This window comes from Klebsiella sp. BDA134-6, assembly GCF_015601345.1.
GTDB classification, from domain to species: domain Bacteria; phylum Pseudomonadota; class Gammaproteobacteria; order Enterobacterales; family Enterobacteriaceae; genus Klebsiella; species Klebsiella grimontii.
The window spans coordinates 5,285,497-5,343,167 of sequence record NZ_CP064784.1; the positions used below are offsets into that span (position 1 = coordinate 5,285,497).

At 54.3% G+C, this 57,671-nt stretch carries 57 protein-coding genes (2 of these 57 only partly in view); 20 read left to right on the top strand and 37 right to left on the bottom strand.

The features are described 5' to 3' along the window. The 7 genes from murA to mlaF all read right to left on the bottom strand — a co-directional run. On the bottom strand, positions 1-475 hold the start of the coding sequence (murA, locus tag IYV58_RS24475; protein ID WP_004125680.1) for a UDP-N-acetylglucosamine 1-carboxyvinyltransferase. 785 nt of this gene lie to the left of the window's left edge; 475 of the gene's 1,260 nt are visible here — the first part of the coding sequence; the start codon lies at positions 473-475; its stop codon lies off the left edge, out of view. 54 nt (positions 476-529) lie between these two features. Then, complete coding sequence (gene ibaG / locus IYV58_RS24480; protein WP_087828333.1) at positions 530-784, bottom strand: BolA family iron metabolism protein IbaG; 255 nt, start codon at positions 782-784, stop codon at positions 530-532. Positions 785-919: 135 nt separating this feature from the next. Next, positions 920-1,210 (bottom strand): lipid asymmetry maintenance protein MlaB, encoded by a 291-nt coding sequence (mlaB, locus tag IYV58_RS24485; protein ID WP_004125681.1) that lies wholly within the window; start codon positions 1,208-1,210, stop codon positions 920-922. After that, positions 1,210-1,845, bottom strand: a complete 636-nt coding sequence (gene mlaC, locus IYV58_RS24490) for a phospholipid-binding protein MlaC (protein WP_004125682.1) — start codon at positions 1,843-1,845, stop codon at positions 1,210-1,212. The genes mlaB and mlaC overlap by 1 nt, the downstream gene beginning before the upstream one ends. 18 nt (positions 1,846-1,863) lie before the next feature. Beyond that, entirely contained in the window at positions 1,864-2,415 is a 552-nt protein-coding gene (gene mlaD / locus IYV58_RS24495) for an outer membrane lipid asymmetry maintenance protein MlaD (protein WP_004125689.1), read from the bottom strand. A gap of 4 nt (positions 2,416-2,419) precedes the next feature. Further along, the gene (mlaE, locus tag IYV58_RS24500) at positions 2,420-3,202 is read right to left on the bottom strand and encodes a lipid asymmetry maintenance ABC transporter permease subunit MlaE (protein ID WP_004125690.1); all 783 of its coding nucleotides are present in this window, start codon (positions 3,200-3,202) and stop codon (positions 2,420-2,422) included. Positions 3,203-3,209: 7 nt separating this feature from the next. Further along, a complete protein-coding gene (gene mlaF / locus IYV58_RS24505) occupies positions 3,210-4,022 on the bottom strand; it encodes a phospholipid ABC transporter ATP-binding protein MlaF (RefSeq protein WP_004125691.1) in 813 nt (270 codons plus the stop codon). Positions 4,023-4,231: 209 nt separating this feature from the next. Between mlaF and IYV58_RS24510 the strand changes: the two genes are divergently transcribed. The 11 genes from IYV58_RS24510 (at position 4,232) to npr (ending at position 12,123) form a co-directional block, all read left to right on the top strand. Next, positions 4,232-5,209 carry a calcium/sodium antiporter gene (locus IYV58_RS24510; RefSeq protein WP_049115716.1) on the top strand — a complete coding sequence of 326 codons (978 nt, stop codon included), beginning with the start codon at positions 4,232-4,234 and terminating at the stop codon, positions 5,207-5,209. Further along, positions 5,206-6,210 (top strand): arabinose-5-phosphate isomerase KdsD, encoded by a 1,005-nt coding sequence (gene kdsD / locus IYV58_RS24515; RefSeq protein ID WP_004125696.1) that lies wholly within the window; start codon positions 5,206-5,208, stop codon positions 6,208-6,210. Before IYV58_RS24510 ends, kdsD begins: the two co-directional genes overlap by 4 nt. Before the next feature lie 14 nt (positions 6,211-6,224). Further along, the gene (gene kdsC / locus IYV58_RS24520; RefSeq protein WP_004125698.1) at positions 6,225-6,791 is read left to right on the top strand and encodes a 3-deoxy-manno-octulosonate-8-phosphatase KdsC; all 567 of its coding nucleotides are present in this window, start codon (positions 6,225-6,227) and stop codon (positions 6,789-6,791) included. Next, complete coding sequence (gene lptC, locus IYV58_RS24525; protein WP_004125700.1) at positions 6,788-7,363, top strand: LPS export ABC transporter periplasmic protein LptC; 576 nt, start codon at positions 6,788-6,790, stop codon at positions 7,361-7,363. Before kdsC ends, lptC begins: the two co-directional genes overlap by 4 nt. After that, on the top strand, positions 7,332-7,877 hold the full coding sequence (gene lptA, locus IYV58_RS24530) for a lipopolysaccharide ABC transporter substrate-binding protein LptA (RefSeq protein WP_004125703.1): 546 nt from the start codon (positions 7,332-7,334) through the stop codon (positions 7,875-7,877). The genes lptC and lptA overlap by 32 nt, the downstream gene beginning before the upstream one ends. A 6-nt stretch (positions 7,878-7,883) precedes the next feature. After that, positions 7,884-8,609, top strand: coding sequence for an LPS export ABC transporter ATP-binding protein (gene lptB, locus IYV58_RS24535; RefSeq protein WP_004125705.1), 726 nt, complete (start codon positions 7,884-7,886; stop codon positions 8,607-8,609). A gap of 47 nt (positions 8,610-8,656) precedes the next feature. Next, positions 8,657-10,090 (top strand): RNA polymerase factor sigma-54, encoded by a 1,434-nt coding sequence (gene rpoN, locus IYV58_RS24540; protein WP_195729307.1) that lies wholly within the window; start codon positions 8,657-8,659, stop codon positions 10,088-10,090. Positions 10,091-10,112: 22 nt separating this feature from the next. Beyond that, positions 10,113-10,400 carry a ribosome hibernation promoting factor gene (gene hpf / locus IYV58_RS24545; protein ID WP_004106167.1) on the top strand — a complete coding sequence of 96 codons (288 nt, stop codon included), beginning with the start codon at positions 10,113-10,115 and terminating at the stop codon, positions 10,398-10,400. A 65-nt stretch (positions 10,401-10,465) separates the two neighbouring features. Continuing rightward, entirely contained in the window at positions 10,466-10,954 is a 489-nt protein-coding gene (ptsN, locus tag IYV58_RS24550; protein ID WP_004125714.1) for a PTS IIA-like nitrogen regulatory protein PtsN, read from the top strand. Positions 10,955-10,999: 45 nt separating this feature from the next. Next, complete coding sequence (rapZ, locus tag IYV58_RS24555) at positions 11,000-11,854, top strand: RNase adapter RapZ (protein WP_004106169.1); 855 nt, start codon at positions 11,000-11,002, stop codon at positions 11,852-11,854. Further along, complete coding sequence (gene npr / locus IYV58_RS24560) at positions 11,851-12,123, top strand: PTS phosphocarrier protein NPr (protein WP_004106170.1); 273 nt, start codon at positions 11,851-11,853, stop codon at positions 12,121-12,123. The genes rapZ and npr overlap by 4 nt, the downstream gene beginning before the upstream one ends. Before the next feature lie 53 nt (positions 12,124-12,176). On the opposite strand, the gene mtgA is transcribed toward npr, so the two are convergent. From mtgA to IYV58_RS24580, 4 genes are all read right to left on the bottom strand, one after another. Beyond that, a complete protein-coding gene (gene mtgA, locus IYV58_RS24565) occupies positions 12,177-12,902 on the bottom strand; it encodes a monofunctional biosynthetic peptidoglycan transglycosylase (protein ID WP_049115722.1) in 726 nt (241 codons plus the stop codon). Next, positions 12,899-13,552, bottom strand: a complete 654-nt coding sequence (gene elbB / locus IYV58_RS24570) for an isoprenoid biosynthesis glyoxalase ElbB (protein WP_004125720.1) — start codon at positions 13,550-13,552, stop codon at positions 12,899-12,901. Before elbB ends, mtgA begins: the two co-directional genes overlap by 4 nt. 234 nt (positions 13,553-13,786) lie before the next feature. Next, positions 13,787-16,126, bottom strand: coding sequence for an aerobic respiration two-component sensor histidine kinase ArcB (gene arcB / locus IYV58_RS24575; RefSeq protein ID WP_123828723.1), 2,340 nt, complete (start codon positions 16,124-16,126; stop codon positions 13,787-13,789). 142 nt (positions 16,127-16,268) lie between these two features. Further along, positions 16,269-17,204 carry a tRNA modification radical SAM protein MnmL/YtqA gene (locus IYV58_RS24580; protein ID WP_032741965.1) on the bottom strand — a complete coding sequence of 312 codons (936 nt, stop codon included), beginning with the start codon at positions 17,202-17,204 and terminating at the stop codon, positions 16,269-16,271. Between the two features lie 673 nt (positions 17,205-17,877). Between IYV58_RS24580 and gltB the strand changes: the two genes are divergently transcribed. Both gltB and gltD read left to right on the top strand, forming a co-directional pair. Continuing rightward, complete coding sequence (gene gltB, locus IYV58_RS24585; RefSeq protein WP_004125728.1) at positions 17,878-22,338, top strand: glutamate synthase large subunit; 4,461 nt, start codon at positions 17,878-17,880, stop codon at positions 22,336-22,338. A 9-nt stretch (positions 22,339-22,347) separates the two neighbouring features. After that, positions 22,348-23,766, top strand: a complete 1,419-nt coding sequence (gltD, locus tag IYV58_RS24590) for a glutamate synthase subunit GltD (RefSeq protein ID WP_004125731.1) — start codon at positions 22,348-22,350, stop codon at positions 23,764-23,766. Positions 23,767-23,820: 54 nt separating this feature from the next. On the opposite strand, the gene IYV58_RS24595 is transcribed toward gltD, so the two are convergent. The 9 genes from IYV58_RS24595 to zapE all read right to left on the bottom strand — a co-directional run bounded on the left by IYV58_RS24595 (position 23,821) and on the right by zapE (position 32,689). Further along, positions 23,821-24,381 (bottom strand): DUF1120 domain-containing protein, encoded by a 561-nt coding sequence (locus IYV58_RS24595; RefSeq protein ID WP_004125733.1) that lies wholly within the window; start codon positions 24,379-24,381, stop codon positions 23,821-23,823. Next, entirely contained in the window at positions 24,372-26,786 is a 2,415-nt protein-coding gene (locus tag IYV58_RS24600; protein ID WP_195729308.1) for a fimbrial biogenesis usher protein, read from the bottom strand. The genes IYV58_RS24595 and IYV58_RS24600 overlap by 10 nt, the downstream gene beginning before the upstream one ends. A gap of 9 nt (positions 26,787-26,795) precedes the next feature. Next, complete coding sequence (locus IYV58_RS24605; protein WP_032742208.1) at positions 26,796-27,476, bottom strand: fimbria/pilus chaperone family protein; 681 nt, start codon at positions 27,474-27,476, stop codon at positions 26,796-26,798. A gap of 136 nt (positions 27,477-27,612) precedes the next feature. Next, positions 27,613-28,293: a DUF1120 domain-containing protein gene (locus tag IYV58_RS24610; RefSeq protein ID WP_049115732.1), complete on the bottom strand. Its 681-nt coding sequence runs from the start codon at positions 28,291-28,293 to the stop codon at positions 27,613-27,615. 764 nt (positions 28,294-29,057) lie between these two features. Further along, positions 29,058-29,546, bottom strand: a complete 489-nt coding sequence (gene sspB / locus IYV58_RS24615; protein WP_014226996.1) for a ClpXP protease specificity-enhancing factor — start codon at positions 29,544-29,546, stop codon at positions 29,058-29,060. Between the two features lie 3 nt (positions 29,547-29,549). Continuing rightward, positions 29,550-30,188, bottom strand: coding sequence for a stringent starvation protein SspA (gene sspA / locus IYV58_RS24620; RefSeq protein WP_004106197.1), 639 nt, complete (start codon positions 30,186-30,188; stop codon positions 29,550-29,552). A 311-nt stretch (positions 30,189-30,499) separates the two neighbouring features. Then, positions 30,500-30,892: a 30S ribosomal protein S9 gene (gene rpsI / locus IYV58_RS24625; protein ID WP_000829815.1), complete on the bottom strand. Its 393-nt coding sequence runs from the start codon at positions 30,890-30,892 to the stop codon at positions 30,500-30,502. Between the two features lie 15 nt (positions 30,893-30,907). Continuing rightward, positions 30,908-31,336 (bottom strand): 50S ribosomal protein L13, encoded by a 429-nt coding sequence (rplM, locus tag IYV58_RS24630; RefSeq protein ID WP_004106200.1) that lies wholly within the window; start codon positions 31,334-31,336, stop codon positions 30,908-30,910. A gap of 219 nt (positions 31,337-31,555) precedes the next feature. Further along, positions 31,556-32,689 (bottom strand): cell division protein ZapE, encoded by a 1,134-nt coding sequence (gene zapE / locus IYV58_RS24635; protein WP_004125745.1) that lies wholly within the window; start codon positions 32,687-32,689, stop codon positions 31,556-31,558. Positions 32,690-32,879: 190 nt separating this feature from the next. On the opposite strand from zapE, the gene zapG reads away from it, so the two are divergent. The 3 genes from zapG (at position 32,880) to degS (ending at position 35,966) form a co-directional block, all read left to right on the top strand. After that, complete coding sequence (zapG, locus tag IYV58_RS24640) at positions 32,880-33,278, top strand: Z-ring associated protein ZapG (protein ID WP_004125749.1); 399 nt, start codon at positions 32,880-32,882, stop codon at positions 33,276-33,278. Positions 33,279-33,450: 172 nt separating this feature from the next. Then, on the top strand, positions 33,451-34,818 hold the full coding sequence (gene degQ / locus IYV58_RS24645) for a serine endoprotease DegQ (RefSeq protein ID WP_004125752.1): 1,368 nt from the start codon (positions 33,451-33,453) through the stop codon (positions 34,816-34,818). Between the two features lie 86 nt (positions 34,819-34,904). Then, complete coding sequence (gene degS, locus IYV58_RS24650; RefSeq protein WP_004125755.1) at positions 34,905-35,966, top strand: outer membrane-stress sensor serine endopeptidase DegS; 1,062 nt, start codon at positions 34,905-34,907, stop codon at positions 35,964-35,966. A gap of 26 nt (positions 35,967-35,992) precedes the next feature. Here the strand turns inward: degS and IYV58_RS24655 are convergent, their stop codons facing one another. The 10 genes from IYV58_RS24655 to mdh form a co-directional block, all read right to left on the bottom strand. Next, positions 35,993-36,697, bottom strand: a complete 705-nt coding sequence (locus tag IYV58_RS24655; protein WP_004125759.1) for a triphosphoribosyl-dephospho-CoA synthase — start codon at positions 36,695-36,697, stop codon at positions 35,993-35,995. 122 nt (positions 36,698-36,819) lie between these two features. Beyond that, on the bottom strand, positions 36,820-38,121 hold the full coding sequence (locus tag IYV58_RS24660; protein ID WP_004125763.1) for an oxaloacetate decarboxylase subunit beta: 1,302 nt from the start codon (positions 38,119-38,121) through the stop codon (positions 36,820-36,822). 15 nt (positions 38,122-38,136) lie between these two features. Further along, complete coding sequence (gene oadA / locus IYV58_RS24665; RefSeq protein ID WP_195729309.1) at positions 38,137-39,903, bottom strand: sodium-extruding oxaloacetate decarboxylase subunit alpha; 1,767 nt, start codon at positions 39,901-39,903, stop codon at positions 38,137-38,139. A gap of 15 nt (positions 39,904-39,918) precedes the next feature. Beyond that, on the bottom strand, positions 39,919-40,167 hold the full coding sequence (locus tag IYV58_RS24670; protein ID WP_123828720.1) for an oxaloacetate decarboxylase subunit gamma: 249 nt from the start codon (positions 40,165-40,167) through the stop codon (positions 39,919-39,921). A gap of 276 nt (positions 40,168-40,443) precedes the next feature. Then, positions 40,444-41,061, bottom strand: coding sequence for a L(+)-tartrate dehydratase subunit beta (gene ttdB / locus IYV58_RS24675; protein ID WP_049114911.1), 618 nt, complete (start codon positions 41,059-41,061; stop codon positions 40,444-40,446). After that, a complete protein-coding gene (gene ttdA, locus IYV58_RS24680) occupies positions 41,061-41,960 on the bottom strand; it encodes a L(+)-tartrate dehydratase subunit alpha (protein WP_004125775.1) in 900 nt (299 codons plus the stop codon). Before ttdA ends, ttdB begins: the two co-directional genes overlap by 1 nt. A 32-nt stretch (positions 41,961-41,992) precedes the next feature. After that, positions 41,993-43,261 carry an SLC13 family permease gene (locus IYV58_RS24685; protein ID WP_004125778.1) on the bottom strand — a complete coding sequence of 423 codons (1,269 nt, stop codon included), beginning with the start codon at positions 43,259-43,261 and terminating at the stop codon, positions 41,993-41,995. Between the two features lie 210 nt (positions 43,262-43,471). Then, a complete protein-coding gene (locus IYV58_RS24690; RefSeq protein WP_112167384.1) occupies positions 43,472-44,137 on the bottom strand; it encodes a GntR family transcriptional regulator in 666 nt (221 codons plus the stop codon). Further along, complete coding sequence (locus IYV58_RS24695) at positions 44,109-44,753, bottom strand: GntR family transcriptional regulator (RefSeq protein WP_004125791.1); 645 nt, start codon at positions 44,751-44,753, stop codon at positions 44,109-44,111. Before IYV58_RS24695 ends, IYV58_RS24690 begins: the two co-directional genes overlap by 29 nt. 131 nt (positions 44,754-44,884) lie before the next feature. Further along, the gene (mdh, locus tag IYV58_RS24700; protein ID WP_004125793.1) at positions 44,885-45,823 is read right to left on the bottom strand and encodes a malate dehydrogenase; all 939 of its coding nucleotides are present in this window, start codon (positions 45,821-45,823) and stop codon (positions 44,885-44,887) included. Between the two features lie 413 nt (positions 45,824-46,236). On the opposite strand from mdh, the gene argR reads away from it, so the two are divergent. The 3 genes from argR to yhcN-B all read left to right on the top strand — a co-directional run bounded on the left by argR (position 46,237) and on the right by yhcN-B (position 47,694). Next, positions 46,237-46,707, top strand: a complete 471-nt coding sequence (gene argR, locus IYV58_RS24705) for a transcriptional regulator ArgR (protein ID WP_004106225.1) — start codon at positions 46,237-46,239, stop codon at positions 46,705-46,707. A gap of 354 nt (positions 46,708-47,061) precedes the next feature. After that, on the top strand, positions 47,062-47,325 hold the full coding sequence (yhcN, locus tag IYV58_RS24710) for a peroxide/acid stress response protein YhcN (protein WP_004106226.1): 264 nt from the start codon (positions 47,062-47,064) through the stop codon (positions 47,323-47,325). A gap of 102 nt (positions 47,326-47,427) precedes the next feature. After that, positions 47,428-47,694, top strand: a complete 267-nt coding sequence (gene yhcN-B / locus IYV58_RS24715; protein ID WP_049114908.1) for a DUF1471 family stress response protein YhcN-B — start codon at positions 47,428-47,430, stop codon at positions 47,692-47,694. Positions 47,695-47,744: 50 nt separating this feature from the next. On the opposite strand, the gene IYV58_RS24720 is transcribed toward yhcN-B, so the two are convergent. The 4 genes from IYV58_RS24720 to aaeX form a co-directional block, all read right to left on the bottom strand. Further along, positions 47,745-48,020 (bottom strand): barstar family protein, encoded by a 276-nt coding sequence (locus IYV58_RS24720; protein ID WP_004125798.1) that lies wholly within the window; start codon positions 48,018-48,020, stop codon positions 47,745-47,747. A 140-nt stretch (positions 48,021-48,160) separates the two neighbouring features. Continuing rightward, entirely contained in the window at positions 48,161-50,128 is a 1,968-nt protein-coding gene (gene aaeB, locus IYV58_RS24725; RefSeq protein ID WP_049114907.1) for a p-hydroxybenzoic acid efflux pump subunit AaeB, read from the bottom strand. A 5-nt stretch (positions 50,129-50,133) separates the two neighbouring features. After that, positions 50,134-51,066, bottom strand: coding sequence for a p-hydroxybenzoic acid efflux pump subunit AaeA (aaeA, locus tag IYV58_RS24730; protein WP_087829071.1), 933 nt, complete (start codon positions 51,064-51,066; stop codon positions 50,134-50,136). 7 nt (positions 51,067-51,073) lie between these two features. Further along, on the bottom strand, positions 51,074-51,277 hold the full coding sequence (gene aaeX, locus IYV58_RS24735; RefSeq protein WP_002918640.1) for a p-hydroxybenzoic acid efflux pump operon protein AaeX: 204 nt from the start codon (positions 51,275-51,277) through the stop codon (positions 51,074-51,076). Positions 51,278-51,408: 131 nt separating this feature from the next. Between aaeX and aaeR the strand changes: the two genes are divergently transcribed. Continuing rightward, the gene (gene aaeR / locus IYV58_RS24740) at positions 51,409-52,338 is read left to right on the top strand and encodes an HTH-type transcriptional activator AaeR (protein WP_004125810.1); all 930 of its coding nucleotides are present in this window, start codon (positions 51,409-51,411) and stop codon (positions 52,336-52,338) included. On the opposite strand, the gene fucR is transcribed toward aaeR, so the two are convergent. The 3 genes from fucR to yhdP all read right to left on the bottom strand — a co-directional run. After that, positions 52,335-53,081, bottom strand: a complete 747-nt coding sequence (fucR, locus tag IYV58_RS24745; protein WP_004125812.1) for an L-fucose operon activator — start codon at positions 53,079-53,081, stop codon at positions 52,335-52,337. The two genes, aaeR and fucR, sit on opposite strands and share 4 nt — an antisense overlap. Positions 53,082-53,139: 58 nt before the next feature. After that, positions 53,140-54,585 (bottom strand): metalloprotease TldD, encoded by a 1,446-nt coding sequence (tldD, locus tag IYV58_RS24750; RefSeq protein WP_004125820.1) that lies wholly within the window; start codon positions 54,583-54,585, stop codon positions 53,140-53,142. An 88-nt stretch (positions 54,586-54,673) separates the two neighbouring features. Further along, on the bottom strand, positions 54,674-57,671 hold the 3' portion of the coding sequence (gene yhdP / locus IYV58_RS24755; RefSeq protein ID WP_004125823.1) for an AsmA2 domain-containing protein YhdP. 800 nt of this gene lie beyond the right edge of the window; 2,998 of the gene's 3,798 nt are visible here — the last part of the coding sequence; its start codon lies off the right edge, out of view; its stop codon occupies positions 54,674-54,676.

Here is a 57,671-nt window from a genome sequence, read left to right on the forward strand (position 1 = left end):
CCATCACAATATGCGCGCCTTTCAGGCGTCCATTAACCGACGCCTTGACATAACCTTCTTCCAGTTTGATTTCCGCACCCAGTTGCTCAAGACCGGTTATGTGTAAATCAACCGGGCGCGCGCCGATGGCGCAACCGCCGGGGAGTGATACCTGTCCCTGACCAAAACGCGCCACCAGCGGACCCAGCGCCCAAATCGAAGCACGCATGGTTTTGACGAGATCATACGGCGCACAGAAAACGTCGACCGGGCCGGCATCGATCCATACGGAGCCGTTGCGCTTAACGTTCGCGCCCAGCTGGCTCAGCAGTTTCATGGTGGTATCGATGTCTTTCAGCTTCGGTACGTTCTGGATCTCAATCGGCTCTTCGGCTAATAGCGCGGAAAAGAGGATTGGCAGGGCGGCGTTTTTCGCGCCGGAAATAGTGACCTCGCCCTGCAGGCGAGTAGGCCCCTGAACACGGAATTTATCCATTGATTCTGTTCTCTGTTAAGAATTCACATATGCTGCGGGGAACACCCCCACAGCTTATAAGCCATTTAGTTTGCGGTCTCGCGCCCACTCCTGCGGGGTAAACGCTTTTATCGACAGAGCATGGATGCGGTTATCGGCAATATATTCCATCAGCGGGGCATAGATAGCCTGTTGCTTCTTGACCCGACTCATGCCGTCGAACATCTCACCCACAGCAATAACCTGAAAGTGGCTGCCATCGCCAGAGACGTGGATTTCCTGAAGGGAGAGTGCGCTCATCAGCACGGTCTGAATTTCATGATTTTCCATGGGCTACATTTATCTGATAGTGAAAACAGCCCAACATCTTAGAGGAAAGTGGCGCTGTCTTAAACAAGCAAAAAGCCCCATCGAAAAGTTTGATGGGGCTTTCAGAATAGCTTCAGCACTAAGGCACTGAAAAAGTTATGGGATCATATCGGCAGGAAGGTTATACAACCTGACCAGGGTTTGCAGATTTTCACTCTTACCGGTCAACTTCGCTTCCCCGCCCTGCCGACGAACCAGCGCGATAAAATGCACTAATAGCGCCAGCCCGGCGGTATCCACGCGGGTCACGGCGCTCAGGTCGATTGCGGACACGCCATCCGTCGCCTGAGCGCGCGCTTCCCACAGCGGGACCAAAAGATCCTGGTCCAGCTCTCCGCGCAGCGCCAGCGTCTCACCATCGCGAGTCCAGCTCAGCTGCCCGGTCATTATTTTTTCTGTTCCAGAGTAATCGGCTGCGCTGAGCTTGCCTTCAGCTGCGCCGTCAGACCATCAACGCCTTTAGTACGCAGCAGGTCGCTCCACTCGTTTTGTTTAGTGGTGATCATGCTCACTCCTTCAGCAATCATGTCGTACGCCTGCCAGTTACCGGTCTGGGTATTTTTACGCCACTGGAAATCCAGGCGCACCGGCGGACGGCCATTAGGATCGAGGATGGTGACGCGAATAGGAACAATGGTCGCGCTGCCCAGAGGCTGCTCAGGGGCAATCTGATAGGTCTGACCGTGATACATCGCCAGCGCCTGGCCATAGGCCTGTTTCAGATATTCGCGGAAAGCGGCGAAATAGGCTTCACGCTGCGCCGGGGTCGCTTCTTTGTAATAACGCCCTAACACCAACGCGCCGGCGTATTTCACCTGAACATAGGGCAGCAGTTCCTGATCGACGATGTCGCGCAGGTAGTTCGGGTTAGCCTGAATCTTAGGCTGCTCGTTCTTCAGGCGATCGAAGGTTTTCTGCGCCGCTTCGTCCATCAGCTTATAAGGATTGGATTGGTCCGCGGCGGTTGCCGCAGTCAAAGGGGCAATCACCAGCATGGCGACCATTAGTAAGCGTTTAAACATGTCTTATCTCTCCTGAAATTAGTGCGTCGTGCCGGCTGGCGGCGTAGCGTCAGTATGACTCTCCCCGGCAGACTGTTCATCGCCAGAATTCTTATTGTCGCTACCTTTACTGTTATAAAGGAACTGGCCTATCAAATCTTCCAGCACCATTGCGGATTTGGTGTCCTGAATGGTACCGCCATCTTTAAGGATAGTGGTTCCCAGCTCAGGATCTTCAAACCCGATGTTCATCGCCAGGTACTGTTCGCCAAGCAGACCGGAAGTTCGGATCGCCAGCGAGCTGGTATCCGGGATATGGTTGTAGCGCTCATCAATATCGAGAGCGACGCGAGGCAGGTAGGTTTTAGGGTCAAGCGTAATATCCGCCACGCGTCCAACGACAACGCCGCCAATTCGCACCGGAGAGCGCGCTTTCAGACCGCCGATATTGTCAAAAGTGGCATAGAGCCGATAAGTCGGTTCGGTACGTAAAGAAGTGACATTTGCCGCCTTCAGGCAGACAAACAGCGCGGCCAGCAGCGCAACCAGTAAAAACACCCCTACCCAGATTTCATTTTTTCTCGTTTGCATGAACTCAATTCCCAAACATCAGCGCAGTCAGCACAAAATCCAGCCCCAGAACCGCCAGCGACGCATGCACCACGGTACGCGTCGTCGCCCGGCTAATCCCGGCGGAAGTGGGGATAGCGTCATAACCGTTAAATAACGCGATCCATGTTACCGTAATGGCAAAAACCAGACTCTTAATCAGGCAGTTAACCAGATCCATCCGCCAGTCAACGGCGTTTTGCATCGCGCTCCAGAAGAATCCGCCATCGATGCCCTTCCAGCTGACACCGACCAGCGAGCCGCCCCAAACGCCGACCGCCACAAAAATAATCGTTAACAACGGCAGTGAAATCACCCCCGCCCAGAAGCGCGGAGAGATCACGCGGCGAAGCGGGTCGACCGCCATCATCTCCATGCTGGAGAGCTGCTCGGTTGCGCGCATCAGGCCAATTTCGGCAGTCAGCGCCGAGCCGGCACGCCCGGCAAACAACAGCGCAGCGACCACCGGCCCCAGCTCACGCAGCAGCGATAGCGCCACCAGCATGCCCAGACTGGTTTCGGCGCTATAGGTGGTCAACACCAGATAGCCCTGCAGACCCAGCACCATACCGATAAACAGCCCCGATACAATGATGATCAGCATTGATAGCACGCCAACGTTGTACAGCTGACGCACCAGCAGCGGCGCATGCTTGCGAAACTCAGGCTTGCCCACAACCGCGTTGAAGAGCATTAATCCAGCACGCCCAAACGTCGCGATAGTTTTAATACCGCGATGCCCAAGCGCGGCTAGCGCATTTAACAACATGAGTCGCTTAACTCCCTTTGCCCAATAAATCATGATGATAATCACCCGCCGGATAGCGGAACGGCACCGGGCCGTCGGCGATACCATCAATGAACTGACGAACCCGAGGATCGGCATTTTCCCGCAGCGACTGCGCACTCCCGTGCGCTACCACCTTTTTGTCCGCCACGATATATGCGAAGTCCGCGATGCTGAGCACCTCCGGCACATCATGCGAAACCACGATACAGGTGACACCCAGGGTGCTATTGAGTTCAGAAATCAGCTTCACCAGCACCCCCATCGTAATGGGGTCCTGCCCGACAAAGGGCTCATCGAACATGATTAAATCAGGTTCCAGCGCAATCGCCCTCGCCAGCGCGGCACGGCGGGCCATGCCGCCGGAAAGCTCAGAAGGCATCAGCTTCGCGGCTCCGCGTAGTCCGACGGCCTCCAGCTTCATCATCACCGTAGTGTGCAGCAGCGCTTCCGGCAGACGCGTATGCTCGCGCAGCGGATAAGCGACGTTATCGAAAACGTTCAGGTCGGTGAACAGCGCGCCGGACTGAAACAGCATGCTCATACGCTTGCGGACGGTATACAGGCGCGAGCGCGACATCTGCGGTACGTTTTCACCATCAAACAGGATCTCGCCTTTGTCGGGCGGGATCTGACCGCCGATCAGACGTAACAGGGTGGTTTTGCCGATCCCTGATGGCCCCATTATCGCGGTGATCTTGCCGCGGGGTACCGATAGCGAGATATCATCGAAGATCACCCGATCGCCCCTCGAGAAGCGAATACCGCGCACTTCGACTAGATTCGCCGAACTCTGGCTCATAAAATCATCCTTACTAGACACCCGTCGGGCTAAGCATGGCGCTTTCTTTCACCACAAACCCAACATTTTTACAGAATCTTACCCGCCCGGGTTAGCGAAAGCTGGCATTTGTTTTACTTTTGGCACACATAAAGTCAAAATTAAGAATTCGTTACGCTGCCTACGGACGGCCAGCGAGGCGACGATTATACCTGAAGAAAGGACTTTAGATGCTCTTAGCGACGGCTCTGTTAATTATTGGTTTATTGCTGGTTGTCTACAGCGCCGATCGTCTGGTCTACGCCGCTTCAATACTCTGCCGTATGCTGGGAATCCCCCCCCTTATTATAGGGATGACGGTGGTCAGCATCGGTACCAGTTTACCGGAAGTCATTGTTTCCGCTGCCGCCTCCCTGCATGGACAAACCGATCTGGCGATCGGAACCGCTCTCGGATCGAATATCACCAATATTCTGCTGATCCTCGGCCTCACCGCTCTGTTTCAACCTTTTACCGTGCATTCTGATATCCTGCGCCGCGAATTACCGCTAATGTTGCTGGTCAGTTTACTGGCAGGATTCGTTCTGTATGACGGGCAGCTCACGCGGATAGACGGCCTTTTTTTGCTGGCGCTGGCCGTACTGTGGCTGCTGTTTACCCTTAAGATTGCCCGCCTTGCGGAACGCCAGGGGAACGACAGCCTGACCCGTGAACAGCTGGCGGAGCTGCCGCGGGAAGGCTCGCTTCCCGTCGCGCTGCTCTGGTTGGGCGTCGCGATGATAGTGATGCCGATGGCCACGCGGATGGTGGTGGATAACGCCACGGTGCTGGCAAACTTTTTTGCCATCAGCGAACTGACCGTCGGCTTAACGGTCGTTGCCATCGGCACCAGCCTGCCCGAGCTGGCCACCGCCATTGCCGGAGCGCGAAAAGGCGAAAATGACATCGCCATCGGCAATATCATTGGCGCTAATATTCTTAATATCGTACTGGTTCTCGGGCTCCCCGCGCTGATTGCGCCAGGCGCCTTTGCCGCCGAGGCCTTTAGCCGCGACTATGGTGTCATGCTGCTGGTCAGCCTGATCTTCGCGGTGCTGTGCTGGCGTCGTAAACAACAGCCCGGTCGCCTTGCCGGTGCCCTGCTGCTGGGTGGTTTTGTGCTTTGGTTAGCGATGCTGTACTGGACAGCGCCGCTCTTCGTTGAATGATTCGGGATAACATTATGTCGCAAATAGATTTGCCAGCGGATTTTGACTTTCAACGGGCAGGCCGTGAGGTGCTGGACATTGAACGTGAAGGTCTGGCCCAGCTCGATCAATATATTAATGAAGACTTTACCCGTGCCTGTGAGACCATTTTTCGCTGTACCGGTAAAGTTGTGGTGATGGGAATGGGTAAATCCGGCCATATCGGGCGAAAGATGGCCGCAACTTTCGCCAGCACCGGGACATCATCATTCTTCGTCCATCCCGGCGAGGCCGCGCACGGCGATTTGGGCATGGTCACCCCATGCGACGTAGTGATCGCGCTATCTAACTCCGGGGAATCAAATGAAATTCTCGCCCTGATTCCAGTCCTCAAGCGCCTGCAGGTGTCGCTTATCTGTATCACCAGCCGACCAGAAAGCAGCATGGCGCGCGCGGCGGATATTCATCTGTGCGTGAAAGTGCCCAAAGAGGCTTGCCCCTTAGGGCTGGCCCCCACCTCAAGCACCACCGCCGCGCTGGTCATGGGCGATGCCCTTGCCGTAGCGCTGCTGGAAGCCCGCGGTTTTACTGCTGAAGATTTTGCGCTGTCGCATCCTGGCGGCGCGCTGGGCCGTAAGCTACTGCTGCGGGTCAATGATATTATGCACACCGGCGATGAAATTCCGCATGTTGGCCTGGGGGCCACGCTGCGCGATGCGCTGCTGGAAATCACGCGCAAAAATTTAGGCATGACCGCTATTTGCGACGACGAAATGAATATCATCGGCATTTTCACCGATGGCGATCTGCGCCGCGTCTTTGATACCGGCATTGATATGCGTAACGCCAGCATCGCCGAAGTGATGACGCGAGGCGGTATCCGTATCCGTCCCGGTACTCTGGCCGTTGATGCGCTGAACCTGATGCAGTCCCGTCATATCACCTGCGTGCTGGTTGCAGATGGCGACCGTCTGGTAGGTGTGATACATATGCACGATCTCCTGCGCGCGGGCGTAGTGTAAGTAAGGAAAAAATAATGAATAATGCTGATGCCCTGATAGCGACCTGCTATGGTCCGGTAAGCCAGGGTTTTATTGACCGGGCAGCGAAGATCCGTTTACTGATACTTGATGTGGACGGCGTTCTGTCCGACGGTCTTATCTATATGGGCAACAACGGCGAAGAGCTGAAAGCGTTTAACGTGCGCGACGGCTACGGTATCCGCTGCGCCCTGACTTCAGAGATTGAAGTGGCGATAATTACCGGGCGAAACGCTAAACTGGTGGAAGATCGCTGCCAGACGCTCGGCATCACTCATCTCTACCAGGGGCAGTCTGATAAGCTGCTGGCGTTTCATGAGCTACTCAATAAACTGGCCGTTAGCGCGGATGAAGTGGCCTATATTGGCGACGATCTGATCGACTGGCCGGTGATGGCGGAAGTGGGTTTAAGCATAGCGGTAGCCGATGCGCATCCGTTGCTCCTCCCGCGCGCGGATTACGTTACTCGTATCAACGGCGGTCGCGGAGCGGTACGCGAAGTGTGCGATTTGCTACTATTGGCGCAGGGCAAGCTGGATGAGGCCAAAGGGCAATCTATATGAGTAAAACCAGACGTTGGGTTATTATTTTACTATCGCTGGTCGCGCTGATCCTGATCGGCCTGAACCTGGCGAGTACGGACGATGCCACCCAGCAAGCGATCAATCCTGACGATCCGACGTATACCAGCGAGCATACCGATACCGTCGTTTATAGTCCCGAAGGGGCGCTTAACTACAGGCTAATAGCGGAACACGTAGAGTATTTTTCCGAACAGCAACTCTCGTGGTTCGCAAAACCGGTGATGACCACCTTCGATACGAATAAAGTACCAACCTGGTCTATCAAAGCGGATAAAGCTAAGTTGACGAATGACCGCATGCTGTATCTTTACGGGCACGTTGAGGTTAATGCGCTGACGGCGGATTCTCAACTGCGCAAAATTACGACGGATAACGCCCAGATAAACCTGGTGACGCAGGATGTTACCTCCGATGACATGGTGACGTTGTACGGAACAACATTTAATTCCAGCGGCCTGAAAATGCGCGGGAACCTGCGCAGCAAAAATGCCGAGCTGATTGAAAAGGTTAGAACCTCATATGAAATTCAGAACAAACAAACTCAGCCTTAAGATTGCGCTCGCCAGCGCCTTACTGGCCGCCAGCCTGTCGGCACAGGCCAAGACGGGTGATACCGATCAGCCGATTCATATTGAATCCGATCAGCAGTCGCTGGATATGCAGGGCAACGTCGTCACCTTTACGGGTAATGTCGTCGTCACTCAGGGAACGATCAAAATCAACGCCGACAAAGTCGTCGTGACCCGCCCGGGCGGCGAAAAAGGCAAAGAGGTTATCGATGGCTATGGTAACCCGGCCACCTTCTACCAGATGCAGGATAACGGCAAACCGGTAAAAGGCCGCGCGTCAAAAATGCATTATGAACTGCAAAACGACTTTGTCGTGCTGACCGGCAATGCGCATCTGGAACAGATCGATAGCAATATCCAGGGCGACAAAATCACTTACCTGGTGAAAGAGCAAAAAATGCAGGCCTTCAGCAATAAAGGCGGGCGCGTGACCACGGTTCTGGTTCCTTCGCAGCTGCAGGACAAGGGTAGCGATCAGTCAAAGAAGGGTAAGTAATTCGTTATGGCAACATTAACCGCAAAGAATCTTGCTAAAGCCTATAAAGGCCGCCGCGTTGTAGAAGACGTCAGCCTGACCGTGAATTCGGGCGAGATTGTTGGCCTGCTAGGCCCAAACGGCGCCGGTAAAACCACTACCTTCTATATGGTTGTTGGTATCGTACCGCGCGACGCGGGCAACATTATCATCGATGATGAAGACATCAGCCTGCTGCCGCTACACGCGCGCGCGCGTCGCGGAATCGGCTATTTGCCGCAGGAGGCCTCCATTTTCCGCCGTCTCAGCGTTTACGATAACCTGATGGCGGTATTGCAGATTCGCGACGATCTGAGCAACGAGCAGCGTGAAGATCGCGCGAAAGAGCTGATGGAGGAGTTTCACATTGAGCACCTGCGCGATAGTCTCGGCCAGGCGCTCTCCGGTGGTGAACGCCGCCGCGTCGAGATCGCCCGCGCGTTGGCGGCTAACCCGAAATTCATCCTGCTGGATGAACCCTTTGCCGGCGTTGACCCCATCTCCGTTATCGATATCAAACGCATTATTGAACACCTGCGCGACAGCGGCCTTGGCGTCCTGATAACCGACCATAACGTCAGGGAAACGCTGGCCGTTTGCGAGCGTGCCTATATCGTCAGCCAGGGCCACCTGATAGCCCACGGTACGCCGCAGCAAATCCTTGAAGACGAGCAGGTTAAGCGCGTGTATCTTGGGGAAGACTTCAGACTCTGATAGGGTAGAGGTTACAGACGTTTTAGCCGGAGATATTGGCCCTGAATATGAAGCAAGGTTTGCAATTAAGGCTAAGCCAACAGCTTGCCATGACGCCACAACTGCAGCAGGCGATTCGTCTACTGCAGCTGTCCACGTTAGAACTCCAGCAAGAACTCCAGCAGGCGCTGGACAGCAACCCGTTGCTGGAGCAAACCGATCTTCACGATGAGGTAGAAACCAAAGAGGCTGAGGATCGCGAATCTCTGGATACCGTCGACGCCCTTGAGCAAAAAGAGATGCCCGAAGAGCTGCCGCTTGATGCCAGCTGGGATGAGATTTACACCGCCGGAACGCCATCAGGCAACGGCGTCGATTACCAGGATGACGAACTGCCCGTCTATCAGGGTGAGACCACGCAAAGTCTGCAGGATTACCTGATGTGGCAGGTTGAACTTACGCCATTCACTGATACCGATCGCGCCATCGCGACCTCTATCGTCGATGCCGTTGATGATACCGGCTACCTGACGATTTCTATCGAAGACATCGTGGAAAGTATTGGCGACGATGAAATCGGACTTGAAGAAGTTGAGGCAGTTCTCAAGCGCATTCAGCGTTTCGACCCCGTCGGCGTGGCGGCGAAAGATTTGCGCGATTGCCTGCTGGTCCAGCTTTCACAGTTTGCCAAAGAGACGTCGTGGATTGAAGAAGCCCGTCTGATCATCAGCGATCATCTCGATCTGCTGGCCAACCACGACTTCCGCAGCCTGATGCGTGTAACCCGCCTCAAAGAAGAAGTGTTAAAGGAAGCGGTAAATTTGATCCAATCGCTGGATCCGCGCCCGGGGCAGTCGATCCAAACTGGCGAGCCAGAATATGTCATTCCTGACGTTCTGGTGCGTAAAGTGAACGATCGTTGGGTGGTTGAGCTCAATTCAGATAGCCTTCCGCGCCTGAAGATCAATCAGCACTATGCCGCTATGGGTAACAGCACGCGCAATGACGCTGACGGCCAGTTTATCCGTAGCAACCTGCAGGAAGCGCGCTGGCTGATCAAGAGCCTGGAGAGCCGCAACGACACCCTTCTGCGCGTCAGCCGCTGTATCGTCGAACAGCAGCAGGCTTTTTTTGAACAAGGTGAAGAGTTTATGAAACCGATGGTGCTGGCGGATATCGCTCAGGCCGTCGAAATGCATGAATCCACTATTTCACGCGTTACTACGCAAAAATACCTGCACAGTCCACGCGGTATTTTTGAGCTGAAGTATTTCTTCTCCAGCCATGTGAACACTGAAGGCGGCGGCGAAGCATCGTCGACGGCTATTCGCGCGCTGGTGAAGAAATTAATTGCCGCGGAAAACCCCGCGAAACCATTGAGTGACAGTAAGCTCACCACCATGCTATCCGATCAGGGTATTATGGTGGCACGGCGAACCGTTGCTAAGTACCGAGAGTCTTTATCCATTCCGCCGTCAAATCAGCGCAAGCAATTGGTTTGACCCAACCGATAAGGAAGACACTATGCAGCTCAACATTACAGGACACAACGTCGAGATAACCCCCGCCATGCGCGATTTCGTTACCGCGAAGTTCAGCAAACTGGAGCAGTTTTTCGACAGGATCAACCAGGTCTATATTGTGTTAAAAGTGGAGAAGGTGACGCAAATTGCGGACGCCAATCTGCATGTCAACGGTGGCGAAATCCATGCCAGTGCGGAAGGGCAGGATATGTATGCTGCTATCGATGGACTTATCGATAAGCTGGCAAGACAGTTAACAAAACATAAAGATAAACTGAAACAACACTAATTGTCCGGGCAATCGCCTACGCCAACCGCCTGCCGGCGGTTGGCAAGGAGAGCTCAGGTGAAATTATGATAAATAACGATTCGGCTCTACAACTGAGCAATGTCCTTAACCAGGAATGTACCCGTAGCCAGGTTCACTGCCAGAGCAAGAAACGCGCGCTGGAAATCATCAGCGAGCTGGCGGCAAAGCAGTTAGGCTTATCGTCCCAGATAGTGTTCGAGGCGATCCTTACCCGTGAGAAAATGGGCAGTACCGGGATTGGCAACGGCATTGCAATTCCCCACGGCAAACTCGAAGAGGATACGCTGCGGGCCGTGGGCGTGTTTGTCCAGCTGGAAACTCCCATTGCTTTCGATGCTATCGACAACCAACCCGTCGATCTGTTATTTGCCCTTCTCGTCCCGGCCGATCAAACTAAAACGCATCTGCATACGCTCTCGCTGGTGGCGAAACGTCTGGCCGATAAAACAATTTGCCGCCGTCTGCGCGCTGCGCAAAGCGATGAAGAGCTGTATGAAATCATCACTGAAGCGGGAAGCAATAATGAGGCGTAACGAAAGCCGCACCTTACGCTTTTTCGTACTGAGGAGAAACGGTACATGGTACTGATGATCGTCAGCGGCCGTTCAGGGTCGGGGAAATCCGTCGCCCTGCGAGCGCTGGAAGATATGGGTTTTTACTGCGTGGATAACCTGCCGGTTGTGCTCTTACCTGAGCTGGCGCGCTCGCTCGCTGACAGAAACATCTCGGCCGCGGTCAGTATTGACGTGCGAAACATGCCTGAGTCGCCGGAAATCTTCGAGCAGGCGATGAAAAATCTGCCCGCAGAATTTTCACCTCAACTGCTGTTCCTGGATGCCGATCGTAACACCTTGATTCGCCGCTACAGCGACACGCGTCGTTTGCATCCCCTCTCCAGCAAAAACCTGTCGCTGGAGAGCGCCATTGATGAAGAGAGCGACCTGCTGGAACCTCTGCGTTCCCGCGCTGACCTGATCGTCGATACCTCAGAAATGTCGGTACATGAGCTGGCAGAAATGCTGCGCACGCGTTTGTTAGGCAAGCGCGAACGCGAGCTGACGATGGTGTTTGAATCCTTTGGATTTAAGCATGGTATTCCTATTGATGCCGACTACGTTTTTGACGTGCGCTTCCTGCCGAACCCGCACTGGGATCCAAAACTGCGTCCCATGACCGGCCTTGATAAACCCGTTGCCGCCTTCCTCGACCGGCACACGGAAGTTCACAATTTTATCTACCAGACCCGCAGCTATCTTGAGCTATGGTTACCTATGCTGGAGACCAATAACCGCAGCTATCTGACGGTGGCCATTGGTTGTACCGGTGGTAAACACCGTTCGGTTTACATCGCCGAACAGCTGGCTGACTACTTCCGCTCGCGCGGCAAGAACGTGCAGTCTCGTCATCGGACGCTGGAAAAACGCAAATCATGACCGTTAAGCAAACCGTTGAAATCACCAATAAGCTGGGCATGCACGCTCGCCCGGCGATGAAGCTGTTTGAATTAATGCAGAACTATGATGCTGAAGTGCTGCTGCGCAATGATGAAGGAACTGAAGCTGAAGCGAATAGCGTAATTGCCCTGCTGATGCTTGACTCAGCTAAAGGGCGTCAGATTGAGATTGAAGCTAACGGCCCGCAAGAAGTAGAGGCGCTGGCAGCGGTTATCGCGCTGTTCAACGCCGGGTTTGATGAGGATTAGATTTCACTCCCCCGGTCGCAGCGCGCCTTCCGGGGTACTGAGCCGTGAAATCATCAATGTAGCTGATTCGCCCGCATAAACCCTTCCCCACCTAATTGCCTCATCTGGCGCAGGATCCACGCCTGGCGGCTGCGAATATAACCTGACGGCGCGTCAGCGCGAAAGCGAATGGGATTCGGCAAGACCGCCGCTAAAAGCGCGGCTTCAGCAGCCGTTAATCTACTGGCCGGTTTGTGAAAATAGCGCTGCGATGCAGCTTCAACGCCAAACGTCCCTTCACCAAACTCAGCAATATTCAGATAAACGGTGAGGATCCGCTTTTTGCTCCAGACCGTCTCAATGCCAACGGTCAGCCCCGCCTCCAGCCCTTTCCTTAGCCAGCTGCGACCATCCCACAGGAACAGGTTTTTTGCCGTCTGCTGCGACAGGGTTGATGCACCGCGGATGCGGTTCTCATTGCGTTCATTGTGCGCCAGCGCCTTCTCAATCGCTGGGACGTCAAACCCCCAGTGCTCCGGGAATTTCTGGTCTTCCGCGGCAATAACCGCCAGCCCCATCCACGGAGAAATTTCATCCATGCCCACCCAATCGGAATGGGCGATGTAATGAAAATTCCCTGAGAGCCATGCGCCGAGCTGCCGCTCCAGCATCACCGCTGAAAACGGGACGGGGACGATGCTAAACAGAGCAACCCCGCCGCCCCATAGCACCCCGCAAGCCAGCAGTAGCCTCAGGAAAAAACGTTTAATCAAGCGCAACGGCGAAAAGCGAAATGTCATGCCGTCAGAACCAATACGCGAGAAACGAGTTTTTCAATGCCGCTCGCCGCTTCGGCGATGTTCTGCGCCAGCATATACGCGGGAGTCGTCACCACTTTGTTGTCTTCATCAACCACAATGTCGTCGACCGGGCAAGGCACATGTTCGGCCCCCATCTCCTCTACCGCATCGGCGGTATCAAGATCGGTACCAATAGTTACGCGTAGCGGAATAGAAAATATTTTCGGCAACAGCGCCGGAGCGATACAGATAAAGCCCAACGGTTTACCCGCCTGATGCATCGCCAGCGCCAGTGTCTTAAGATCGCTATCCACTTCACATTCACTTCCCTGCGCAGCAAAGCTGCTGAGGTTCTTTGCCGCGCCAAAACCTCCGGGCACAATCAGCGCGTCCAGCGCATCCGCCCGTGCGTTTGCTAAAGGCTGAATCTCTCCGCGCGCGATACGCGCCGCTTCCACGAGCACATTACGGCTTTCCGCCTGCGCTTCGCCGGTCAGGTGATTGATAACATCGGTTTGCGCTTTATCAGGCGCATAGCAGATAGCCTGAGCGCCGCTGCGGGCAATAGCCAGCAGAGTAATAACGGCTTCATGAATTTCGCTTCCGTCATAAACGCCGCAGCCGCTCAGCACCACACCAATTTTCTTCATCACATCAGCCCCTTAGTACAAGTTTATGAAAGCAGTCAAAAATTTTGAATTACTCGCTATGCTTCACATATTTTACTGTTTCATGTAACAAACTATTTAAGGTTTGCTATCTTAATGAGCGAGTAAGCCAAATCCTCAGGTTGCGCCGTGTAAAAAAATCACTCAAATGATTCTGGCGTAACGACCAGTTCCCTGGTGTTGGCGCAGTATTCGCGCACCCCGGTTTATCCGGGGTCATTTTTTATCTGCCGCCGCGACCCACGCTTTCAGCACCGCGACATCGTTTTGCCACTCTGATTTCATCTCTTCAACCCATTCACCCACGTTATCCGACCACGCAGGTAAATCCGGCGTTTGAATCTGCTGCCCTAACTGCTGGATATGTCGCAAACCGATTGAGCCCGCAGCCCCTTTAATCTTATGACCCTCATCGACAATGCCTTTCTGGTCGCGAGCGGTTAAATTGGATTCCAGGACCGCCAGGTAGCCCGGCATCATTCTTTCAAAAACGGCCAGACCGTCATTAATCAGCTTCGGCCCTACCAGTTCGATATACTGCTCAAGCATCGGAATATCCAGTACGGAAGCCGATTTACTGATATCTACAGATGGCATCTCATTCTCCTCCTCTTCCGGCGCATCCCAGAATTTTTTGATAATCGCGGTTAATGCCGGAACCGATAACGGCTTGCTCAGAACATCATCCATTCCCGCTTCCAGATACTCATTCTTGTTCTTCAGGACGTTAGCGGTAAGCGCCACCAGCGGCGGGAGCTCATCGGCGGCAAAGCGTTGTTTCAGCTGACGAGAAATATCGAGTCCAGTCATATCCGGCAGTTGAATATCAAGCAGAACCAGATCGTACTCGCCGGGTACAAACATCTCCAGCGCAGCCTTACCGGTCATCGCCACATCCACGCTATTGCCCAGCTTCTCCAGTACCGAGCGCGCCACGATCACGTTGAGCTCAATATCTTCCACCAGCAGCACGTTCAGCGCAGGTAATGGCATTTCATCTTCCGCCAGCGTGTCTTCAACCTCTTCAGCCACGGCCGGAGCATGTACGGTAAGCGTAAAAGTCGCGCCTTTACCCGGGAGGCTGGCAACGCTAATGTCGCCGCCCATATTACGCGCCAGACGTCGCGACACGGCGAGGCCGATGCCGGTACCTGTCGCTGGCTTGCCGCCCTGGCTATCTTTCACCTGGTAATACATGGCGAAAATTTTATCCTGTTCCGCTTCAGGGATTCCAATGCCTGAATCCTCCACTTCAAAGTGCAGGATGTCTCCTTCGTCATAGCGCACGCGGACATTCACGTTTCCACCCTGCGGGGTAAACTTCACGGCGTTACTGATAAGATTCCACAAGATCTGGCGTAAACGCGTTCCGTCGGTGATCACTTTATGCGGCAGCGGAAGCGAAGGATCCAGCACAAAGCGCAGCCCTTTCTGCTGCGCCTGCAGACCGGAGAGGTTTTCGAGGTCGGCCAGGAAGCCGGTAAAGTCCACCGGCTGGTTATCCAACTGAATTTTACGCCGCTCCATCTTATCCATCTCAATAATATCATTGAAGATATTGCCCAGCGTTACCGCTGAGACGTGGATGGTTTTCAGGTATCTTTCCTGTTCGTCGGTCAGGTCGGTATCGAGAAGGATTCGGCTCAGCCCAACAATGCCGTTAAGCGGCGTACGCAGCTCGTGGCTAATCGTTGAGATAAAGGTGGTCTTATCGCGGCTGGCCCGCTCCAACGCGTCCTGATAGCGCTTACGTTCCGTAATATCACGACCGAACCCCATCAGGCCGCGCCGCTTACCGACGCGGTCATAATAGGGCACTTTGCGAATTTCAAAGCAGGCCTTGCGCCCGTCCGGATAATCCAGCCACTGCTCGTAGGTGAGCGAGACGTTATGGCGGAAGACTTTCTCATCCGTCTCCAGCACCTTCTCCGCCACCTCTTCGCTGTAGACATCCTGTGGCTTCAGATGAATAAGCTGTTTTTCGCTTTTACCGGTCAGCAGTTCCATGGCGCGGTTACAGCCTGAAAACTCTTTATCTTCATTACGATAGAAAACCAGGTCCGGTGAAGCGTCAAGGAAGGAGCGCAGAAAAGAAGATTGCTGTTCAAGCTGAATTTGCGTTTCTTCACGTTCCTTCATCTCAACTTTCAGCTGCTCAAGCGTCGTTTCACGTTCCGCTTCAGCTTTTTCACGTTCGCCGATTTCCTGGTTAAGCTGGGCGATATTGTCCTTAAGCTGCACATTCAGCTTGAGATCGCGCTCGCGCATCTCCTCCAGTTTCTCCACCAGCCGCGAAAGACGCTGCCGGGACTCTTCCAGTTGCTCAACCACCACCGACAGGAAATAGACCGCCCACGGGGTAATCAGCAAGCCAAAGAAGATAGAGCGGATCACATCAATACTTTCCACCTGGCCGTGCAGCACCATAGTTACGGCCATCTGCACGACGATCGCCAGCACCACCAGCGCAAAGGCCAGCAGCATGGAAAAGCGCACCAGACCCAGCTTCATCATCAGATCAACATAATACTGCGCCAGCATACGGATTTGCTTCATAAGGGATTCCTTCGCGACAACTTCGCACAATAATACTCAATTCTGAGCAAGACGCTGTAAGTTGTGCGAAAAATGCGGGAAGGATTGTAGTTACGCGCCTGCCTGCGGGTAGCAGTTAGCCGGAATGCAGCTGGCGATGACGTTATTCGGCAGCGGCCGGAGATCTCCAGCAACGACCAATAGCTGACCCCTGGACGCCATATTCATTGAGATATTTATCCAGCTCAACCATCCCGGTCCACCGGTTCTCACACCACAGCGGCGCCAGCAGCGTAGGACGTCGGGCGCTGGCGGAAATACGGTGATAAATCACCTCTGCCGGGGTATGACGGATCATCTCGCCTGCGGTGACCGTATAGTCCGCCAGATCAATACCGTTCAACCTTCCGGCCTGCCACGCCCTGGCCATAATACTGCCCTTCACAATATGAAGTGGATGTAGCTTAATGCCGTCTACGCCGGTCTCTACCACCTGTTTTAGTGTCTCAAGGCATTCGCTCTGCCCTTCGCCCGGCAGGCCAACAATAAGGTGGCTGCACACTTTGAGGCCCCGCTCGCGCGCCAGGCGGGCTGTACGCTGGTAGCAGGCAAAATCGTGGCCGCGATTAATTCGGCGCAGCGTTTTATCGTGCGCGGTTTGTAAACCCAACTCGAGCCAGACTTCATAACCCTGCTGCCGATATTCAGACAGCAGATCCAATACCGCTCCAGGGACGCAGTCCGGGCGAGTGCCCACGCAGAGCCCGACGATATTAGCCTGGCTGACCGCCTGCTGATACATGGAGCGCAGCACCTGTACCTCGGCAAAGGTGCTGGTATAAGCCTGGAAATAGGCCAGGTAGCGTTTGGCGCGATTAACCCGCTGCGCCTGATGGGCCAGCTGTTCAGCGATCGAGCTGTGCTGCTGTTCTTCATCAGCAAAAGAGGCGACATTACAGAACGTACAGCCGCCGCGGCCAATGGTGCCATCGCGATTTGGGCAGCTAAATCCACCATGCAGCGTCAGTTTATGAACCTTTTCACCGTATCGGCGCATAAGATCCCCACCAAACATATTGACTAATTTTTGTAACTGCATAATCTGATAGACCGGCCTTAAGAAAGGGGCCAAGCCTGCCATTTTTAGCTACCGACGGCGATGACCTGGATCAATCGTCAACGCGGCCGCTTATCTCATTGCATAAACAATCAAGATAACTGCAATTTAATTCACCTTCATGGTAATGACTTTTCCTTATATATAACCTCTGATTTGCCATTATCTTTACCAGGGCATAAAACAGTATTAGTCACTTTTAATTAAACAAAAACCAGTTTAAAAAACTGCAATAAATAAACAGTTCAGCACAGAACGATAATACCGTGCCGTCGATATAGTGAGACAGATCACACTCGATCAAGTCGTTCCCTACGCCTCACCAGCATTCAAAAGGCCATTATTTTCTTAAAAATCATTATATTAGATGTTGTATAGCACATTTTTGTATAAATAAGATTGCCATTTGACGTATGTGTGGATTCCCGATAAGTTGGGAATCCGCTGGAAGCTTTCTGGATGAGCGCTCTGCTCATCATATTTATGCAGTAATTGAGATTCCCTCTTAACAGCAAGTCCTCAAACTTGTGTACCGACGCGAAAAGGATTTAAAGAGGGCGAATGCGAGGTGTAAACCCCGTCGCCATACTCTTTCTGTGCCCGTGCGCAATCGGTATCGGAGGGTATCCCGTAGAGCCTGGGGAGGTTCACTGATATGTTGTACGATAAATCCCTTGAGAGGGATAACTGTGGTTTCGGCCTGATCGCCCACATAGAAGGCGAACCTAGCCACAAGGTAGTGCGAACCGCTATACACGCACTGGCCCGAATGCAGCACCGCGGCGCAATTCTTGCCGATGGAAAAACCGGCGACGGTTGTGGCTTGCTGCTACAAAAACCCGATCGTTTCTTCCGAATTGTTGCGGAAGAGCGCGGCTGGCGTTTAGCCAAAAATTACGCCGTTGGGATGCTGTTCCTTAATAAGGATCCTGATCTGGCCAAAGCGGCGCGCCGCATCGTCGAAGAAGAACTTCAACGCGAAACGCTGTCTATCGTCGGCTGGCGCGATGTGCCGACCAATGAAGGCGTTCTCGGTGAAATCGCCCTCTCCTCGCTGCCCCGTATTGAACAAATCTTTGTGAACGCCCCGGCTGGCTGGCGTCCGCGCGACATGGAGCGCCGTTTATTCATCGCGCGTCGCCGTATCGAAAAGCGTCTGCAGGAAGATAAAGATTTCTACGTCTGCAGCCTGTCGAACCTGGTCAACATTTATAAAGGTCTGTGTATGCCGGCGGATCTGCCGCGCTTCTACCTGGACCTCGCGGACCTGCGCCTGGAGTCGGCAATCTGCCTGTTCCACCAGCGCTTTTCCACCAACACCGTGCCGCGCTGGCCGCTGGCGCAGCCGTTCCGCTATCTGGCGCACAACGGCGAGATCAACACCATCACCGGCAACCGCCAATGGGCCCGCGCCCGAACCTATAAGTTCCAGACGCCACTGATCCCGGACCTCCACGACGCTGCACCGTTCGTCAATGAAACCGGCTCTGACTCCAGCTCCATGGATAACATGCTGGAGCTGCTGCTGGCGGGCGGGATGGATATCATCCGCGCCATGCGCCTGCTGGTGCCGCCAGCCTGGCAAAACAACCCGGATATGGACCCAGACCTGCGGTCGTTCTTCGACTTTAACTCCATGCATATGGAGCCGTGGGACGGCCCGGCGGGCATCGTCATGTCCGACGGTCGCTATGCCGCCTGTAATCTCGACCGTAACGGTCTGCGCCCGGCACGCTACGTCATCACTAAAGATAAGCTCATCACCTGCGCTTCCGAAGTCGGTATCTGGGATTACCAGCCGGATGAAGTGGTCGAAAAAGGCCGCGTCGGCCCGGGCGAGCTAATGGTTATCGATACCCGCGAGGGGCGTATTCTGCACTCCGCGGAAACCGACAACGATCTGAAAAGCCGCCACCCGTATAAAGAGTGGATGGCGAAAAACGTCCGTCGCCTGGTGCCATTCGAAGATCTGCCGGATGAAGAGGTCGGTAGCCGCCAACTGGACGATGATACCCTCGCCAGTTACCAGAAACAGTTTAACTACAGCGCTGAAGAGCTGGACTCCGTCCTGCGCGTACTGGGTGAAAACGGCCAGGAGGCGGTCGGCTCAATGGGCGACGATACCCCATTTGCCGTGCTCTCCAGCCAGCCGCGTATCATTTACGATTACTTCCGCCAGCAATTCGCGCAGGTGACCAACCCGCCGATCGACCCGCTGCGCGAAGCGCACGTCATGTCGCTGGCCACCAGCATCGGCCGTGAAATGAACGTCTTCTGCGAAGCGGAAGGCCAGGCACACCGCCTGAGCTTCAAATCGCCGATTCTGCTGTACTCCGATTTTAAACAGCTGACCACCATGGAAGAGGAGCACTATCGCGCCGACGTCCTGGATATCACTTTTGATGCCACCGCAACCACGCTGGCTGAAACCGTGAAGGCGCTGTGCGATAAAGCCGAACAGATGGTGCGTAACGGTACCGTTCTGCTGGTGCTCTCTGACCGCAACATCGCGAAAAACCGTCTGCCGGTACCGGCTCCGATGGCGGTAGGCGCGATTCAGACCCGGCTGGTCGACAAGAGCCTGCGCTGCGATGCCAACATTATTGTCGAAACCGCCAGCGCCCGCGATCCGCACCATTTTGCCGTGCTGCTCGGCTTCGGTGCGACGGCTATCTATCCGTACCTCGCCTATGAAACCCTGGCGAAGCTGGTGGATAACAAAGCCATCGACAAAGCGTACCGCGCGGTGATGCTGAACTATCGTAACGGCATCAACAAAGGCCTGTATAAAATCATGTCGAAGATGGGGATTTCGACTATTGCGTCCTATCGCTGCTCGAAGCTGTTTGAAGCAGTCGGCCTGCATCGCGACGTCTCAGACCTGTGCTTCCAGGGCGTTGTCAGCCGCATCGGCGGCGCGAGCTTCGATGACTTCCAGCAGGATCTGCTGAACCTGTCGAAACGTGCCTGGCTGGCGCGTAAACCGCTGGACCAGGGCGGCCTGCTGAAGTACGTCCACGGCGGCGAATATCACGCCTACAACCCGGACGTGGTGCGTACCCTGCAACAAGCGGTACAAAGCGGCGAATACAGCGATTACCAGCAGTACGCGAAGCTGGTTAACGAGCGCCCGGCGGCAACGCTGCGCGATCTGCTGGCCGTGACGCCGGACGGAACCACGGTGAGCCTGGACGACGTTGAACCGGCCAGCGAACTGTTTAAACGCTTCGATACCGCGGCGATGTCTATCGGCGCGCTGAGCCCCGAAGCGCACGAAGCGCTGGCGGAAGCGATGAACAGCATCGGCGGTAACTCCAACTCCGGCGAAGGCGGCGAAGACCCAGCGCGCTATGGCACCAATAAAGTGTCGCGCATTAAGCAGGTTGCTTCCGGCCGCTTCGGCGTAACCCCGGCTTATCTGGTCAACGCCGACGTTATCCAGATTAAAGTCGCTCAGGGCGCGAAGCCTGGCGAAGGCGGCCAGTTGCCGGGTGATAAAGTGACGCCGTACATCGCTAAACTACGCTATTCAGTGCCGGGCGTGACGCTGATCTCCCCGCCGCCGCACCACGATATTTACTCTATCGAGGATCTGGCGCAGCTGATTTTCGACCTGAAGCAGGTCAACCCGAAAGCGATGATCTCCGTGAAGCTGGTTTCTGAACCGGGCGTCGGGACTATCGCCACCGGCGTTGCAAAAGCTTACGCGGATTTAATCACTATCGCCGGCTATGACGGCGGCACCGGCGCCAGCCCGCTCTCTTCAGTGAAGTACGCGGGCTGCCCGTGGGAACTGGGACTGGTGGAAACACAGCAGGCGCTGGTTGCCAACGGGCTGCGCCACAAAATTCGTCTGCAGGTGGACGGCGGCCTGAAAACCGGCCTTGATATCATCAAAGCGGCCATCCTCGGGGCTGAGAGCTTCGGCTTCGGTACCGGCCCAATGGTCGCGCTGGGCTGTAAGTATCTGCGTATTTGCCACCTGAACAACTGCGCAACCGGCGTAGCAACCCAGGATGACAAACTGCGTAAGAACCATTATCACGGTCTGCCGTTTAAAGTGACCAACTACTTTGAATTCATCGCCCGCGAAACGCGCGAGCTGATGGCGCAGCTGGGCGTGAAGCGTCTGGTGGATCTGATTGGCCGCACCGACCTGCTGAAAGAGCTGGACGGATTTACCGCCAAGCAGCAGAAACTGGATCTGAGCAAACTGCTGGAAACCGCAGAGCCGCATCCAGGCAAAGCGCTGTACTGCACGGAGAACAACCCGCCGTTCGACAATGGCGTACTCAACGCGCAGCTGCTGCAGCAGGCGAAACCGTTTGTTGACAGCAAGCAGAGCAAAACGTTCTGGTTCGATATCCGCAACACCGACCGCTCCGTTGGCGCATCGCTGTCCGGTTATATCGCCCAGACCCACGGCGACCAGGGGCTCGCTGCCGACCCAATTATCGCCCACTTTAGCGGTACTGCGGGCCAGAGCTTCGGCGTGTGGAATGCAGGCGGCGTCGAGCTGCATCTGACCGGCGACGCGAACGACTACGTGGGCAAAGGGATGGCTGGCGGCCTGCTCGCCATTCGTCCTCCGGTAGGCTCGGCCTTCCGCAGCCACGAAGCCAGCATCATCGGCAACACCTGCCTGTACGGCGCGACCGGCGGTCGCCTGTATGCTGCGGGCCGTGCGGGCGAGCGTTTCGCAGTGCGTAACTCCGGGGCTATCACCGTCGTCGAAGGTATCGGCGACAACGGCTGTGAATACATGACCGGCGGCATCGTCTGCGTGCTGGGCAAAACCGGCGTCAACTTTGGCGCAGGCATGACCGGCGGCTTTGGTTACGTTCTGGATGAAGATGGCGACTTCCGCAAACGCGTGAACCCTGAACTGGTAGAAGTGCTGGACGTTGACTCTCTGGCCATCCATGAAGAGCACCTGCGCGGTTTGATTACCGAGCACGTGCAGCTTACCGGCTCGCAGCGCGGCGAAGAGATCCTGGCGAACTGGCCGGCCTTCTCAGCGAAGTTTGCGCTGGTTAAACCGAAGTCCAGCGATGTTAAAGCACTGTTGGGTCACCGTAGTCGTTCCGCAGCTGAGCTGCGGGTGCAGGCGCAGTAAGGGGTTAAGATGAGTCAGAATGTCTATCAATTTATCGACTTACAGCGAGTTGATCCGCCAAAGAAAGCGCTGAAGATCCGTAAAATTGAATTTGTGGAAATTTACGAGCCGTTTTCAGAAGGCCAGGCCAAAGCACAGGCGGACCGCTGCCTGTCCTGCGGCAACCCGTACTGCGAATGGAAGTGCCCGGTGCATAACTACATCCCGAACTGGCTGAAGCTGGCTAATGAAGGGCGTATTTTTGAAGCGGCGGAGCTGTCGCATCAGACCAATACCCTACCGGAAGTCTGCGGGCGCGTTTGCCCGCAGGACCGCCTGTGCGAGGGTTCCTGTACGCTGAACGATGAGTTCGGCGCGGTCACCATCGGCAACATCGAACGCTATATCAACGATAAAGCGTTCGAAATGGGCTGGCGCCCCGACCTTACCGGCGTAAAGCAAACCGGTAAAACCGTCGCCATTATCGGCGCGGGTCCGGCGGGCCTGGCATGCGCCGACGTGTTGACCCGCAACGGTGTGAAGGCGGTGGTTTTCGATCGCCATCCGGAAATCGGCGGTCTGCTGACCTTTGGTATTCCGGCGTTTAAGCTGGAAAAAGAGGTGATGACCCGCCGTCGCGAGATCTTCACCGGTATGGGCATCGAGTTCAAACTCAATGTCGAAGTGGGCCGTGATGTGCAGCTCGACGATCTGCTGAAAGATTACGATGCGGTGTTCCTCGGCGTCGGGACCTATCAGTCTATGCGCGGCGGGCTGGAAAACGAAGACGCCAGCGGGGTCTTTGATGCGCTGCCGTTCCTGATCGCCAATACCAAGCAGATCATGGGCTTTGGCGAAACGGCGGACGAACCGTACGTCAGCATGGAAGGTAAGCGCGTCGTGGTTCTTGGCGGTGGCGACACCGCAATGGACTGCGTGCGTACCTCGATTCGCCAGAACGCCACCCACGTCATCTGCGCCTATCGCCGTGATGAGGAGAACATGCCGGGATCGAAGCGCGAAGTGAAAAACGCGCGTGAAGAAGGCGTGGAGTTCCAGTTCAACGTTCAACCGCTGGGCATTGAAGTGAATGCCAACGGTAAAGTCTGCGGCGTGAAGATGGCGCGTACGGAGATGGGCCAGCCGGATGCGAAAGGCCGCCGCCGCGCGGAAATCGTGGCCGGTTCTGAGCATGTGGTACCCGCCGATGCCGTGGTCATGGCGTTTGGTTTCCGCCCACACAGCATGGAATGGCTGGCGAAGCACAGCGTCGAGCTGGATTCTCAGGGCCGCGTGATTGCGCCGGAAGGCAGCGACAACGCCTTCCAGACCAGCAACCCGAAAATCTTCGCCGGTGGCGACATCGTTCGCGGTTCCGATCTGGTGGTGACGGCGATTGCCGAAGGCCGTAAAGCGGCTGACGGGATCCTGAACTACCTGGAAGTGTAAAAAAACAAAACGCCGGATGAGAAAATCGTCCGGCGTTTAGCATTTAGCTAAGTGCTATTTGATTAGCAGTCGCCAGGCGATATCCGCTTCAATTGTTGTGTTATCGGTGTTTCCACTGAACATACTCTCGTTGAGCACCGGGAACAGCATCACGCGAAAACTCATTTGCTTCCCTTTCGGCACGACATTATTTTCTACGGCGATTACCGCCTCATTGTTTCGCACATATAGCGGAGATGGTGTCCCGCTTTCCGGCGTAAAGTTCAGCTGGTCCGCTGTTTTTCCAGCGCTGTAGGACTTGCCATCAACGGTAATATTTTCAACCTTAAGCCCAACCCCACCGCGAGTGCCAAACAACAAGCGACCTTTCTCGCCAGCAGCCCCCTGAACCAGCACCGCCATCTGATGCATTTCAGAACAGGAAACATTCACATTCACTTCCCACTCAGACAGTTTGTGCCAATTCTGGGTAGTGGAAACAATGTCATCACGGCGTATCTGGTTATAATCAATTTTTGTCCGGGAAAGCGTAATCTGGCACTCTTCGGCACGAACAGCACCTGACAGCAACATTCCCGCAGATAACAGCATCCCTACCCACTGATTCATCGACATACGCCGTCCACCTCTTCGTAAAATGCGTCTTCATCCCTCTTATTGCTTAAGATGTAATCAATCTTGCACAGTCGGTTATTATTGTCGTCCATGGCATACAGTGCCGAAAGCTGGCCAGCCTCATTAAGGAAAACATGCCCGTCATCCACGCTGGTGACAATATAATTGCCCTTCTCATCAACGATGGATAATCCCTTATCCAGCGCCCTGTTATCCGCACGCTTAACGCGGATCATCACCCGACGATTATTCAGGACTTTAAAACCGACTTCGCTCACCGAAGCATGCGCAGCTGCCACATACTTTGTTCCATTTGCCAGCGTCATACTCGCAGGCAGCTTGTTCGCGTTAATTTCAATGCGCGAATTACGCCACTCATTCAACCCAGGGATAACAGCCTGCCCCCAATAATCGGTCCAGACCATCCCCTGCGGAGTACTGATTTCAACGCCAGCTTTCGATTCATTCAGTTTTGCAATGGCAAACGTATTCCGAATGGTATAAGGCGTGAAGGTGACGCCGCTTTTATGCGCCGCAACCCCACCTGAGAGCGTGGCATTATAATTACGCTGGCGCGAACCCACGCTCCCGCCGCCAATGCCTAATCGAGTGTAATGTAAGTTAGTGCTCAGGTTGCCGTTAACGCTATTCTCACTCTCTCCCCTGTCCCGATCGACGGAGATATAGTAGTAAGAATCCGGTGACAGTGCGCCAGAGTTCTGCACGCCGTAGCTGTTACGGTTGCCCTGTTTACGCATATAGCTACTGACGTGCTGCGAACCGCCAAACGGAATGCTCAGGTTAACGTAGATCAGGTCATCATCCTGTCTCCCGTCTTTGTTCCCCATTGCTCTCTGCCAGTTCGCAGAAACGGTGGCTCGTTCGAAGCTCCTGCCCCATGAAAGCAACAGGTAGCGGGAATCATTACCCTCACCTCTGCTTTGGTTGTAACTAAAACCGGCGCTAAATGACCCCCCAAGCGGCGTAAACCAGGCCAAACTGGTGGAATACGTATTACTATAAGGCTGAAAATCATCGTTCAGCGCGTCAGTCAGCTCGCGATAGCCGGGGCTAAAATGCGCCGCGCTCGCTGACATACTTAAAGATTCTGCCAGCTTAAGTGAACTCTGTAGCTCAGTTTTCACTCCGCTATTTTTCTCGCCGAATTTTCCCTGGCTTGCAGCCACGCTGGTGGAGGCACTCCAGTTATCGGTAAGCAGGTATTCTGTATGGGCGCCGCCGCCAAGGTAATTTTTCGTCGCCGCACCAGAAGCCAGCAGATTCAGCCGAGGCAATATGCGCCAACCGTCAGAGAGATTAAACACCCAGGGATTTTCATAATCCCCTTTAATATCGCGTATCTGACCAAAAGAGACGGCCAGACCCTGCGGTCGGGAAAGCTTCCGCGCCGTGACGGATGCGGCTGGAACAATAAAGCGATTGCTTGAACCATCGGATTCAATAACCGTCACCTCCAGTTCCACATTAGTGCTCGCTATTGGTACATCATCGAGCGTGAACGGTCCTGCCGGAACCAGCATGCTGTAGAGAAGTCGTCCGCTCTGACGAACCTCCACGCGCGCCTGAGCATTATGCGCCATTCCTGAAACGCTGACGCCGCTTCCGCTGCCCTGCAAAGCTCGGGTAGGCATCAGTTGCACGCCAACAATCGGGGCTCCACTCAGGACATATGAGCTGACATTGATCTCCCCGACCTGCGCAGTCATCTTCAAGGCGTCAAAAACGTGCTCGGCAAAGGTATAAACACTTTCAACATTCTTATCGCCATTATCGTCGGTAAGGATATAGCGGCTACGCAACGACCAGTCGCTAATGTTTATGCCACCTTCCAGACTGGCCTGAGAATAGAGGCTGGTATCGCTGCCACCATATTCGCTGCGGGTACTGAACAGGTCATAGTTGAGCAATCCAGCTATTCCGCCGTGCTGAAAGCTTTTGATATCACCATTCATCCCATTCAGCGCCTCCGGCGGGAGATACAGTTCGATCATTTCCTGACCAGGCAAGGCCTTCACTACCGCCTGCGCGTAGTCATTGACGATGTCATGGCACTCTTCATTTTTTTTCAGGGGGACCGGCATTAATCCGGAAAACTCAATAAAATCACCATCAACGCACAGCGTACCATCCTCACCAAAACGTGCCGCGACGGTTCCTTTATCCTTACCGTTAATCTTCACCCGCACGGAATGCGGACCGGGGAGAAAGCGTGGAGCACGCGCAAAATAACGGTTGAGATTGACATTCAATCCGCGTGACTGAATCATCTCAGTATCAAACGTTATCTCTTTGGCTAGTACATCAACGGAACAGAGTGCAGCCAGCGGCAAGATTCCATACAATGACGCACAGGAGCGAGAAGTAAGACGGCGCTTTTTAAACATAGACGCTTCTTATTTTGCATTCAGGTCCGAAATAAAACTAGGCACTTCAATACCATAGCGGCTAGCCGGATAGAATTGAACTTTATTATCACCATTAATATTTTTTGAAACGGTGATATTCAACGTTTCTCCTGGCAAGATGTAACTTTTACTAATATGCCCCTTCGTACCAGATGGTAGAAAAACTATCTCAGGAGCCAGACGAACAACATATTTATCAGGATTGATGACTTTTGCAGTATTTCCTGAGCCTGACCACTGCAGATACTTCCACGCATCCGTCACAACGGCAAGGCTCGCAGGACGAATTAGCACGGGTAAATCCTGACGAATATTGAAGCCAATTTTAATTCTTTTATTTTCACTTTTTGGCGGAATGCCTTCAAACGTCACGCGTTTAAAATGTTCGACGGCCAATGGGTTATTATTCTGCAGAATAAAACGGACTTGTTGCGTTTGCCCGGGTTCTACGCGAACGACGGGTTGCGTAGGTATCAGCTTCAAATCCTTACTTTCATCAGGCAAATCAATAACCGTTGTATACAATAATGCGGGGTGCGCATCCGTATTTTTCACGTTCATTGTGCCACTGTGAGTCGCCTCATCAATCACTAATAAACTTGTTTCCGGCACCATCCCCTCAGCAAAAACAGAGAGTGAGGCAAAATAGAAAATAGAAAAAATAATAATTTTGGCTGATGAATAATTAAAAAAGCGCAAAACAAACCCCTTGGATAATTCACGCCCCGTGTTAACCAGGACAATAAAAATGGGAGCAGCCCAAAATAGTCGCTCCCATTTTATTAATAGTCTATGATATCAAGAATTACAGATAACGCAGGCTGATAGTTAGCTCACCATCCATCGCAGTGTCATCAGTAATAGCCAGCGTGCTGGTATTTTGAATAGCCAGAGACGTTACCAGTGGGAACGTCGCGGTTTTGAATGCAACCGGTGTGCTAGAAGAACCAAAGGCCGCAACAGAAAAGTCGCGGAAAGAGCCTGCTGTGATACCATCGGCGCTCTTGGCCCACTTAACACCTGAATCATAATAATCAGTGCTAATAGCGGTCACACCTTGGCCGTCAGCGGTTACGCCATCAACTTTTACGAACATGCCATAAGAACCAATATTGACGTTACCCGCTTTGCCCACGCCGTAAGTCATGCGATCGTCATCAAGGGAGTTACCAAGAGCGCTGGCATTTTCAACGGTTAATTTAGCATTAGAGCTGCTACGCTCATCAATCAAATTCCAGGATAATTTGGTTGCAGCAGTACAGTTAATGGTCAGGTTGATATTTTTCTGCCCCAGTTGATTAACGGCTGTGGCGGATAATTCACCCAGGTTAATCGTACCATAGTCCACCACACCACCATTATCGAGAGTGGGTGTGCATGCTGCGTTTGTTAAAGTACCCTTTACTTTTAATACAGCAGTAGGATTAGCAGCAATAGCCGAAGTCGCGCTCATTGCCAGAATGGCAGCCAGAAGTGTTTTTTTCATTAGTCAATCCTTAACGTACAATATATTTATATATCTAATAAACGCATTTTAAAAGAAAAGGCGCGTCTTGAATACGAAACGAACAATACATTAAAGGGTACAATAAAATACACTTAGAAAAATTAACTTTAAATGTAGGGAAGCTTAATCAATAATTAATCAATATAATTATCCTTCTGCTATTCACGAAAACAAAAACAACAAGAATGAATCATGGCAAGAACCTGAAGATTTTGGGCCTTAACATGGATATTCATTGACTTTAATTATAAAACCACCATGCATGATAAAAATAATATTAATATATTTTATTATCTGGGCGGCAATGAAATACCATCATTCCGAACACTCATTTACAAGAGAAATAAGTTCATATCAAACTCTCGAATATTAATTATATGAATTCAATAAATTCAATAAATTCAAATAAATTTCTCGCGCAATATTTTAATTTCAGATGCACCCTCATTTATTACAGATTTAGCAAGCTCTTTCACTCATCGACAACTCAGTTTAATAACTTAAGCAAAGACATACCAGGTAGCAGATACACAATGAAAAGAGGGGGGAAGGGGAATAAAATAAACCCAGGAGCCCTACACGGAGTGAGTAGAATTATGAAGTTTATTAGCGGAGTTTGAAATCAGCGCCGCGTACCCGCATCAGAGAGTATGAAATAGAGAATTAAAGCGGGGATGCTTTGCTTTACGGTAATCACTGTGAATGGCAGAAAGTAAAACAGGCCCCGAAGGGCCTGGAAAAAATCATTTCACGACGCGTAGCGCCGGACGCCCGCCGCGAGGTGGCGGCGTATCGTCAGGATCGTCGTCATGATTATCCGGCTTATCGCCATCGATCACCGACATGACCGTTTCGCTGTCAGGCAGTTCTTCGTCATCGTTCAGGCTAGTGACATCTTCATCATAGGCCGCTTCCGGTTCGAACATGGTCCCCGCGCCATTCTCACGCGCGTAAACCGCCAGTACGGCAGCCATCGGCACAGAAACATTGCGCGGCACGCCGCCGAAGCGCGCGTTAAATCGCACTTCGTCGTTGGCCAGCTCGAGGTTACCGACAGCGCGTGGGGCAATATTGAGAACAATTTGCCCATCGCGAGCGTACTCCATCGGGACCATTACGCCCGGCAGAGTCACGTCAACGACCAGATGCGGAGTCAGCTGGTTATCCAGCAGCCACTCATAGAACGCTCGTAACAGGTACGGGCGACGCGGCGTCAGCTGTGATACATCCATCATTTAGCCCCGACCGAGACGCATTTCACGTTCGGCTTCAGTTAAAGAAGCGAGGAAAGAGTCGCGCTCAAATACGCGAGTCATATAGCCTTTAAGCTCTTTCGCACCAGCACCGACCAGCTCTACGCCGAGAACCGGCAGACGCCACAGCAGCGGCGCCAGGTAGCAGTCCACCAGGCTGAACTCATCGCTGAGGAAGTAGGGCTTCTGGGTGAAAACTGGCGCAATCGCCTGTAGTTCTTCACGCAGCTGCTTACGCGCAGTATCAGCCTGAGAAGCGGTACCGGTTTGAATGGTATTCATCAACGAATACCAGTCCTTTTCGATACGCTGCATGTACAGACGGCTTTCCCCACGCGCCACCGGGTAAACCGGCATTAGCGGCGGATGCGGGAAACGCTCATCCAGATATTCCATAATGATGCGAGATTCCCACAGAGTGAGCTCACGATCCACAAGCGTCGGTACGCTTTGATTCGGGTTGAGGTCAATCAGATCCTGAGGCGGGTTGTCCTTCTCCACGTGCTCTATCTCAAAACTAACACCTTTTTCGGCCAGCACGATGCGGACCTGATGGCTATAGATGTCAGTAGGACCAGAAAACAGCGTCATTACCGAACGTTTGTTGGCAGCGACAGCCATGAAAACCTCCAGGTATATTCAGAATTTTTGTACTGCTGCCGACCACGCATGGCCAGCCAGATGTAAAAACCCCATTTGCGTGACTTCATTTCGTTCGTCATCCAAACAAAAAATGAACAATCACCTGCATTTGGGCAGAAAATTGGATGATAGTTTACCAGATTTTGAAGACGTTGTGGTGAGGGGATTCTGGAAATGCTGAAAAAGTGGTAATAATGGGGCGTTTGTAGAGGGAAAATGGCAAATTTATCCATAAAAAAACCCGCCGAAGCGGGTTTTTTCGCAAATTGTTCTGCGTGAGCAGAAAACAATTAACGTTTGGAGAACTGAGGACGACGACGTGCTTTACGCAGGCCGACTTTCTTACGTTCAACCTGACGAGCATCACGAGTAACGAAACCAGCTTTACGCAGTTCGCCACGCAGGGACTCGTCGTACTCCATCAGAGCGCGGGTGATACCGTGACGGATCGCACCAGCCTGACCAGAGATACCACCACCTTTAACGGTGATGTACAGATCTAATTTCTCAACCATGTCGACCAGTTCCAGCGGCTGACGAACTACCATGCGGGCAGTTTCACGACCGAAGTACTGTTCCAGAGAACGCTGGTTGATAACGATTTTACCGTTGCCCGGTTTGATGAAAACGCGAGCTGCGGAACTTTTGCGGCGACCGGTGCCGTAGTATTGATTTTCAGCCATTGCCTATAATCCCGATTAGATGTCAAGAACTTGCGGTTGCTGTGCCGCGTGGTTGTGCTCGTTACCCGCGTAAACTTTCAGCTTACGGTACATAGCACGACCCAGCGGGCCTTTTGGCAGCATGCCTTTAACCGCGATTTCAATCACACGCTCAGGACGGCGGGCAATCATCTCTTCAAAGGTCGCTTCTTTGATACCACCGATGTGGCCGGTGTGGTGGTAGTACATTTTGTCTTCGCGCTTGTTGCCGGTTACAGCAACTTTTTCTGCGTTCAGAACGATGATGTAATCACCAGTATCAACGTGCGGAGTGTATTCCGCTTTATGCTTGCCGCGCAGGCGCAGAGCCAGTTCGGAAGCCAGACGGCCCAGAGTTTTACCGGTCGCGTCAACAACATACCAGTCGCGTTTTACGGTTTCTGGTTTAGCTGTAAAAGTTTTCATTAAAAGCTTACCCAAATAAATAAGTTACACGTTGGTGAACACCCAAACGTTTAGTCAGTTGAGGTTCACACGACATTGTCCAGCAAACCTACCCCTTCGAATAGCCTATGCCGGCACATAGAAAGTTTTGGGAAAAAAACCTTCTCGTAACGTGGGGTCGCAAGATTATAGAGAAGTCGGGGTCAAAGATCGACCCCTTTATGTGATTTGTACCCGGTTTTACCCCGGTAAGTGTTCTCGCTTCAGATACTCCTCGCTCTGCATCTCCTGCAGGCGCGACAAACAGCGCTGGAACTCGAATTTTAACCTCTCGCCCTGATAGATCTCATAAAGCGGTACCGCCGCGCTGACCACCAGTTTAACGTGGCGCTCATAGAACTCATCGACCAGGGCGATAAAGCGCCGCGCTTCGCTCTCCATCAGCCCGGTCATCACCGGAACGTCAAAGAGCATCACGGTATGAAACAACCGCGAGAGCGCAATATAGTCATGCTGGCTGCGCGCATCCACGCACAGCGTGGCGAACGATGCCGCCAGCGTCTGGTTCTCAACGCCCAGCGTCGGCAGCGGGCGATGGTTGATCTCCAGCGTCGGTGCCTGTTCGCGCTTCGCGCCTGCCAGCGCCAGCCACAGTTTATCCATCTGCTGCTGGGTCTCAGCGTTCAGCGGCGACAGCCACAAATGCGCCTGGGTTAGCGTGCGCAGGCGGTAATCAATACCGGCATCGACATTCATGATATCGCAATGTTGCTTAATGGCGTCGATGGCGGGCAGGAAGCGGGCGCGCTGAAGGCCGTTCCGGTACAGTTCGTCAGGAGGAATATTCGATGTCGCCACCAGGGTTATGCCACGAGCGAACAGCGCTTTCATCAGACCGCCCAACAGCATCGCATCGGTGATATCAGAGACGAAAAACTCATCGAAGCAGAGCACGTCGGTTTCAGCTTTGAAACGGTCCGCAACAATTTCCAGCGGATCGCTATGCCCCTGCAGCGTCGTTAACTCTTCATGTACCCGCAGCATAAACCGATGAAAATGCAGACGTTGTTTGCGTTCTCCCGGCAGGCTTTGATAGAACAGGTCCATCAGCCAGGTTTTTCCCCTGCCGACCCCGCCCCACATATAGAGACCGCGAACCGCGACCGTTTCGGCAACGGGTTCGCGCTTGCCCAGCAGTTTGCCGAATTTGGCCCGCAGACCGCCGCCGGTTTGCGGTGCGACCGAAGGTTTATTCTGCAGTTCTTGATAAATCGTATCGAGGCGGCTGACCGCTTCTCGCTGGACGTCGTCAGGTTGATGGCTCCCCTCCTTGAGAGAGGAAAGGTAACGCGATGTTGGGGACAGGCTTTGCATGATCTAATTGTTATTCCTTGAAAACCGTAATGCCATAGCTCACGATTGACGAAAAAAAGGCCGCTCTACACTACGTGATGATACGCCAGGATTCCACTTCTGTGGAATTAGCGGTTATAGTGGCATTATCGGGCGCAGGCGGAGAGCCTCACAGCCACCCTACGGAACCACAAAACAACGGGAGATGTTCATGACCTGGGAATACGCGCTAATTGGGCTAGTTGTCGGCATCATTATCGGCGCCGTCGCGATGCGTTTTGGCAATCGCAAATTACGCCAACAGCAGGCGCTGCAGTTTGAACTGGAAAAGAATAAAGCAGAGCTGGAAGAGTACCGCGAAGAGCTGGTAAGCCACTTTGCCCGGAGCGCAGAGCTGCTGGATAACATGGCGCATGATTACCGCCAGCTGTATCAGCATATGGCGAAAAGCTCCAGCAACCTGCTGCCGGACAGCATGGCGGACGCCAATCCGTTCCGTAATCGTCTGGAAGAGTCTGAAGCGGGCAACGATCAGGCCCCGGTCCAGATGCCGCGCGACTACTCTGAAGGCGCATCCGGCCTGCTGCGCGGCGGCGTAAAGCGCGACTAATCCGCCAACGACAGTAAAAATATTTTCCGGGCGCACCCTCTGCGCCCGTTTCAACCTCTCATCCCAGCTACAATTTAACTATTGCCCACGTTGTTACCGGGCCGAAAATTCAATAACATCGGACCATTCGGGACGTTTCCCATACACCTCAGGTTACGAGAGCCAGCATCTAATGAATAAACAGACTTTGCTGTTAAGTGCGTTAGCGTTAAGCGTTGGGTTGTCGTTGTCCGCCTTACCTCCGGCAGCAGCGTCTTTACCGACACAGGTTCCCGGCCAGGGCGCGTTGCCAAGCCTCGCGCCGATGCTGGAAAAAGTGTTGCCGGCGGTGGTGAGCGTACAGGTTGAGGGCACCGCGTCACCCGCGCAGAATATGCCGGAAGAGCTGAAGAAGTACTTTGGCGACAATGCGCCGCAAGAGCAGGCGCAGCCGTTTGAAGGCCTGGGTTCTGGGGTCATCATTGACGCGGCAAAAGGCTACGTGCTGACCAATAATCACGTGATTAATCAGGCGCAGAAAATCAGCGTCCAGCTTAACGATGGCCGCGAGTTCGATGCCAAACTGGTCGGCAGCGACGAGCAGAGCGATATCGCCCTGCTGCAGCTGTTAAAACCCAGTAATCTGACGCAAATCGCTATCGCCGACTCCGATAAGCTGCGGGTAGGCGATTTCGCCGTCGCCGTCGGTAACCCATTTGGTCTGGGTCAGACCGCCACTTCCGGGATTATTTCAGCCCTTGGCCGCAGCGGCCTGAACCTTGAAGGGCTGGAGAACTTTATCCAGACCGATGCCTCGATTAACCGCGGCAACTCCGGCGGTGCGCTGCTGAACCTCAACGGCGAGCTGATTGGTATCAATACTGCAATTCTGGCCCCCGGCGGCGGCAGCGTCGGCATTGGCTTCGCGATCCCCAGCAATATGGCGAAAATCCTCTCCCAGCAGCTAATTCAATTTGGTGAAATCAAACGCGGCCTGCTGGGCATCAAAGGCATGGAAATGAGCGCGGATATCGCCAAAGCGATGAATCTCGACGTCCAGCGCGGCGCCTTCGTCAGCGAAGTGCTGCCAAATTCCGGGTCGGCCAAAGCGGGCATCAAATCTGGCGACGTTATCATCAGCCTGAACGGCAAGCCGCTCAACAGCTTCGCCGAACTGCGCTCCCGCATCGCCACGACCGAGCCGGGGACCAAGGTGAAACTGGGGCTCCTGCGCGAAGGAAAGCCCGTAGAAGTTGAAGTCACTCTCGACAAGAGCACCTCTTCTTCCGCCAGCGCCGAACTTATCGCGCCAGCACTGCAGGGCGCATCGTTAAGCGACGGTCAGATGAAAGACGGGACCAAAGGCGTCGTCATTGATAATGTCGATAAAGCTAGCCCTGCCGCCCAGGCGGGGCTGCATAAAGACGACATCATTATTGGCCTCAACCGCGAGCGCGTACGGTCCATTGCCGAACTGCGAAAAGTGCTTGAAAGCAAGCCGACGGTGATTGCGCTGAACGTCATTCGCGGCAGCGAAAGCATCTATCTGCTGCTACGTTAACTCGCCTTCCGGGCATCGCGTGCAGTGCGATGTCCGGACAAGACGTGTTATGCTGCGCCTGTCCATCCATCAACGATATCTGCATCATGCCTGGAAAGCTTTTACGTTCGATACTTATTGGTTTGATTGTCGGCGGTCTGCTGCTGGCCGTTATGCCTTCGTTGCGCCAGTGGCAGCTTTCGCCAACCACGCAATACGATAGCGCGGATGAATCCCCTGCCAGCTATAATTCCGCCGTTCGCCGCGCCGCCCCGGCGGTCGTGAACGTCTATAACCGCGCCCTCAACAGCACCAGTCATAACCAGCTAACGCTCGGTTCCGGTGTGATCATGGACCAGCGCGGCTATATCCTGACCAATAAGCACGTTATCAACGATGCCGATCAGATTATCGTGGCCCTACAGGATGGTCGGGTTTTTGAAGCGCTGCTGGTCGGCTCGGATACTCTCACCGATCTCGCGGTGTTAAAAATCAACGCCAGCGGCGGCCTGCCGGTCATTCCGATTAACCCGAAACGCGTGCCACATATCGGTGACGTCGTGTTGGCGATCGGCAACCCGTACAACCTTGGGCAAACCATTACCCAGGGCATTATCAGCGCCACTGGCCGTATCGGCCTGAACCCCACCGGACGCCAGAACTTCCTGCAGACCGACGCGTCAATCAACCACGGTAACTCAGGCGGCGCGCTGGTGAACTCGCTGGGTGAGCTGATGGGTATCAACACCCTGTCATTTGATAAAAGCAACGATGGCGAAACGCCGGAAGGGATCGGCTTTGCAATCCCTTTCCAACTGGCAACCAAGATTATGGATAAGCTGATCCGCGATGGCCGCGTTATTCGCGGTTATATTGGGATCAGCGGCCGCGAAATTGCGCCGCTGCATGCGCAGGGCGGCGGCGGCATCGATCAGCTGCAGGGGATTGTGGTGAATGATGTTGCGCCGGAAGGCCCGGCGGCCCAGGCAGGGATCCGCGCCAACGACGTCATTATTTCGGTTAACGACAAACCCGCCGTTTCCGCCCTGGAAACCATGGATCAGGTCGCAGAGATTCGCCCGGGCTCGGAAATTCCGGTGGTGATTATGCGCGATGATAAAAAAATTACGCTGCATATCGCCGTCCAGGAATATCCGGCGACCAATTAACAGGCTCCCCGCCAGGGGAGCGCCTTTCAATCAGCAAACAATGGCCCGGCCGGGAATTTCGCCAGAAACCCGGTCACGGCCAGCAGCGACCGCAGCCCGGGCCACGCAAACTGGCGCTCCCGCAGCTCGTCATCCAGCGTTATCAGCGCAAACTCGCCTTTATCTCCCAGAACGCCGCCCTGCCAGAGCAACCGCTGGGCCTGCTGCCGCGCCCAGGGGGAATCACTTTTCCAGGCCAGCAGATGCAGCAGCGCCTGCTGCAGGCAGATGCCATGTGAATGATTATCCCGCTGCAGCCGCCGGTAAACCGGTAGCGGTATGCTACGCACGGTATAGAAACCGCTGCGGATTTCGCTATCAACATCCGCCATGCCAGCACAAAACTGACCGGCCAAATCGCACAGACGATTGTGCGTCAGCGCCTGCCCCAGAGCATCCAGGCGACCGGCCGCCGCACACAGCAGCGCGTATCTTTGCCGCTCATGTGACAGCGAACCAGGCAGCGTCGGCACCGTTTCAAAAGCCCCGGCCTGCGCATGCCGTACGCCAGCATCATAACACTGGACAAAGAAATCATGGCTACCCTGAGCGATTGAGGGGTGTGCCAGCAAATTCAGCGCCGGTTGCAGCTGTTCGAGCTCATTGAGCGACGCCAGCATGTCATCCACGACCACGTCCTTTGTTGATGTCGAAGCCCTGCAGCCAGGACGTAATGCTATGGTTTCATTCATCAAAGTCTCCTTATGGAAATTCCACGGCTCGCGCTGCGCTCAGCCGGGCTACGGGTTTACAGTCATCTGCGATCCCGTAGCCCGGGCAGGCGCAACGCGCCGCCTCCGTGAAGAGCACAGAACTACATCGCCAGCACGTACTTGAGCATCACCCCGGCGGCAATCGCCGAGCCAATCACTCCCGCCACGTTCGGGCCCATCGCGTGCATCAGCAGGAAGTTCTGCGCATCCGACTCCAGCCCCACTTTGTTCGACACCCGCGCCGCCATCGGTACCGCCGACACGCCCGCCGAGCCAATCAGCGGGTTGATTTTGTGCTTACTGCACAGGTTCAGCAGCTTCGCCATCAGCACGCCCGCCGCCGTCCCCACGCAGAACGCAATCACCCCCAGCACCAGTATCCCCAGCGTCTGCGGCTGCAGGAACTTGTCCGCCACCAGCTTCGCCCCTACCGATAACCCGAGGAATATCGTCACGATATTTATCAGCCCGTTCTGCACCGTGTCGCTCAGGCGCTCCACCACCCCGCTCTCGCGCATCAGGTTGCCGAAGCAGAACATCCCCAGCAGCGGCGCCGCGTCCGGCAGCAGCAGCGCCACCAGCAGCAGCAGTACCGCCGGGAACAGAATCTTCTCCCGCTTACTCACCGTGCGCAGCTGCACCATGCGGATTTTCCGCTCCTTCTCGCTGGTCAGCGCCTTCATAATCGGCGGCTGGATTAACGGCACCAGCGCCATATACGAGTACGCCGCCACCGCGATGGCGCCCAGCAGCTCCGGCGCCAGTTTCCCGGAGAGGTAAATCGCCGTCGGCCCGTCCGCGCCGCCGATGATGCCGATGGCCGCCGCCTGCGGCAGGGTGAAGCTGATAATCCCGAAGTAGTTCAGCGTCAGCGCCCCGAGCACCGTGGCGAAGATGCCGAACTGCGCCGCCGCCCCCAGCAGCAGGGTCCTCGGGTTGGCCAGCAGCGGGCCGAAGTCGGTCATCGCCCCGACGCCCATAAATATCACCAGCGGGGCGATGCCCGAGCCGATGGCGACCTTATAAAAAATCGCCAGCACCCCGGCGGAGTAGCCCATATCCACGGCGAGGTCTTCCATCTGCCCCTGCACCGACGGCAGCGCCAGGGCCAGTGCCTCCTTGATGGCATGAACGTCCGGCGTACAGTTAAGCTTCGCCGCAATCACCGCCAGCTGCCCGGCGTCGTGATGGGCCAGCAGGCTCTCCAGGGCGGTCAGCGCCAGCCCGGCCTCGGGAATATTCGACAGCAGCCCGCCGAAGCCAATCGGCAGCAGCAGCAGCGGCTCGAACTTCTTCGCGATGGCCAGCCACAGCAGCAGCAGGCTCACCAGCAGCATGACGGCCTGGCCGCCGCCGAGGTGCATCAGCCCCATGCCCTGAATCAGGGCGTTCAGACTTTCCATTTCCGTTCCTCTTCCTTACGCCAGGGCCAGCAGGGTGTCGCCCACCGCGACCGCGTCCCCGGATTTCACCGCGATACCGCGCACGGTCCCGGCCTGCGCGGCGCGGATTTCGGTTTCCATCTTCATGGCCTCCAGAATCAGCAGTACGTCGCCCTCGGCCACGCTCTGGCCCTCGGTGGCCAGCACCTTCCAGATAGTGCCCGCCAGCGGCGCGGTCACCGGCGTACCGGCGCCTGCCGGGGCGGCAGCCTGAGCCGGGGCGGAAGGCGCCGCCGGAGCGGCCGCTGTCAGCGGGCTGATATCGCCGCCGTCGCTGACCTTCACCACAAAGGCTTTCCCTTCCACTTCCACGGTGTAGACGCCGGAAGCGGCGGCTTTCACCGGAGCGGCGGCAGGTTTTGCCTCTTCCGCCTGCGGCAGCGGCTCAAAGGCCGCCGGGTTATGGCGGTTCTCAAGGAACTTCAGGCCGACCTGCGGGAACAGCGCCACGGTGAGCACGTCGTCGATGGCGTTCTCCGCAAGCGTGATGCCCTTCTCCTGCGCCTGGCGCTTCACGTCGGCTTCCAGCTCCGGCTTCAGCAGGTCCGCCGGGCGGCAGGTGATGGCTTCGGCGCCGTCCAGCACGCGGGCCTGTAATGCCGCGTTGACCGGCACCGGGGTGTGGCCGTACTCGCCCTTCAGAATGCCGGCGGTCTCCTTCGCAATGGTTTTGTAGCGCTCCCCGGTGAGGACGTTAAGCACCGCCTGGGTGCCGACAATCTGCGAGGTGGGGGTGACCAGCGGGATAAAGCCGAGGTCCTCGCGCACGCGGGGGATTTCCGCCAGCACCTCATCCAGACGGTGGGCGGCGTTCTGCTGCTTCAGCTGGCCTTCGAGGTTGGTGAGCATGCCGCCCGGCACCTGGGCCACGAGGATACGGCTGTCGGTGCCCTTCAGCTGGCCTTCGAAGGCGTGGTATTTTCTGCGCACTTCGCGAAAGTACGCGGCGATGCTCTCCAGCTTCAGGATATCCAGCCCGGTGTCATGTTCCGTTCCGGCCAGCGTCGCCACCAGCGCCTCGGTGGCCGGGTGGCCGTAGGTGGCGCTCATGGACGAGATGGCGGTATCGACGCCGTCGACGCCGGCCTCGATGGCCTTCAGCAGGGCCATCTCCGCCATCCCGGTGGTGGCGTGACAGTGCAGGTGCAGCTTCACGTCATAACGTTTTTTGATTTCACTCACCAGCTCAAAGGCGGCCATCGGGGTGAGAATGCCCGACATGTCTTTAATCGCAATGGAATCGACGCCGGTTTCCAGCAGCTGTTCGGTCAGGTCGAGCCAGGTCTGCAGGGTGTGAGCCGGACTGGTGGTGTAGGAGAGCGTGCCCTGGGCGTGCGCGCCGTGGCTGCGCACCGCCTGCAGGGCGGCCTGCATATTGCGCGGGTCGTTCATGGCGTCGAAGACGCGGAACACGTCCATGCCGTTTTTGACGGCGCGCTCAACGAAGCGCTGCACCACGTCATCGGCGTAGTGGCGGTAGCCGAGCAGATTCTGGCCGCGGAGCAGCATCTGCAGCGGGGTCTTCGGCATGGCCTTTTTCAGTTCGCGCAGGCGGACCCAGGGGTCTTCGCCGAGGAAGCGGATGCAGGCGTCAAAGGTGGCGCCGCCCCAGCATTCGAGGGAGCCGTAGCCCACGTCGTCGAGCCGCGCGGCGACGGGGAGCATATCGTCGAGGCGCAGGCGGGTGGCAAAAAGGGACTGGTGGGCGTCGCGCAGGACGACATCGGTAATGGCAACGGTCATGGATTCCTCCGTGAATTAAGGGTTAAGGCGGCGATGGTGGTGAATAGCGGCGACAATTACCGGCTTTAAGCGGGCGAAGTCGTCAGCGGGCGCGGCGGCAGGTGTGGCCTTCGGCGCGGGAGCCGGTTCCGGGAAGAAGCGGTTGACGGCGGCGGACATGCTGCGGATGGCGAAAATCAGCAGGAACAGAAACGCCAGCACAAAGCCCATGCCGAGGCACATCAGGGTGAAGCCTTCACCCAGTAACAGTGCTGCATTAGTCATAAAATAGCCTTCAGGCAGGAGGCACGATAATGATGTTATTTATATCCATCGTCTTTCAAGTTGCTTCTTTGTTGGCTACGTTCGTTCACCCCAGCCACTTACTTGAGTAAGCTCCTGGGGATTCTCTCTCTTGCCGCCTCAAAGCAACTCGAAATCCACTGGGTATATAACGAAAATAATAAGGATGGAGTTCCCTGAACCGCCCCGGCCAGAGTCCTTGTTTATTATCGCAATAAACGTATCGCCATCATTATCGTGCAATTCATATAACCCAGATTATTTGATAAAGCTTACGTTCTGGCATATTTCATCAGCGACGAGCTCTTTACGCTGGTTAAAAATAATTTTGTTCTGTTCGAACAGGTTATTTCCATGGGTATCAATAGAGACAATTAGCGGACCAAACTCTTTTACCCGACATACCCATAGCGTTTCCGGCATTCCCAGATCGCGCCACTGCGCATCTTCGATCTCTTCCACGCACACCGCAGCCACTACCGCGCAACCGGCCGGGAATACGCAGTGCAGCGCTTTATGCTCCGCGCATCCCTCCTCGGTACCTTTCCCCATGCCGCCTTTCCCAACAATTAATTTCACGCCGGTCTTTGCAATAAATTCTTTTTCGAATTTTTCCATGCGCATGCTGGTGGTCGGCCCAACGGAAACCATTTCAAACTTATCGTCCTCACCTTTAATCGGACGGACAATCGGTCCGGCGTGTAAAATAGCGCCACCGCTAACATCAACGGGTAATTCGCGCCCACCTTCAATTAAACGACGGTGCGCCACATCGCGACAGGTCACAATATGACCGTTGAGATAAATAATATCGCCCGCTTTAATATCGGCTAAATCTTCATTTTTAATCGGCGTCGTAAGGATTTTTTTAGTCATCAGAAATTCACTCCGCTGTGAGACGTAATGGTGTAGTTCAAGTCTTTATCAAAAACGATATGTCCTTTTCGGTGCGACCAGCAGCCGACGTTCACCGCCACCCCGATGGTGGAGGGATGGCGCGCGGTGTTTTCAATATTCACACCCATGACGGAGGTATTACCGGACATCCCCTGAGGCCCAAGGCCAATTTTGTTAATGCCGTCTTCCAGCATTTTTTCCAACGACGCCGCACGTTCATTCTCATTGTGCGAGCCTATAGGGCGCATCAGCGCTTTTTTCGACAGTAGCGCCGCCGTTTCAACGGAAGTCGCCACGCCCACGCCTACCAGCAGCGGTGGACACGCGTTTAAACCGTAGCTGGTCATCACGTCGAGAACAAAGCGGGTAACGCCTTCATAACCCGCGCCCGGCATCAGCACCATCGCTTTCCCCGGCAGGGAACAGCCGCCGCCCGCCATATAGGTATAAATGCTGCACCGATCGGAATTGGGAACGATCTCCCAGAATACCGTCGGCGTACCTTTACCCACGTTTTTACCGGTGTTGTATTCATCAAAAGTCTCAACGCTGTTGTGGCGCAGCGGGGAATCCACGGTCGCTTTGATCACCGCTTCACGCAGCAGCGCTTCCAGTTCACCGATCAGCGGGAAGTTAGCCCCGCACTCCACCAGAAACTGAATCACGCCGGTATCCTGGCATGAAGGGCGATCCAGCTCTTTTGCCAGACGCTGGTTCTCAATCATGGTCGTAAAGATGACGTCGGCCAGTTTACTGGTCTCTTTCTTATGCAACTCTTCCAGTTTTACGGTGACATCATCAGGCAAGACTTTGCCGGTGTACCCCACAAATTTGGCCATAATATTGGTCATATGGGATATCTGTTCACTTTTGCTCATACAGGCTCCTTAGTCAGGACAGCTTCCGTTCATTACGGATGAAAAGGGAAAAGGATTGGCAGCAGAATCAGGCTGACAATGGTGGAAACGATAATCAGTGGGATGCCGGATTTGGCGTAGTCAACAAACTTATAGCCGCCTGCCGACAGCACCATCATGTTGGCAGGCATGCCGATTGGCGTGGCGTAGGCGCAAGAACTGCCAATAACCGTCGCCATTAGCACCGCACGAGGATCGGCGCCCATGCCCGCCGCAATCGACAGGCTCACCGGTACTAACAACGCGACGGTCGCGGTGTTGGACATGAAGTTAGTCATAATGATGGACAGCGCAAAGACCACCACCAGCAGCATAAACGGCGAAGAGTTTTGTCCCAGCAGGCCAATCACGTGATCCGCCACCAGTTTTCCCGCCCCGGTCATTTCCAGCGCTTTCGCCAGCGCCAGCGTGCCGCCGAAGATAAAAATAGTCTGAGAATCAATGGCTTTATAGGCCTGCTTTTCTGTAAGCACGCCGGTAACCACCAGCACCAGCGCGCCGATACAGCCCGCTACCGCAAGACTCACACCGGTCTGCTTTTCGAAAATCATGCCGAGGATCGTGGCGATCAGAACAACGAAAGAGAGGATTTGCTTCCAACGCGGAACGTGACTGTAATCGCGCTGTTCGCCGACGCTGCCAACTTCCCCACGGTTCGGGTGGTTGGGCAGGAATTTATAGCCGATGGTCAAGAAGTAAATAACGCCGCAAACCAGCATCGGTAAACCGAGTTTGGCATATTCAAAAAAGCCAAAACCGCTGCCAATATTCTGCAAAGCTGACTGCGCAATCAGGTTGCCCGGCGCGCCAATCAACGACAGGTTACCGCCGAGCGCGGCAGCGAAAACCAGCGGCATCAGCAGTCGGGAACGAGCAAAGCCTGATTTTGCCGCCACACCGATAACGACCGGGATCAGGACGGCTGCGGTACCGGTATTGGAGAGGAAACCGGACATCACGCCAACCACGACCATAATGGTAAAAATCAGCTGCTTTTCCGTTTTCGCGAAGCGAGTAATCACGCCCCCCACCTTATTCGCCATCCCGGTTTCAAATAGCGCCCCGCCGACGATAAACATGGCGACGAAGAGAATAACGTTGGTGTCGATAAAGCCGGCGAAAGCCTGCTTGAGATTGAGCACGCCGGTGAGAACCAGCGCGACGCAAACCACCATAGACGTGACCGCGAGCGGTATTTTTTCCCACACAAACATGGCGATAGCAAACACCAGCAAACATAGAGTAATGGTAATCGGTTCCATATTTATAATTATCCCATCAATGATATATGATATTGTATCCAATATTGACGAGAGGGAAACTATTCCCATACAAAGACTAAGTCAATGCGTTTTTCACGAAAGAGTCAGGATTGCGATCTTTATCAAAACCCCGCAAAAGCAGTACCTTAGCGAAATTAATTTATGGAATGAATAGATAAGACGCCTGCAACGATCGTACAGGCGATTAGGTCAGGCCGAGGGCTCGTCGACATAGCGCGTCAGCATATTTTCCATCGAACGGATGATATGCTCGCGCATTAGCTGACGGGCCAACGCTTCATTATGCTGCTCCAGGGCCAGTAAAATCCCTTTATGCTCGCGTATGGAAATGATCGCGTACTCTTCCTCGGTGACCTTATGCCCCATCGAGAGCCCGTTCCACATATTGCTGAGCAGCAGCTTCATTTTGCCGTTTCCGGCCGCGTTCCATATCTCCATATGAAAAGCCTGATTGAGGTCAGAATATTCAGCTGAGTTATTTTCCGCCAACGCTTTTTCCGCAGCGTAATGAACTTCGGCAATGCGCGAAATGTCCGTCCCAGGGCGAGAAGCTTTAGCGACCGCTTCACTCTCCAGCAGCGCGCGAATCTCGTAATGCTCGTGAATCGTTTGTTCGTTAATCCCCAGCACAACCGCCCCTTTATTGGGGCGGACTTTAATCAGCCCATCCGCAGCCAGTATCTGAAATGCTTCACGCACGGGCATACTGGATACGCCAACCATACTGGCGATCCCTTCAAGGGTTATTTCTTGCCCTTCAACTAAATCTCGCGACAGTATCGCTTTACGTAAGACTGCCGCGACCTGCTCTTTCGCTGAAAGAAGCTTAATTTTCCCTAATCGAGGCTTCTGCACTTTCCCAATCCTTCATGTGTTGACGCATTATTTCTGCCAGAGAGAGGAAATAACGCTGCGTTTCCTGCGCGATCTCGGCGCGATCGCCTTGATGGATAGCATCCATCAGAGAACTGAGTATTTGCGCCGACTCCTGATTATCCTCTTTCAGATACAGAATGACATAGCCGATATAACCATCTAAAAACTGCTGATAAATTTTTTCCAGATAGCGGTTATCAATATAAGAAATAAGCGCCTGATGAAACGCCAGCTCCCGAATCCTTTCACCAGGAAGCCCCAACTCTCGCGCTCTCGTAGCCAGCGACTCGCCTGCCGACGCGGGCACCAGTGAAAAAAGCGCCGTTGCCATCGCCGCAATGGCCTGGAAAATATGGCTGACGTGGTCAGGTTCCAGCCGAGAGACCTGCATATGGCGGTTTGGCAAGCGCACCAGAAACCCTTCCTGCTCCAGGGCCTGTAACGCTTCACGAACCGGCATACGAGAAAGCCCCAGCTGTTCCGCAATACTCTCCTGCGCGAGCTCATCCCCCGACTTCATACTGCCGGAAAGGATCTCGTAACGGATCATTTGAGTAATTTGGTCCCTGGTCTGCTTTCTTTCAATTTTTTTCACGACGTCCTCGTTTGTTGCCGCTCAAGACGCGGGGAGTTTAGCAGATTTACCAGCAGGTTGAGTCATTCAGGGGCGGGAGAAAGGCATAAAAAAGCCGGAACCCAGGCTCCGGCTTCTCTTTTAATGAAGCGTTATTTATTCACAAAGTCTTCGCCAAGGGCGATATCTTTCTTCAACGTATCCAGCATCCCCTCCAGCGCCTGCTGCTCAAACGCGCTCAGTTTACCGATAGACTGACGCTGCTCTACGCCATTTTTACCTAACAGCAACGGCTGAGAGAAGAAGCGGGCATATTGGCCATCACCTTCAACATAGGCGCATTCCACCACGCCTTTCTCTCCCTGCATGGCACGAACTAAAGAGAGACCGAATCGCGCGGCGGCCTGCCCCATTGATAGCGTTGCTGAGCCACCACCGGCTTTTGCTTCAACAACTTCAGTACCAGCGTTTTGAATGCGTTTAGTCAAATCCGCCACTTCCTGATCGCTGAAGCTGACACCCGGAATTTGTGACAATAAAGGAAGAATAGTCACACCGGAGTGGCCGCCAATAACCGGAACCTCAACGTCTGACGAAGATTTGCCTTTTAGTTCAGCGACAAAGGTATTCGAGCGGATAATATCCAGCGTCGTGACGCCAAACAGCTTGTTCTTATCGTAAACACCGGCTTTTTTCAGCACTTCTGCGGCAATCGCCACGGTGGTGTTCACCGGGTTGGTGATAACCCCGACGCAGGCCTGCGGGCAGGTTTTGGCGATTTGCTGTACCAGATTTTTCACAATACCGGCATTAACGTTGAATAAATCGGAGCGATCCATTCCGGGCTTACGCGCTACGCCCGCGGATATCAGCACCACATCAGCACCTTCCAGCGCAGGGGTGGCGTCTTCGCCGGAAAAACCTTTGATTTTTACATCGGTAGGGATATGGCTAAGATCAACCGCCACGCCCGGTGTTACCGGAGCGATGTCGTACAACGAGAGTTCTGAACCTGAAGGCAGTTGGGTCTTAAGTAGTAGGGCAAGCGCCTGGCCGATTCCACCAGCGGCGCCGAGGACTGCAACTTTCATCCTAAACTCCTTATTATGGTTAAAATAGTCTTTCGTTACTCCGTCGCCTGGACCTTAATTCACAAGATGAACAATTACAATAATTATGGCTGAAGAATGCGTGGTCGTGCGCAGCGATGCAGCAGCTTCGCATTTTCCTCCCTGAGACTGACCATCCAGCAAAGCGTAGTACCGGATCGACTATTGGTTACAATACACCCAGCGCATTGAGCAGAACAACATCATTTAATAACATTTCATTTACTTTTGTAGCAATTTGCGCGCCGTGACGAAAGCATGTTCCTTATTAGGGTTTTTTGCTAAAATATGCGCCCTTCATAACATTATTTACGCTTCTCCCCTGCGGATTATTTGCATAAAAATGCATGTTTATGCATAATGATGTTGTTTTTACCACCATAATTGGGTGACTTATGCGTAGTTCGGCAAAACAAGAAGAACTGGTTAAGGCGTTTAAAGCGCTGCTTAAAGAAGAAAAATTCAGCTCTCAAGGTGAAATCGTACAGGCTCTGCAAGAGGAAGGCTTCGATAATATCAACCAATCGAAAGTCTCACGTATGCTCACTAAGTTTGGCGCCGTACGCACGCGTAACGCCAAAATGGAAATGGTTTACTGCCTGCCCGCCGAGCTTGGCGTCCCGACGACCTCCAGTCCGCTAAAAAACCTGGTGCTGGATATCGACTATAACGATTCGGTCGTGGTTATTCATACCAGCCCAGGCGCAGCGCAGCTGATCGCCCGGCTTCTGGACTCCCTGGGCAAAGCTGAAGGTATTCTCGGCAGCATTGCCGGTGATGACACTATCTTTACCACCCCGGCCAGGGGTTTTACCGTTAAAGAGCTGCATGACGCCATTCTCGTTCTGTTTGAGCAGGAACTCTGATCCCCTCCCCTCTGGTTAACGCCAGAGGGTATCCCTTCAAAAAATTATCATTTCTTTAACATTTTGTGTGTTTTTCCGTTTCTATACATTCATTTACGTGATGAAACCCACTTAAGCGCACAAAAGATCAAATTCATATAACCTCATGATTTTATTAATCATAATCGCCTAACCTGGCAAGATTGTGACATTTCTAATTCTTATACGTTATAAAAAAGACATTTCTTTGTAATTATTTACATGAAAAACAATTAGCAAGGTATTAATATTTTCAGTGATTAGTGTATACTTGATTTTGTGATGAGGGTCACGAAACAAAGACCCCCAACAAAAAGATTCGACGAGGTGAACATCATGAAAATCAAAACCACTGTAGCAGCATTAAGCATCCTTTCCGTTCTGTCTTTCGGCGCCTTCGCCGCTGACTCTATCAACAGCGAACAGGCTCAAGGCCGTCAGGCAATCGGCACCGTTTCCGTCGGCGCGGTAAGTTCTTCCCCGATGGATATGCACGAAATGCTGAACAAGAAAGCACAAGAAGAAGGTGCTTCTTCATACCGCATTATTGAAGCACGTACCGGTGACCACTGGCACGCAACGGCTGAGCTTTATAAATAAGATTTAACGATTGTCGGTCATTAACTGAAACAGAATCTCTCCAGCGGCCCCAGGTTTATTAAGCCTCCCGCCGCTGCAAATATTAAGGTTGGAGAAAAGATTATGAAAAGCGCAATTATCATCGCATCCCTGGGTCTGGCTTCCGTTCTCTCTTTCGGCGCAAACGCTGCCGTCAATCAAGTGAATGCTGAACAGGCGCAAAATCTGCAGTCCATGGGCACCGTTTCCGTTTCTCAGGTAGGCAGCGCGCCGATGGATATGCGCCAGGAACTGGCGGCTAAAGCTGAAAAAGAAGGCGCCAGCAGCTACCGAATTATTGAAGCCCGTACCGGCGATAGCTGGCACGCTACGGCTGAGCTGTACAAATAAACCCTCGTCGTCTTATCCGACGACTTGCCCCCGCTCTGTCGGGGGCTTTTTTACGACTGCCGCACATTAAAACGAAGCTCCCCTTCCAGCTCTTCTTCCGCTTCATCAAATAGCAATATTATCGCGCCAAAGCGCCGTCGCTGATTATCGCTTAAATGAATAAACTCAATCTCTAGCGGCAGGGGCAGCAGCCCTGCGGTCACCGCTTCCCACAGCGAATCCAGGTTGTTCACTTTCTCACGCGTTAAGCCAAAGGTACGTGAAAACTCACGATAAAAATCCTGCTGTTCAGCTATTTCATCAAAATCAAAGGTATAGGTAGTCATTGCCCGCATCCTGTCCACACCTGCAACTTTTCATAGCCCGGTCATCCCGGCGTGTAGTTCCACTCTGACGGTAGAATTCATACTCAGACAATTAAGTATAGCGATAAAAAAACCGACGCTTCAGGCGTCGGTTCTGGCGGCTAGCTATTGGTTAATACATGCTGGTACTTATGCAGCATCTCCACCAGCCTTCGCACCGGCTCGGTCACCTGCGGAGAGGCTTCCCAGAGCTGTAATTTTTGCTGGTAAATATCCAGCTCATTAAGCAGGCGGGCAAAATAGTAGCGGCGCTTATCATCGCTACTGGCGGAAATGACGCGATCCGCCGTACGACGCAACTGCCGGTGGAATACCGACAGGTCGTCATTTATCGGTACTGGCGCGTCGCGCAGGCGCTGATGCGCAATAATCAGGGTCAGCGCCAGACGAAAGCGGGCGATATCGCCGGGAAATTTATTCAGCAACAAAAAGAGCTGGCGATACAGGGCCGGCAAATGGTTTTCCTTTCGTCGCGCCGTATTGGTGGTCAGCGATGATACCGCCGCCGAGACAAACTGGTTGAGCAACACGCGACCGGTGCGAGCCTGAGAGTTATCGCGAACCAGTAAAATCACCATCAGCGCGAGGAAACACCCCACGATCTGGCCTAAGGCGCTATCCAGAAATTGGTTGAATTGAAACTTCATCGGATTATCCAGCACCAGAATATTAATGGTGCTGGCCAGCGCCCCCAGCGAACCCAACCGCCGCTTTTGCACCTCGATACCGATAAAAAATGCCATCACCGCCAGGCTGATACACAGCAGCAGCATACTTTGCTGAGTCGCGGGCATAATCACGAGGAAAAACAGCGCCCCCAACGGTAATGCCGCCAACGTGCCGTAGAGGAAATCGATAGCCACCATTCGCGGATTAGGCAAACGCATCGCTAAGGCAGTGACAACTGCGATCATCACCATCGCCCCGCTACCTGAAGTCCAGCCGGTCCACAGCCAGAACAGCGTACCGAGGATGCAGGAGATCGACGTACGCCAGAAGTTGACCATCGCATGATGTCGCTCGGCGGATTCCGCCTTCACCACCACTTCACCTTGCAGCACTTCCGCTTCAATACGGCTGATTTTGGTATTGCCAACCACGCCCCGCTTCAAAAGTAGATAGCGCGTCGCAGCCCCGACCCAGCTGTAGATCGTCACCGGCGTATTGTGCTCTCCCTTCCAGGTTAAAAAGCGGCGCATCCGCTTTAACTGGCGGTGCACGTCCTGCACGGTCTCAACCGGTTCAGCGAACAGCTCGCGGTAGTCATCGGTGACCATCTCAGGCCGGGTATTCTGAATCAAATAGGTTTCACAGGCCTGGGTAATTAAGGTCAAAGAGAGGGTATTGATCGCCTTCAGCCGCTGGTTCACTTTTGCCCAGCGCGAGGACTCCATAATTAAGTTTCCGCGCATCCCTTCCAGCCCGTTGGTGCGGCGAACCAGCGCGCTCCAGGCCTTATCGACTTCGTCTTTATCGGCATACGCCACGCAAAGCTGCATCAGGCGGTATTGATCGATCAGCAGGTTATCCAGCTCAAGGTCGATCTCTTTTTTAATCGACCGCGGCGAAAATAGCAGGTCGGCCACGATAGCGCTGACGATACCAACAACAATTTCACTGCACCGTTCGACGGCGAACTGCGGCGCCAGCATCGGCTCTTCGTGGATAGTGATAATAATGATAAGCGCGGTATAGCCCGCCAGGCCCCAGGCATAGGAGTTCTCAACCCGCACCAGAGAGGAGATCCAGGTACAGAACCCTGCCCACAGGCAGCAGACCAGCACCATCAGCAGCGGGGCGCGGATCATCAGGATGATAATCGCCAGCGCGGCGATACAGCCGATAAAGGTACCGACAATACGCAGCATCCCGCGATAGCGGATAGCCCCGGAGTAAGGCTCTCCGCCGGCGGCAAACGCCGGGCCGGCGGCCACGATGGCCGCGGTAAGCACCGCCCAGCGCGGTGTTTCCAGCTGAAAGTGAAAACCGACGAATAACGCCAGCACCACCGCACAGGCTAATTTAATGGCAAAGCGGAGATGCCGGGGTTCGATGGTGAAAATCCCCATGGCGATTAACCGAACTCACGCAGGCGCATCGCCAGTTTCTGGAAGAAACTTGTCCGGCTGGAATCGCGGTCGTCTTTACCAGTAATCACCACCGTCGCCGTCGTCCCGGCCGGCCAGAGATTACCTTGCTGCTGGTCAAGGTGAATACGTACCGGCACCCGCTGTGCCAGGCGTACCCATTCAAGATTAGAGTCAATAGAGGCCAGCCCTTTCGTATCGCTACTGCTGCTGGCATTGGTCACCCCAGCAGCAATGCTGTCGACGGTGCCTTTAAGGGTTTGCACGCTTCCCAGCGGGGTAATTTCGGCGCGGAAGCCAGGACGCACGCCCTCAAGCTTGGTCTCTTCCAGGTAGGCCATCACATAGAAGGTATTCTGCTTGACCAGCGCAACCGCGGTAGAACCGCGGGTGATAAACTCGCCGCTGTAGACGTTCAGGTTCGTCACCCAGCCATCAGCCGGAGCGCGAATGACCGTGCGTTCAAGATCAAGCTTCGCCAGATCGCGACTCGCGATCGCTTTTGCCAACTGATGCTCAACGGTTTGCAGAACGTTATTCGCCTGGTCAATCTCCTCCCGGGACATGGCCTGGACGCCAAGGCGGTTACGACGGCCGGCTTCAACGCGCTTCTCCTGCGCCAGAGTCTGGTAATAGGAGACATCGGCTTCAGCCTCAGCTAAGGCTTTCTGGTAACGCGGCTGATCAATGACGAACAAAACCTGGTCTTTCTTAACCAGTTGGTTATCCTTGATATTCACCTGCGAAATCAGGCCGGAAACATCGGGAGCGATGGCCACAATATCCGCACTAAAGCGCGCATCGCGCGTCCAGGGCGAGGCGGTGTAATACACCCATGCGCGAAAAATCGCCAAAAATGCCAGGATAACCAGTATCACAGTGATTGCGGTACGGAGGATATTTCTTGTTAGTGTTTTCACATCTACCTCAAACGAACAAACGCGATATCAGATAAAACAGGCAGCAATAGAGCGCGGTATTAAACAGTGCCGGATGCCAGACAAAATCATAGATGCCGGTCGGAACCAGCAGGCGATGCACCAGCCAGAAGATGGCGAGCGACAACAGCAACTCAAAGAAGATCGGCGGAAACGACAAGCCGAAAATCACAATGACAGGAAACAGACTCATGATGACCTTGATAAGAAGCGTACAGGTGATATGCGCGATGCGTTTATTATTAAGCTAACTATATAGTAACGTAACAATTGCGGTCTTATCTATAATGTGTGATCTAAATCACTTTTAAGCCAGAGTGAATAATGGAACGATTAAAACGCATGTCCGTTTTTGCCAGAGTGGTGGAATTAGGTTCATTTACCGCCGCGGCCCGCCAGCTCCAGATGAGCGTTTCTTCCATCAGCCAGACGGTAGCCAAACTGGAAGATGAGCTACAGGTTAAGCTACTCAACCGCAGTACGCGCAGCCTGGGCTTAACAGAAGCGGGAAAAATATATTATCAAGGCTGTCGGCGGATGCTGTTCGAAGTCCAGGATGTCCATGAACAGCTATACGCGTTTAACAATACGCCCATCGGTACGCTGCGCATCGGCTGTTCTTCAACTATGGCACAGAATGTCCTGGCTCGCATAACCGCCGATATGCTCAAAGAGCACCCGGGGCTCTCCATAAACCTGGTCACCGGCATCCCGGCGCCGGACCTGATCGCGGACGGTCTGGACGTGGTGATTCGCGTGGGAGCGCTGCAGGACTCCAGCCTCTTTTCCCGCCGTCTGGGCTCTATGCCAATGGTGCTCTGTGCGGCGAAAAGCTATCTCCAGCACGCCGGATGTCCGGAAAAGCCGGCGGATCTCGCCAGCCACTCCTGGCTGGAATACAGCGTCCGGCCGGATAACGAATTTGAAATCATCGCTCCGGAAGGCATTTCAACCAAGCTGATCCCTCAGGGCAGATTCGTCACTAACGATCCGATGACGCTGGTGCGCTGGCTGACGGCAGGCGTCGGCGTAGCTTACGTTCCGCTGATGTGGGCGATCGAAGAGATCAACCGCGGCGAACTGGAGATCCTGCTGCCGAGCTACCAGTCCGATCCGCGACCGGTATACGCGCTGTATACCGAGAAAGATAAGCTGCCGCTGAAGGTACAGGTATGCATTAATTACCTGACCGAGTATTTCGTCGGGGTGGCAAATATTTACCAGGGTATGCACGGTCGGGGAATAGCCCGCTAGCGTCCAGAGCCTGCGAAAAAGGGTAATAACGCATTATCAGGCCCGGCATCGGAAATAATCTGCGTCACGTCGCGGAGATTGCCGATGTTCACCTCGCCGGAGCGATGAAATTTGCTTTTGTCGATTAACAATAGCGACTGTGCCGCCCGTTTCAGGAGCAGCGATTTGTAAGCGGCATTATTGGCGCTGGAATCCCAGAGAACGCCGTCGTTATCGATCCCCTCGCAGGAAAAAATGAACAGATCGATCTCCAGCGATTTGACCTGCGATAACAGCGCAGGGTTAACGTAATAGCCATATTGACGCTGAAGCTGACCACCGGCGCTGATCAGCTGGATCCGTTCACGGCGGCCCAGCTCTACGCAAACCGGGTGGCTATTGGTAAACACCGTCAGGTTAATATTCGGTAGCTGACGCGCCAGAAACCAGCAGGTTGAGCTCGCATCCAGCGCGATCGTCATGCCTTCATCAATCCACGCCAGCGCGGTACGGGCAATATCAGATTTATGGGCATAATGGCTTTTCACGCGGCTATGAAACGGCTTCTCGCCGCTGTGATTATCGCGCAGGAGAACGCGCGCCTGCCCGTGGCTACGCTGAATACTCCCCTGTTTCTGCAGCTCGCTCAAATCGCGACGAACGGTCTCGATGCTGACCTGCAGAAGCTGGGATAACGCTTCAGTGGTTAGGGTGCGGTGCTGACTGAGTAACTCGACTATCTGCTGCTGACGCGCGGCTTTCATCGCGACCCCGCGGAGGTGATGTGCGCTTTCGCCGCGAGCGAAAGCGCATTGAGAGATATCAGGCGGTGCCGCCGACGGTGAGTTTATCCACTTTGAGCGTTGGCTGACCAACGCCAACCGGTACGCTCTGGCCCTCTTTGCCGCAAACGCCGACGCCGCTGTCCAGCTTCAGATCGTTCCCCACCATCGAAATCTGCTGCATCGCTTCGATACCTGAACCGATGAGCGTCGCCCCCTTCACCGCTTTGGTCACTTTGCCTTTTTCAATCAGGTAGGCTTCAGACGTGGAGAAGACAAATTTCCCGGAGGTGATATCCACCTGACCGCCGCCAAAGTTCGGCGCGTAGATGCCGTAATCGACCGATTCGATAATCTCCTGCGGCGTTGATTTCCCCGCCAGCATGTAGGTGTTGGTCATACGCGGCATAGGCAGGTGCGCGTAGGATTCGCGACGACCGTTGCCGGTTGGCGCCACACCCATCAGCCTGGCGTTGAGCTTGTCCTGCATATAGCCTTTGAGAATGCCGTTTTCAATCAAAACGTTATACTGGCCCGGAGTACCTTCGTCATCAATGGCGACGGAGCCACGACGGTTGGCAATGGTGCCATCATCCACCACGGTGCACAGCTCAGAGGCCACCAATTCGCCCATATGGCCGCTGAATACCGAGGTCCCGCGACGGTTAAAATCGCCTTCCAGTCCGTGACCGACGGCTTCATGAAGCAGCACGCCAGGCCAGCCCGCCCCCAGCACAACCGGCAGCATTCCGGCAGGCGCTGCGACGGCGGTCAGATTGACCAGCGCCATACGCACGGCTTCTCTCGCCCATACATCTGCGCGCACATCGCCATCCTGCGAGGCCAGGAAATAGTCATAGCCAAAGCGACCACCGCCGCCGCTAGCGCCGCGCTCGCGTTTGCCATCCTCTTCCACCAGCACGCTGACGGAAAGACGAACCAGCGGGCGCACGTCCGCCGCCAGCGTGCCGTCAGTGGCGGCAACAAGAATTAACTCATAGACGCCGGTCAGGCTGGCGGAAACTTCCTGCACCCGTTTATCGGCCGCGCGGGCGGTTTTATCTACCCGGCGCAGAATATCCAGCTTCTCTTCCCGACTCATGCTTTGCAGCGGGTCGATACTGGTATAGAGCGAGCTGTGCTCCACTCCGCCGAGGGTATGAACTTTACCATCGCCGTGGTCGCGTACAATGGTACGCGCCGCCTGCGCGCTCTGTTCCAGCGCCAGTCGGCTAATCTGGTCCGCATAGGCAAAGCCGGTTTTTTCCCCGCTCACCGCACGGACGCCGACGCCCTGGTCGATATTGTACGAACCATCTTTAATGATGCTGTCTTCAAGAACCCAGGACTCGTGATAGCTCGACTGAAAATAGAGATCGCCGTAATCCAGACGGCGCTCGGCCAGTTGGCCAAGAATGGTAAACAGATCCTGATGGTTCAGGCCGTTTGCCAACAGTAATTGTTCACTTACCAGGTTCAGACTCATCGTTTTGCTACTCGTTTGTTGCCGCCTCTCGGGCGGAAATAAAATAGGCTCTCTATTGAGAGTGCGGTAATTACGCACAATCGTCAAATCATTGCTTTTTGTCACTTCGCGCCTGGCGCAGAACTTCGTTAATTTGCGGCTGATCGATAGGACCGGTGATGCGATAGCGCAGAATAGAAACTTTATTCCACAGCGGCCCCAATACCTTGCTGGCGGCAAAGACCGCGGCGCCGATTATCGGGTTAACGGCAAAGGCTGCAGCGACGCCCACGGTCGCGGAAATTTCCGGCGCGACCACGGCCTGCATATTCAGCTGACGGCGGACAAGATCCACCGACCCTTTCATGGCAATATCCGCTTCCAGGCCATCAACTAGCGTATCGTCGGTATGGAGAACGCCGTCTTTAATCCACGCCGTACTGCGAATGGAATCGAAGTAGAAACCTTCGCTGAAGGTATCGCTAAAGTCGAAACGCAGCTTGCGCAGCAGCGCGTCAACGCTCAATAAACGCAGTAGCTGGCCGGCATGACCGGTGCTGAGATCGGTAAACTCGCCTTTCCCAAGACGGCTTTTAAGGATCCCGTTAAGCGAGGCAACGTCGGGCTGCCACGGCGGCGCACGCCAGTGAAGGTCATAATCAATATCAAACGAAGAACCTTTTACCGGCGTGGATACGCCGAAGAAGTTCACGAAATCATCGGTTTTATTACCGTGCAGTTTACCTTTTAAAGAGGTTCGTACGCCCGCCGGCGCGCTCACCCACACGCCATCGGTCGTCAGGCGGCCAAAACCGGTATCCACCAGGCCGTTCGCCAGCGTCAGGGTATCTCCGCGAATAGTGAAATCGCCTTCGATGCGACCATATTTTTGCCCCCACAGCCAGCACTCGGCGCAGCGAAGCTGAAGGTCCGGCCAGCCGTGGAAATCCATTTTTGCGTCTGCCAGAGGGCCGCTGCTTTTTTCCGTCCCGCCGCTTTTCGCTGCAGTGGGGTTGTAGTAGAGATAGCGAATGGCTGCCAGCCACGGTGCGTTTTTCCGCATTGTCAGGGTGGCGTTAACTTCACGTCCCTGGGCTTCAATCTTCGTCCCTCCGGCGCCGGGTTGGGAAACAAGGCTGACGTTATTCCAGCTCTGGCCCGCCATCGTTAACACCGGCGTACGCAGCGTGACCTGCTCGGGGAAAATCATATTGCTGCTGACGTCATTGGCCGCGCCGCCCTGGAACAGCGCCAGCCACTGCGCACCATCCATCGGCGGCATATTCAGCTCCACGCCAGGCTGCCCGGGGAGTGGAGACACGGCTTTACTGTCAGTGGTTAAAATAGCGCGGTCCAGAGTCAGCTTATGACCCAGCAGCCAGCGGCTATTGATATGATTTTTCGCCCCCACGGAGCCGGCCAGAGTAAAGCTGCTTAGGCCGCCATCAACCTTAATGTTTACCGGTAGAGGCTCACCGGCCCGTTTATCGACCGGTGCAGGTAAGTGACTACTTACATTCTTCAGGTCAGCGTTAACATCCACCTTATAGCTAGCGTTACCGCGATACGGAAGCTCAATCGCGACTTTACCGTCCCAGGGCACGCTACCGCTCAGGGTGCCATCCAGGGCTTTCGGCAGTAAACCGGTACGCGCGGGCTGCCAGTTGGCGTTCATCCCGACGTCTACCAGGAATGCTTTTGCGCCTTCGGTGGTCGAGAAATCGATATTCAGCGGCTGATTAAACCAGGTCGCGCTCATCGGTTCGCTTTTCAGGTCGCCGTTTACAAAGCTGAATTTACCGTTCAGGTTCTGCAATGTGGTATCAATAGGCTTGATAAATAAACTGTTATTGTCCAGCCGGACATCACCCTTAGCGGTGGTCATCTCGCCATCCAGGGGAATATCAAGATGTAAGCGAGCGCTCACATTACCGTCCAACTGAAGCTCATCCAGCGCCGCGCCCAGCGTCTCTTTCAGCGGCGTCTCGTTAAAATAAGGACCAACCTCTTTACCCGGACCGTTAACATCGGCATCGATTAATAACTTTTCACGCGAATAGTCGGGGATCACCGCATCGAGATTGCTGGCGGTCACTTTGCCGAGCATTGCCTTATCGGCCTTCATCCATAGTCCGTCATTGATAAAGTTAAGGTCGATATTCAGGCCGGTTAGCGCAGGCCAGTCAGGCTGAAAGGCAAAGGTGGCGTTCTTTAGCGGCACCGTGACCTGGAATTGCCCCTCATTATGCTTATACGGGAAAAGGTGCGGGTTGCCGCCATAAGCCAGCGTGGCATCAGTGGCCTGGCCGCCTTTAATCGCTCCGCTGAGATAATCCACCAGCGCTTTGCCCATCAGATTTTCCGGGAAGTAGCGCCATGCCTGACCGCCGTCGTTGGTACTGATACCGGCCAGAATACCGAGCCAGGGTTCATCGCCCTGCGGCTGCAGATAGCGGAACCCGCCGCGGGCACGAACACCGGTAGCCTGTACGTCGATGTCGCGACCATCGAGCATAAAACCTTTGTCATTCTTCACCCAACTGAGGGTCGCATCGCCCCGGGCGATTTCCAGCGGCGCGCGAAAGACCGTTTCATAGGGCATTTTCGCCTGCGCCATGTGGGCATGCAGGGTACCGTTTTCCACGCTGCCGGCAATGTTGCCGGAGAAATGCTCCGCGCCGGGCAGCAGCTTCCACTGCTTCCAGGACATGTCGCTCCAGTCCGCCTGGAAACGCGTTTTTTCCGCCATCTGTAGCGGAATATCCAGCGCCAGAAGGTTGATTTTGCCGTCCGGCTGCGTCGTACGCCAGATTTCGCCCAGCGACGGTGCCAGTTTATCCGCCATCGGCTGCAGCCCGGTCAGGCCGCTAAGGTTAAGATTGCTGGCGCGAATGCGCAGCTCATCGCTGCGTTGACCATTTTTTCCCCCCACATCCTGAGCCGGGATCCACGCCATCGACAGCGCGCCGCGCGGCCAGGGTTTATCATCCATCGAAATGCGCGTATCCGGGATGTCAAAGCCCCAGCTTTGATTATCGCGATAGATGTGCGCCGTCAGATTATCAACCGAGAGATGATGCTTATCTTTATCACCCTGCCAGCTGGCA

Coding starts and splice junctions, on each gene's coding strand:
- ibaG (WP_087828333.1), bottom strand. CDS start 784: ATGGAAAATCATGAAATTCAGACCGTGCTGATGAGCGCACTCTCCCTT.
- lptA (WP_004125703.1), top strand. CDS start 7,332: ATGAAATTCAGAACAAACAAACTCAGCCTTAAGATTGCGCTCGCCAGC.
- ttdA (WP_004125775.1), bottom strand. CDS start 41,960: ATGAGCAAAAGTGAACAGATATCCCATATGACCAATATTATGGCCAAA.
- IYV58_RS24720 (WP_004125798.1), bottom strand. CDS start 48,020: ATGACTACCTATACCTTTGATTTTGATGAAATAGCTGAACAGCAGGAT.
- rapZ (WP_004106169.1), top strand. CDS start 11,000: ATGGTACTGATGATCGTCAGCGGCCGTTCAGGGTCGGGGAAATCCGTC.
- ttdB (WP_049114911.1), bottom strand. CDS start 41,061: ATGACTAAAAAAATCCTTACGACGCCGATTAAAAATGAAGATTTAGCC.
- ptsN (WP_004125714.1), top strand. CDS start 10,466: ATGATAAATAACGATTCGGCTCTACAACTGAGCAATGTCCTTAACCAG.
- arcB (WP_123828723.1), bottom strand. CDS start 16,126: ATGAAGCAAATCCGTATGCTGGCGCAGTATTATGTTGATCTGATGATG.
- IYV58_RS24655 (WP_004125759.1), bottom strand. CDS start 36,697: ATGAATGAAACCATAGCATTACGTCCTGGCTGCAGGGCTTCGACATCA.
- gltB (WP_004125728.1), top strand. CDS start 17,878: ATGTTGTACGATAAATCCCTTGAGAGGGATAACTGTGGTTTCGGCCTG.
- mlaE (WP_004125690.1), bottom strand. CDS start 3,202: ATGTTGTTAAATGCGCTAGCCGCGCTTGGGCATCGCGGTATTAAAACT.
- zapG (WP_004125749.1), top strand. CDS start 32,880: ATGACCTGGGAATACGCGCTAATTGGGCTAGTTGTCGGCATCATTATC.
- aaeX (WP_002918640.1), bottom strand. CDS start 51,277: ATGAGTCTGTTTCCTGTCATTGTGATTTTCGGCTTGTCGTTTCCGCCG.
- mdh (WP_004125793.1), bottom strand. CDS start 45,823: ATGAAAGTTGCAGTCCTCGGCGCCGCTGGTGGAATCGGCCAGGCGCTT.
- yhcN-B (WP_049114908.1), top strand. CDS start 47,428: ATGAAAAGCGCAATTATCATCGCATCCCTGGGTCTGGCTTCCGTTCTC.
- mlaF (WP_004125691.1), bottom strand. CDS start 4,022: ATGAGCCAGAGTTCGGCGAATCTAGTCGAAGTGCGCGGTATTCGCTTC.
- IYV58_RS24580 (WP_032741965.1), bottom strand. CDS start 17,204: ATGCAGTTACAAAAATTAGTCAATATGTTTGGTGGGGATCTTATGCGC.
- mlaC (WP_004125682.1), bottom strand. CDS start 1,845: ATGTTTAAACGCTTACTAATGGTCGCCATGCTGGTGATTGCCCCTTTG.
- gltD (WP_004125731.1), top strand. CDS start 22,348: ATGAGTCAGAATGTCTATCAATTTATCGACTTACAGCGAGTTGATCCG.
- IYV58_RS24610 (WP_049115732.1), bottom strand. CDS start 28,293: ATGAAAAAAACACTTCTGGCTGCCATTCTGGCAATGAGCGCGACTTCG.
- sspA (WP_004106197.1), bottom strand. CDS start 30,188: ATGGCTGTCGCTGCCAACAAACGTTCGGTAATGACGCTGTTTTCTGGT.
- zapE (WP_004125745.1), bottom strand. CDS start 32,689: ATGCAAAGCCTGTCCCCAACATCGCGTTACCTTTCCTCTCTCAAGGAG.
- kdsC (WP_004125698.1), top strand. CDS start 6,225: ATGAATAATGCTGATGCCCTGATAGCGACCTGCTATGGTCCGGTAAGC.
- IYV58_RS24510 (WP_049115716.1), top strand. CDS start 4,232: ATGCTCTTAGCGACGGCTCTGTTAATTATTGGTTTATTGCTGGTTGTC.
- oadA (WP_195729309.1), bottom strand. CDS start 39,903: ATGACCGTTGCCATTACCGATGTCGTCCTGCGCGACGCCCACCAGTCC.
- mlaD (WP_004125689.1), bottom strand. CDS start 2,415: ATGCAAACGAGAAAAAATGAAATCTGGGTAGGGGTGTTTTTACTGGTT.
- elbB (WP_004125720.1), bottom strand. CDS start 13,552: ATGAAGAAAATTGGTGTGGTGCTGAGCGGCTGCGGCGTTTATGACGGA.
- IYV58_RS24670 (WP_123828720.1), bottom strand. CDS start 40,167: ATGACTAATGCAGCACTGTTACTGGGTGAAGGCTTCACCCTGATGTGC.
- IYV58_RS24595 (WP_004125733.1), bottom strand. CDS start 24,381: ATGTCGATGAATCAGTGGGTAGGGATGCTGTTATCTGCGGGAATGTTG.
- sspB (WP_014226996.1), bottom strand. CDS start 29,546: ATGGATGTATCACAGCTGACGCCGCGTCGCCCGTACCTGTTACGAGCG.
- argR (WP_004106225.1), top strand. CDS start 46,237: ATGCGTAGTTCGGCAAAACAAGAAGAACTGGTTAAGGCGTTTAAAGCG.
- lptC (WP_004125700.1), top strand. CDS start 6,788: ATGAGTAAAACCAGACGTTGGGTTATTATTTTACTATCGCTGGTCGCG.
- tldD (WP_004125820.1), bottom strand. CDS start 54,585: ATGAGTCTGAACCTGGTAAGTGAACAATTACTGTTGGCAAACGGCCTG.
- lptB (WP_004125705.1), top strand. CDS start 7,884: ATGGCAACATTAACCGCAAAGAATCTTGCTAAAGCCTATAAAGGCCGC.
- IYV58_RS24685 (WP_004125778.1), bottom strand. CDS start 43,261: ATGGAACCGATTACCATTACTCTATGTTTGCTGGTGTTTGCTATCGCC.
- rpsI (WP_000829815.1), bottom strand. CDS start 30,892: ATGGCTGAAAATCAATACTACGGCACCGGTCGCCGCAAAAGTTCCGCA.
- aaeB (WP_049114907.1), bottom strand. CDS start 50,128: ATGGGGATTTTCACCATCGAACCCCGGCATCTCCGCTTTGCCATTAAA.
- kdsD (WP_004125696.1), top strand. CDS start 5,206: ATGATTCGGGATAACATTATGTCGCAAATAGATTTGCCAGCGGATTTT.
- rpoN (WP_195729307.1), top strand. CDS start 8,657: ATGAAGCAAGGTTTGCAATTAAGGCTAAGCCAACAGCTTGCCATGACG.
- aaeR (WP_004125810.1), top strand. CDS start 51,409: ATGGAACGATTAAAACGCATGTCCGTTTTTGCCAGAGTGGTGGAATTA.
- degS (WP_004125755.1), top strand. CDS start 34,905: ATGCCTGGAAAGCTTTTACGTTCGATACTTATTGGTTTGATTGTCGGC.
- IYV58_RS24660 (WP_004125763.1), bottom strand. CDS start 38,121: ATGGAAAGTCTGAACGCCCTGATTCAGGGCATGGGGCTGATGCACCTC.
- IYV58_RS24600 (WP_195729308.1), bottom strand. CDS start 26,786: ATGTTTAAAAAGCGCCGTCTTACTTCTCGCTCCTGTGCGTCATTGTAT.
- hpf (WP_004106167.1), top strand. CDS start 10,113: ATGCAGCTCAACATTACAGGACACAACGTCGAGATAACCCCCGCCATG.
- mlaB (WP_004125681.1), bottom strand. CDS start 1,210: ATGACCGGGCAGCTGAGCTGGACTCGCGATGGTGAGACGCTGGCGCTG.
- mtgA (WP_049115722.1), bottom strand. CDS start 12,902: ATGACATTTCGCTTTTCGCCGTTGCGCTTGATTAAACGTTTTTTCCTG.
- npr (WP_004106170.1), top strand. CDS start 11,851: ATGACCGTTAAGCAAACCGTTGAAATCACCAATAAGCTGGGCATGCAC.
- degQ (WP_004125752.1), top strand. CDS start 33,451: ATGAATAAACAGACTTTGCTGTTAAGTGCGTTAGCGTTAAGCGTTGGG.
- fucR (WP_004125812.1), bottom strand. CDS start 53,081: ATGAAAGCCGCGCGTCAGCAGCAGATAGTCGAGTTACTCAGTCAGCAC.
- yhcN (WP_004106226.1), top strand. CDS start 47,062: ATGAAAATCAAAACCACTGTAGCAGCATTAAGCATCCTTTCCGTTCTG.
- rplM (WP_004106200.1), bottom strand. CDS start 31,336: ATGAAAACTTTTACAGCTAAACCAGAAACCGTAAAACGCGACTGGTAT.